This is a genomic window from Sulfuricurvum sp. (assembly GCF_036279695.1).
Taxonomy (GTDB): Bacteria; Campylobacterota; Campylobacteria; order Campylobacterales; family Sulfurimonadaceae; genus Sulfuricurvum.
The window spans coordinates 1-57,671 of record NZ_DASUIQ010000085.1; the positions used below are offsets into that span (position 1 = coordinate 1).

A 57,671-nucleotide genomic window follows, 5' to 3' on the forward strand; every position below is an offset into this window, starting at 1 on the left:
GTTACTTTAGAACGGCTCTGATAGGTCAGCATGATTTTGACTGCACCTTCTAGGGTTTTAACGCTACCGTTATGAAAATAGGGAGCAGTTCGAACAACATTACGTAAAAGCGGTGCTCTAAAATAACGCCCCGGTTTATCTTTTCCTAAAAACCCACCGGTATTTTTAAAGGCAAACGCTTTTTCTTTCAATATTTGTTTATCTACACTCATCCCTTCTCCTGTATGACAGGTATAACACCCTTTTGCCGTCATGATTCGATAGCTTTCTTGTCTTGTATAGCTCTGAAAATAACCTTCACTGAGCAGTTTTACCTCTTTCTCACCCAAAGTTTTGATGAGATACGAGTAGCGATCTACATCATCTTGGAACTTTTTTGGTCGGGTATCATCGGTTAATAAATCTAAATATGCCGTTCGAATACGCTTGATAGTATTGTGATCAACCATACTCCAGATAGGATGATGAAGCAATGGGAACTTACGCATCTCCTGACCACCTAAACCGACACCGTTATGACAACCGATGCATCCTTTGTCGATAAACAGATTTAATCCCTCTTTTTCATCGCTATTGAGCGAATTCAAATCACCTTCTAAAAAACGGTCATATCTACCTGTGGTGATAAGCGTATTCTCATACGCGCTGATTGCTTCAGCCGTTCGATCAAACGAGATATTGCTATCTCCGAATGCTTTTGTAAACAAGGCTTTATAGTGCTGATCGTTCTTGAGTCTTTGTTCAATCAATTTTGGGGTAGATGCCATTTCAAACGGTGCTTGAAGAGGTCCTTTAGCCTGATCTTGCAACGATTTGCTCCGCCCATCCCAAAAGAAATGTTTAGAAAAAGCGGTATTGAGGACTGTCGGTGTATTGAGATGACTCGGATTTTTTTGTCCTCGATCACCCACAGCCGTAGATCGGCCATCTGCTCCACCCTTGTTTACCGCATGACAACTCGCACAGCTTATATCCCGGTTTAGAGATAGCTTTTTCTCAAAAAACAGCTTCTCCCCTAGTTGAATCATCTCCTTTTTGTACTTTTGGCTCACTATGATAGACGTCATAGGTATAAGCCCGTGTTTTAGTGCCTTTGATCGTAATGTTTCATTTCCATACAAAGATGAGATGAGTACCAATGTACTAAAGATGACGATAGCCCTCATAGTTCACCTCGTGAGCATGGAGCACATACGTTATTTTTAACGAGGGTGTTACAGATAAGTGCACCTGATGCTATAAACACAAGATTTTTGATGATGTATTGACCAACAATCGTCAATCCTAGCGGTACAACTGTAAAGCAAAGTTCGGGAAATAAGAACAGAGGTGAAAACGTCAAAACCATATGGAGCATAAAAATGCGCACAAAGAATTTGGGGTACATTCCTATAATAAATCCTGTACCAATCAAAACCTCCCATATCGCCAACAACTTTATCGATATGTGAGGAGCTATAAGCCCAAACGTTAACTTTTCAATCGTCATGATTGCCAGCGATTCAGCCGGGCTCATCCCGGGAAACATTTTAAGCATTCCAAACCAAAGGAAATTTATCCCTATTGCGATCTGAATGATTCGCACCATTTTTTCTACTTTCATACTATCGCCTCCTTTTTAGAGACAATTGTAAAAAAAATGACTATGACACGTATGTGACTTTGATCACATAAAAAAGTTTCTACTCTATTTTTATTTCAATGTCGGGAAAATGCCCGACCATTTCACCATAATTTTTATAGGTTTTAAGTGCTACAACGACAACTTGCAAAGGCTCGGCATACAAATCGGGTAAGTCATATCCATTCTCCCCTAATTCAAATGCCAGTTTTTCATGTGGCGGGTTAAACTGTGCATCTATCCCCTCTTTGTTCCCGCGTGCATCGACTCGATACCAGCCGAACTCTTTGAGATACACAGCGTTCAATCCGTGTAGGCAATAAATGCCATCGACGTATTCCGAACAGCTCAACCGTTGATAGCATAATGCCGTTGGGATACCGTTGGCGCGAAGGAGTGCTGCGAGCAGATGACTTTTGGCATAGCACCACCCTTGGGCTTGTTCAAGTACTTCACTGGCGCGCAGTGTCGTGATCCCCTTTCCCGCATCACCCGTATGGCGTATTTCATCACGGACAAATTCAAAACAGTGTTTGGCTATCTCTGTATCGCTACTGCACCCCTGTGAGAGTTCACGCGCTTTTGCCGCAACGGATGGATGGGTATAATCGATGATGTCGGTAGATTCTAAATACTCATCCATTTCACAAAACCTTCTTTAACTTCCGCCCGCCGCTTATCTCAAACCCCTCACGTTCGTAAAACGATAAAGTCGCATCAAACTGAGGTAATGGAGGAGTTGTCACTTCGAGCCGTTTCCAGCCTCTCTGATCACCGAATTCTTTTAGTGCTTGAATCAACATTTTTCCGATACCTTGAGAACGGTAGGATGGTTTGACATACAACTCTGCCATCGTTCCAAATGCCCCCTCAGCATACAATGCATACCCTTCATAGCTACTCACAAAACCTATAATCTGATTCGATACTCCATCTATCGCGATAAAAACAAAATTCTTTTCAGATTCTATAAAATCTGCCAGTCGTTCTTGGGTCTCTTCCAGATCAAAATGAAATATGTTGATACCGATACGGTCCATAATTTCCTGAAGTAAATCACCAACTAAAATGGCAATCTCATCTGTTTGATCATGCTTTGCTCGCTCTATTGTGATCGTATTCATAAACCATTCCCTGCCTCAATTAAACCCATCTCTAAAACACGTTCACGATTTTTAAAAATCGCCATTGCTGTCGTCATCTTGTCAAATCCAAGTTTCGAGTAAAACGGTTCTTTCCCCATACTCGCAAAAAGAAGTATCTTATTATAACCCGTTGAAAACTCCAATAATTTACGGACAATTTGCTTACCGATTCCGCATCGTTGATACTCAGGATGAACAGCGACATCGCACAGATACGATACATCTACCCCATCGGCGATAGCACGTCCAACACCGATAAGTATGGTTCCATCATACACGAAACATTTATACATACTGTTGCTAAAAGCAATTTTCAAATCATCAGGATTTTTATTCCCCAATGGAGCGATTTTATAAAGGTTTGCAAGCTCTTCCCAGTTTATTTCATCGTCCGTAAAGATCCAAACAAATTCGCTCATACTTTTTTTACTCCTATACTTATATGTCAAAGACGTTTTCACACCAGTCAAAGTCCAGTTGTTTTGCCGTTGCTTCAGCCAGTTCTCGACCGTATAACCGTTCCAACAGATGCAAACTCATATCTATACCTGCAGAGATACCCGCTGAAGTGATATTTTTACCTTCATCTACCCATCGTACATCATGCACCACTTCAAGATTTATAAACATTGTTCGAAGATCTTCTATATCTTCCCAATGTGTCGTAACACGGCTCGTTTTCAGAACATCGGCTTTTGCTAGCAAAAATGCACCAGTACAAATCGAAGCCGTAATTTCGGTAGCTATATCCACCTTGTTTATCCATTCCAAAAGATACTCGTTTCTAAGCTCAGTATCTACTACCCCTCCTGGGACGATCAACACATCGATCGCAGGATGTTCATCAAAAGAAAAATCAGGTAATACCCGAAGACCGGCTCTCGCTTGTATCAGCTCTTTTGTCATCCCTACGGTAAAAACGTTAAAAGAAATATCGACCCCTCTTTTAACAGCGACTCGTGATCCTGTTGTAAAGACTTCATACGGTCCTGCAAAATCGAGAACTTCTACGTTTGGATAGATCAAAATAGCGATGTTCTTCATACAATCGGCCTTTATATAATCATTGAAATACTATTCAATTTTTACAAAAACATATGTGACTTTTTTCACATATCCAAATGCTAACTATATTCTCATTGGGATTAATGTTTTATGCTTTGCATAAGTGATAGCGTTTCATGGTCGACAGATGTATTACGCTCTTCTATGTGCTTTATAAGTGTATCGTACCGCTCTTTCGGTAAATTTTGCCCTGCTTTGACTTTGAGGCTCATCACATTCGGTACGATTTTATAGACCCCTGTTAACTCCATCATCTTGGTATAAATCGGGTTTGCCGCATCTATAGGATCGTATTTCCCCTCTGGCTGCATTTTCTCCATCAGAGCAGTCAATCCGAACGCTTTTTCCCGCTCATCTCTTACCCGTATCGCTTCACCGCTGATATGCACCGAGGTAAAAAACTGTGTCGCGGGATATGCCGCACTGGTATCGCTAAAATACGAGGGGATATAGGCATAAGGTTTTACAACCAAAAACGCTACCTTCGCGCGATCCCCTATCGCTTCGACCTTTCGCCCCTCAATGCTACCGTGAAAGTACACCGCCCCCTCACGATACGCGAAATTAACCGCTACGCCGTAGGGTTCACCACGACTCATAAGCGACAATACCCCATACTCGCATTCGCTTAATACAGATTCGATGGCTTGCGGGTCGGTGACTTCAAATTCTGCACGTCTCATATCGCTTTCCTCAAAAATTTTATGATACTATATCGCCAATCTGCACTCTAAACAAGTGACAAAATGTTTAATAACTATGAGGTCAGTTTTATGTATCTCCTCGACGCAACTTGCGAAATACCTCTCCATATCCAGCTTTACGAAGCACTCAAACACGACATCACAACTACTCTTGCTATCGGGAGCAAACTCCCCTCGATTCGCAAAATCTCCCAAGAGTACCGCATCAGTAAAAACACCGTCGAATCTGCCTATAGCCAGCTCTATGCCGAAGGCTACATCGAGAGCCGTCCCAAAAGCGGTTATTACGTCGCGGATGCCGATTTTAATCCGCTCGGAAAACCTGCGACGCCAGAAGCTACCGACACACCAGCCCTCACCTACCGCTACAACTTTTACCCCGTCCGCCTCTCCAAAGAGGTCTTCCCCCTCAAACTCTGGAAACGGCTCTATAATCGAGCCATAGACAACACCCTCGATTTCGGTGCCTACTCCGATCCGCAGGGGGAGTTTGGATTGAGAGCTGAAATAGCACGGTATTTGACCGAACTTCGTGGCGTGCGGTGTGACGCTTCGCACATTATCGTGACGGGGGCATTTATCGACGCGATGAGTATGATCGCCGATATTCTCCGTCCGACCCACCCCCATTTTGCTATCGAGCATCCCGGCTACCATATCGCCCGCAAGGTTTTCGCCCACCGTCTCTACGATATTACCCCCATAGGAGTCGATGAGAACGGACTCCTCATCGATGAGCTATCCGCGTCCGATGCACGCATAGTCTACATCACCCCCTCGCACCAGTACCCCACGGGCGTGGCAATGCCCATCACCAACCGTCTAAAACTCCTCGCCTGGGCAAAAGAGAACGACGGCTACATCATCGAAGACGACTACGACAGCGAACTCACCTACCGCTCCCGCCCTATCCCCTCACTCCAAGGACTCGACAGTAGTGAGCGGGTCATCTACATCGGCACATTTGCAAAAGCCCTCTCTCCCGCTTTGCGTGTCGGATATATCGTACTGCCTACTCATCTGATGGATCGATACCGCTCCTTTCACGGTACGTTTTCCCGTGTCAGCCTCATGACACAAAAGACGTTGGAGCTATTCATGCGTGAGGGGCATTGGGAACGTCATCTGCGACGGGTACGAAACCTGAACCGCAAAAAGCACGATATGATGAAACAAGCCCTCATCAAATATTTGGGTGATTCGATACTCATCCTCAGCGAAGGGGGAGGTCTCTCGATCAATATCCGCCCTACTTCCGACATCGATTACGATCTCTTGCGAAAATATGCCGAAGAAGCGGGGATCAAGCTCTATTTTGCAAAGGAGTATTGCGGTGGAGAATGGGACGCGATACGGATGGGATTCGGCGGTTTTGAGATGGAGGAGATTGAGCCTGCGGTTAGAGCATTTGCGGAGGTGTGGGGAAAAGCTATAAAATAGTATTTGAAATCAATATATTTTCATGCAACAATATTGATACCACTTGTTGATCCTTGTAAGCGTTTCAACGCATCAAATGCTTTTGTATCGTATACCATTCCTGATGTATTACCGATAGATTGATTAAACGAAATTGACTGTTTTAGCATATCGAATACATTTATAATTTCATTTGAGCTATTTGGAGCAAAATCTCCATTGACACTTATCTTTGGTCCCATTAGCGGTACTAAAGAACTCGACTCATCTAAATCCATCTCTCCATTTTTAATAAGATTATTTACAGTCTGTAGTAAATCTCCTCTTGAAATTTGTGTAAAATCAAAGTTTTTTATTCCGCTCGATTCATCTGTTAGACTTGGGTTTTGAATATTATCTTTTTTATATGTACTTTGAACACCTGTATAAGATGCCAATGTTGTTAAATTATTCACATACATCAACCTATCTCCTACTATAATATTAAAGTCTAACAAGCAAACAATATTCCATAATATAGTAAAATGTTATGCGTCAATATAATGCGCCGCCGCTTTCATCACTTTCCCACTCTCATCGAAAAAGAAAACCTCTACCGCCTTTTTATCCAACACCGACGTATACGTGAGGGCGATAGAATCCGCTCCGACAAATACACTATCCAGTACGAAATGCAGATCGCTGAATTTCTCCAATGCCGTCGCCCAATACTGAGCGACCGCCTCTTTACCTCTCAACGTCCCGCCCGATTCTGGACTGAACGTGATAATAAATGGCGAACTCATCTCGAAATCATCACTGTAATGAAATAAAATTGCATCCAAATCGTGGCTATTCCACGCCTCAACCCACTCATGTGCGAAACATTCGGCAAATTCTGTATCAATCATTTATTTTCCCCTCACCGCTCTAACTCTCAAACGGATATAATCTTACTATCTTCTTTAAACATAATCAATTTAACGCATCTTAACTACGTTTCATCATCCCCTCATAAATCCCAAGCACCTCGTCGCTGCTAATTTCACCGCCTCGTTTTTGCGAAATCCGTTTTACCTCATCTGCAAGCTTCGTCTGCATATCATTAGGAACTTCGATACCGTAGATCTCTTTTAACACATACGCCACTCCCCCTTTTCCCGATTGGGAGTTGATACGGATAGAGTCTTTATACTCTCTGCCGATGTCGCGCGGATCGATCGCCAAATACGGCACTTCCCATTTGGGGTTGTTGTGCTCTCTGTGGTGTTCCATCCCTTTTTTGATCGCGTCTTGGTGGGTACCTGAAAACGCCGTGTAGATCATCGATCCTACATACGGATGACGTTCGGCGACACTCATACCCGTGATGCTCGTGATATGACTTAATATCTCATCCACTTTATCTACTCTCAAACACGGATTGATTCCTTGCGAAAAATAGTTGAACGCCAACGTGATCAAATCGACATTCCCTGCCCTCTCGCCGTTGCCGAGGATCGTCCCCTCCACTCTCTGAGCACCTGCCAATATCGCCAACTCTGCACTCGCAACCGCACATCCACGATCATTGTGGGGATGGACGCTGATGATGACGCTCTCACGGTTTTGGATGTGTTTAGACATCCACTCGATACGGTCTGCATAGACATTGGGCGAACATGCTTCCAACGTATTGGGTAAGTTCAAGATCATCGGATGTTCCGATGTCGGTTCCCACGCGCTAATCACCGCATTGGAAATATCACGGGCGAAATCCAATTCGGTCTGCGAAAAGCTCTCCGGTGAATACTCAAACACCACCTCTCCGCCAAAGTTCTGTGCTTGGCGTTTGATACACTCTACTCCCTGCAATGCCAACTCAATGATCTGCTCACGACTGCGACGAAAGACGACACTGCGCTGATTGGCGGCGGTCGGATTGTACAAATGGATATTGATCCGCTTCGCTCCGCGTAATGCCTCAAAACTACGAACAATATGTCGCTCTATCGAGGGGACAAGCACTCCGATAGTAACATCTTTAGGAATCAACCCCTCTTCGATCAAACGGCGGCAAAAATCAAACTCTGTCTGCGATGCGCTGGGATAGGCGACCTCGATCTCTTTGAATCCGAATTCAATCAATGCTTTAAAATAGGCAACCTTTTGCTCTATTCCCATCGGGTTGGCTAACGCTTGATTCCCGTCGCGTAAATCAGTACTGACCCATCGCGGGGCAACTGTGGCAGATTTATCCGCCCACTCTCTTTTATCCAATTTTACCGTTGGATACGGTGTATATTTTGTATGCGTATGCATAGAGATATCCTCATATAGTTAACAATGAAAAAATGCTGACATACGGACGCACTGCGCCCGATATAGCAAAACTAAAAAATAAAAAAAGAAATTGAAAAAGTGGAAATTACAGCAGGTTCAGCAGGAGGAGAGAGAAGCTCGCGATACGGCTAGGCGTAATGGGTTGTGAAATAGGCATAGTATGACTTTTCATGGTCTCTCCTTTGTGTGTATTGTTGAAATTGTAACGGATAAAATGATTTTAAGCAACATGACTTATCCGAATCTAGTATAAAATTGATGTTATCAAGTGTGACAGAGGTGTGACAAGATTTACAGTTTTTATGTAAATGAGAGAGTTTTAAGCGTGAAGAAACTCCCTGTTTTGTGTATTATTAGAAAATTAGAGCATATACGGTATTTTCATAGAAAACGCGTATTTGCATTAGTAAACCTTATTCGAAGTTATTTAAATATAGGTATTTTACAGAAATTATTTCATCGCCATCATCAAAAATCCCGTAAACCCTGCATTATCAGCACCGATCAAAGGAGAGACGTGTGATTTCATCTCTTGTAGTATCTGAGTATAGCGTGCATAAAATTCATACGTCGGTTTAGGCTTATATTCTAAACCGTTTATCTCGAAGAACTTGATAATATCTTTGGTAGTGGTCGGTTTGATAAAAAACTCTTTATCCCGTGCGTAATAATAGGGGATGAGCGTTACAATAGACCACTTTGCGAGCTTGTAGATACTGAGTACATCGACGAGAATTCTAAACCCTTTCTCATGATCTGCGTGCAAAAGTTCATACAGCCCAATGGCAAACATATCCTGTTGTTCCATACTCATCTGTTTTATCATATCACGGACTTTTGGTTTTTCAAAAAGCGATATAAGAGAGGATTTGGAGACGATTTTAGCAAAGCTCTCACCTATCTCTTCGGTACGTGAAAATTTCTCAGGAGCGTAGAGTTCTCGTACGCTTTTACCAATGCCTTCGGTATTGTGCCGTTTGATAATCGGTAGCAGTGCTTCGTCTTCGAATCCTTTGGGGTAAAAGGTGAAAAAACTTGCCTCGGCTTCTGCCAGTTTTTTTAGATTCATTGATGCTCTCCGCTTTAATTTTTGAGATACTCAAGTGCAATTTTCTTCGCCTCGGCACCGTTGGCTCCATTGCCTCTGATCTGAAATGCAAAAACTTGCGTATCATCATAGCGTTCGATAAATCCGACAAACCAGCCGATTCCACCACAGCTTCCAGTTTTACCTGATAACGTAACTCCATCGCGTTTATCGAGTCTTATGATCTCTTTTGCAACACTCTGCGAACGTAGTGAAAAAGGGAGCTGATTATGTACCAGTTTGGCGAGGAAACCCGTTTGCTCAATAGGGGATATTTTTAGACTGCCGCCACCGAGCCAAAAGTCGGTTAATGATTTAGAGGTATCCATATTCCCATACTCAGCTGCGCGTACAATCTCACCCATCTTCTTCTCACCGATACGGCGCGCCAACTCCTGATAAAACCAAACTGTCGAAACTCCGATAGCCGAACGCATCGAGTGATTACGATTCCAAAATGGATACTCCCGCACCACTCCATCCCAAGAGATCGTTTCATTCTCATCCCGCACCGCACCGCATTCTAGTGCGATCATGGAGTTAAGAATTTTAAATGTCGAGCATGGGTTGACACGTTCATCGGCGTGTTTTCCATAAATCGTTTTTGTCGAAGTATTCAGATCGACGATGACAGCCGTACCGTCAAATTTTCCGAAATCAGGTTCTGACGCGAAAGCTGAGATCGAAATCCATAAAATAAAAAATGTCCGTATTACTCTGCGCATAACACTACCATCTTAGCATCTGTAATTTTTGCCAGATCATTCGGCGAGAGTTCTATCTCCAGCCCTCTTCGCCCTGCACTCACAAAGATTGTCTGGAAATTTTCCGCTGAAGAATCGATAAACGTCCTGAGTCTCTTTTTTTGCCCCAACGGACTCACTCCACCGAGGATATAACCGCTGGAGCGTTCCACATCCATACCCTTTGCCATTTCCGCTTTTTTACCCCCTGATGCTTTGGCGATATGTTTCATGGAGAGCATAGAGGAGACGGGGATGACCGCGACAACGAGTTCACGTGAATCGATCTGTGCGATCAGTGTTTTAAACACCCTATCGGCTGTAATCCCTAATTTTTCGGATGCTTCCTCTCCATAGGAGGCGGATGCAGGATCATGCGTATAGGAATGAAGTGTGTAAGGTATGTTTGCTTTTTTAGCGATATTAACGGCGGGGGTCATACTCCAAACAACTCCAACCCAAAATACTCTTTTAACGCATTCTCATAATCGACTTTTAACAACTCCAGTTTTCCCTCTTCGATGAGTTTGAGTTCATTATCCACGAGAATCTTACGCCCCTTAGGTGTTTGCATGATTGCGAGTTTCTTTTGCGTAAAAATCGTGTCGGGGTGGGTAGCGTTAAAATAGTTCGCCAGACTAAACTCGATCCACTCCTGCGGTTGTAGGGCAAAGCCGTATTGTCGTTGCCACTCACCCTGCACGAGAGAACTCACAACGTATTCACCATCGATCAGTTCCATACGGAAACGATCTCCGTCTTGAACCGTCTCACCCTCCTCTATCATCATCGGAGCGCGCAGTGCATAACCGCCAAATCCCGTATCACATAGATAACTGCTCCCCTCGACATGAACGATCACCACCATGTGGGTTTTAGGTCGGCGCATAGGATAAAACATCGGTCGTGCACCTGCAAAATACCACTCAAATCCAATAGCAGTGAGTGCCATCGCAAACACGCCGTTGATCTCGTAGCAGTATCCGCCGCGTCCACGCAACAACACTTTGTTCACAATATCTTCGGGAACCAACGAGGGGATTCGTCCTGCCTGCACCTCAGTATTTTCAAACGGGATACTTCGTAGTTGCTTTTGTACTAATTGGGTCAATGTCGCAACATCGGGATGCACTTCCCCATCGAAGCCGATACGGGAGAGATAGTCGGTGAGATTAAAATTTTCGGCTGTCATTTTCATCTTTTTGGGGAGTTCCTATGTCTAATGATTGGGTAATTTTGCTCTTATTTCGCTTTGTCTGCCGTTAAAGCGTTTGCGGAAATCATTTTAAGAAAAACGGTGTAAAATGTTCAAAAATATGTCAATATGTAAGATATTGATTGATTGATTAAAGATAATGGTATATTTTAGTATGAATAAATAGTAGGAGTGCAATATCGTGAACATTTCACCGCGTCTGCTTATCCTCGCATTTGCCTTATTAGCCTTACAAGTGTTTGCCGAGCCAGTTGGTTCGGGAGTAGGTTCTTTTGTACTCCGATTCGGTTATGACGGCGGAAAATTGGAGAAATGTCCTAGAAGTGGAGCTATACAGTGCGTGTTGGGGGCAGTGCAAAGCAAAGAGGCTTTACTCTTACTTGGATCGCAAAGTTCTGCTACATGCTTCGCAAGCACTAATCACGGCTTTGAGTTAGATTGGGGCTCTGATAGCCTTCCAGTAACCACCATTGATACAAAGGACTGCCCAGAGTTTCGCTTTGAACTTGCTGTTAAGTCAAAGGCCAAGATCCCCTATCGCTTGCTGAAACAAGAGTCATTGCAGTCGCCCCCATCTGAGATTCAGCGTGAAATTGAAAGTACAATCCGGAGTACCATACCAACGATCGAATCTAGCGGGTTTGAACATCCGCTGGGGCTAGCGCCAGTGAAACCCAAAATATTTCGTTTCCCTAGTATGGAGCGTGATAGCTACATTGCCGTGTTTGAAAATTCTGAAACCCCTGGCGATCAAGTCCATTTCCTGTATACCCACAGAACAGTAAAGCTTATTCATCCAGCGGCATCAATTTCGTCTATCTTTTCTCTTGGCAATAAATATTTCATTCATTACAAATTCACATGCAGAATTGGGTGCGGCGATGGCGGGGATTTTATCGTCCAATTTCCCCAATCCGGCTTTCTAGTAGAGATGTCTGATGCATCTATGTCTATATGACAAATCCCTCGTTCCCACTCTCCTGAGTGGGAATGCATACATGCATTAAACCAAACGCTCCAACTCAGGAGAGTAGGAGCGAGAAAAAAAATATATTACAATTCTATTTATCTTTGAAATGGCGGAAACAAATTGAAAATTACTCTTAGAATCGCATACGAATCAGAATTTGAAACGTTTAAGAGTGATTTGCAAAATGCCTTTAAAGTAGCAGTAGAAGAGGAATGCGGGCATAAACTAGATGAGCCTATTCCTTCTGATGAAGATATTGAACACTCCATTCTTGCTCACGGTGCCATAGTCTATTGGATATTGGCAAACACAGAAACTATTGGGGGTGCGATTGTCATGATCGATGAAGCCACGCAACACAATTCCCTCTCTTTTTTCTTCATTTCAACAAGTCAACAGAGTCGTGGCATTGGATTGCTTGCATGGAAAGCTATTGAAGAGTTGCATCCAAAGACAAAGGTTTGGGAAACAGCTACGCCATACTTCGAGAAAAGGAACATACACTTTTACGTCAATAGATGCGGCTTCAAGATCGTTGAGTTCTACAATAAGTTCAATCCTGATCCACACCACCAGCACTCTACTATTTTTCCAGATGGTGAGGGTAACGGCGAGATGTTTAGATTTGAGAAAATTATGAAATAGAGGGAAAATATTAGGGGTGTTTTCGTATTCGAACTTTAAACTCCACGTTCATTTTGTCGTTTTGGAAGGGTGATGGCAAAGCATGCCCCTTCTTTGGTATTAGTGACGCTTAATACCCCACCGATATGTTTTTCGATGATCATTTTTGCCATATAAAGCCCTATTCCGGTTCCATTTTTCGATTTGGTACTGAAATACGGGTCAAAAACATGATCTATTATGCTATTGGCTATTCCACCGCCATTGTCTTCGACACTGATTGTTACATGCTCACTATTGTGCATAATATTTATCCATATATGCCGATCGATTTGATTTCGCTCAACTAAAATATCAATCGCATTATTGACGATATTGATGAGCACCTGAACGACCTCGTTTGCATAGGTCTCGATAAAGACATTCTCCCCTATTTCACAATGCATCTGAACTTTTTCGTATTGTATGCGTGTTTGAATAATCTGCTCCATCCGTTCGATAAGGAGTGCAGTCGAAATATTTTCAGTTGATTTATCCGGCTTGAAATAGGTTTGAAAATCATTGATCAGATTGGATAGATAGATGATAATATCTGAAATTTTATCGAGTATTTTGTCGGTCTCATCCGATTCTTTACTGGATACCAAGGATTTGATTTTTTCATCGGCGATCATCAGGGTTATCGTTGCTAGAGGTTGACGCCACTGATGGGCAACCATACTCATCATCTCACCCATAGCCGCCAAACGTGACTGAGAGATCATCAGTTTTTCTTGTTCGGTAATTTGAGCTACTTTTTGTGCGACTCTTTGTTCCAAAGAGGCATTGAGTTCTTGGAGTTCTAGGGTTTTGTTTTCCAAGTTTGTATTGAGTACATATAACTCTTTGTACGAGGCATCAAGCTGTTTTGCCATTTCTACAAAAGAGGTAGCCAATAGACCGATTTCATCGTTAGATTTGATAGCCGATAATTTTTCGCTGACATCTAGGTTGCCGCTAGCAATCTCTTTGGCAGTATCGGTCAGCACTAGAATAGGCGATATGAGTTTTCGTGCAAAGAAGTAGCTAAAAATCAGTAAAATGGAGGCTAACACTACGGAAGTGAAAATAGCTTTTCTGACACTCGATTGTATTTTGAGTTTTTTATTCTCCTCCGCTTTTTTAACCTCTTCTTTTAGCTGCTTTAGGGAATAAACGATATGCATTTCTCCCCATTTATCGTTCAAAACGATGGGGAGAGAGATGATGAAATTATTTTTATTGTTGATTTCTCGGATCGTTAAACTATCAATCTTATTCTTGGGAAAGAAATTTTTGAAATAGGGTTGTCCGGCAAACAGTTCTTTGGTCTTATCGATATTAAAGAGGACAATGGCATCGATCTCATCTTTCGTAACCAAGTTTTTAAAATCTGCATCGATATGAGAGAAATTGAAGGTGGCAATATCATTTTCCACCTCATATTTTAAAGAGATGGCATTGTTTTTGGCATTGGATTCCAAATTACTTCGAATCAACGACACTCTCTGATTTAACTCATTGTTTAAAATCTCTTTTTGCTCGTTGATCTGGAGGTACGTAAAAGCTGACACGACCAGTGACGTTATCAAAACAATAGCGATGATAAACTTATGGGTTAGATTCATTCCACAATATCTGTTGCCGTTGATGCTATATCCGGAGTGAACTCAACTCCAATCTTATTCGCCACATTTTTATTGAAGATAATTTTAGTTCCCGCAGGATACTGGATCTTTTCTATCGTATCATCACTAGAGTGACGCTCCATCATAGATGCTATTTGTCGTCCGATGGTAGGATTATCGACGGATAGGATCAAGGTAGCACCGTATTGTACAAAGAGCTCATGATAAGCGATAACCGGCTTTTTGTACAATTCTGATTTATGAAATACCTCTTCCACTGTTTTCTCATTATTTAAAAAGAGCGGATCGGATATAACCATCATCGCATCACACGATTTAATCACAGGGTCAAATTCCCCTTTCTTCAGTGACTCTTCACCAATTTTCTCTGAGTGTATTGTGATACCGAGTGCTCCAGCTTCACGAGTCAGGTCATCTATTATGTTTTGCGTGTATTTGCTGTGGATGATCCCTATTGATTTGATATTATTAAATATAGATTTAATCAGAATCAATTGCATCCCGCTGTGCAACTCATTGGACACACCGTAACGATTAGCGTTGAGAGGGAGTTTTTTCCAATCAACGATCGAGCTAAAATAGATCTCTTTTTCCGGTATATATTCATTGGCATATTGGTAGGCTTTGGCACCGACGGTATAAACAACATCAGGATACTCATCATAAAGATATTTTTTGATTTCAGGAGTGGTTTTGTTCGAAATATCCAGTGTTTTAAATGGGTATTTAACACTTTTACCAAACTCTTCTACCGCTTCGTTGTATTTTTTGACATCAGAGTTCGAGTTAATGACTAAAATGGTTTGTGCGTGCAGATACAGTGAAAGCACAGAGATTAATAATAGTGATCTCATTTTAAATCTCCTGTATTTTCTACATTGAAAACAACCAATTTATCGATACCGATCGAATTCAAAATACTTTTTCCGCTGTCGGAAAGTTCCATATTTTTGAAAACGGATATGAGTTTGCTATCTTCTTTATCGATTTCATTGCAGACTAGAAGCATTCGATACTCCGGTTCGGACTCATAGTAAATTTTTAAATCTTTGGCTAAAACAGGATTGATCGTTTGCAAAAGAGAAAAACTGTCTTTGGAGACCAGTGCGAATTTACTCATACCGAAGCCGACGCTCATCAAAGCATCGATCTCTTTGGGAACTTTGAGTACCGACAACTCTTTGGAGTTGTTTTTGGTAATAGTGCTTAATAGTTCTCCGGTGTATTCTTTATCATAGGCGGATGTGACGATCCCTTTCAGTACACTGTTTTTTTGACCGACCAGTATTTTACGATCGGTGATACTCCCTCTTTTTTTCGCTACCAACATCGCTTCTAAATTGTATTTTTTTGCGATTTCATGATAGTGCCAACTTGAGAGAATGGCGATGGAGTTTCTCTTTTTTAAATATTTTTCAAACGTCTCTTTATCGCTAAAGGGTTGAAGTTCATAATTTCCATATATGCTTAAATAGGAGTCAAAATTCATCTTGAGAGATTTGAAATTATTGACATTAATCTCCGGCGTGTAGAGGTATACTTTGACGTTATCCGCACAAAGTGTCATGACAACCAAAAAGATTAAGGAAAAAAACCTCATTTGCACTCTATCCAAGGTTGCGTATATGTAGACGGTCCACCTAGCATCTGATTGATTTGACACCAGTTTGCTATTAGATTACGGCACTCTTTTACATGTTTAGGCGCGTCAATCCCGATGACATGAAGTTTAATCACCTTTTTCATAGGACAATTATAGAGTGCATTTAGCCCTGTAACGTCTAATATCTTTAGAGTAGAATCTTCCATTCCAATCACTTCAGGTAGATAAGATATAGAATCAGGTCCCATAATATAGGGTTTTTCTACCCCATTTTTATCCACGATATTCGCAAAAATATTTTCATTTTCAGTTGCTACTTTTAGTGTTTTACCCTCAAAAGTATTAACCCCTTTTATGATTAGTGTACCGACATCGGTACCGTTGACAACAGTACTCTCTATACTCTCTAATGTGCCGTAAAAAATCTCTTTGGTCAATCTTTTTTCTTTACTCTCATGGTTCATATAGGATATGATTTTTTCAGCTCTACTTGAAGCTGAATTTTCTTGGTTGATAATTTTGCCTATATTCAAAGCATCGAGCATAGTATTTTGTACCGTGAATTTAGGTTTAAACTCTTTTTTGCTCATAGGATAAAGAGAAAACCCTCCGCTGTTTTTAAACGCACTTGAAGTAAACATTTGAGCAAAGCACTCTTGTACATGATCTAAACTCTCAAGTTTATAAGAAGAAAAAAGAGGATTAACGCTTCCGCTGGCAATAAAGTTGGGATAAAACGGACATTCGTATCCAGCTAATAGTGTCAGCGGTAAGGTAGGAGTAGCTCTGCCTGATGGATCGGCATTAACAACTTTGAAATCTATTCCTTTCTCCTTGGCTAATTTAGCGGCGATAATGGGTAAAACGGAATTCACGGTTCCGACTTCCATAGGAAAGATATACTTAAAAGTCGTAAAGTCTTTTTTATTTTTTTGACACCACTTCTGCATGATTTCGATGACGTTAAGCAGTGATCTGTTAAGCTCTGAAGCATTGAAAGATGCACTCGGCAGTCCCATACCCGAAGAGGGAACGATCCACTCACACTCATGAATATCATCGAAATCAACAACCTCAACGGTGTCTCCCTCTTTAAAGTCAGCATCAATACAACTTTGCCCTAAATCAAGCGGTCCACCACCGCCTGAAGCCAAAAAACATGCTCCGTAGAGTATTTGTTCCAGTTCTGCTTTACCGATTATCATCTATTAGCTCCTCTTTAAAATTTATAGGACAACTCAGCCATATACGATCTTCCCTCTCGGGGATAGTCATACGGGCTGTTTGAATCATAACTTTTTTCGTCGAATATATTATAGAGCGAAAATTTCATTTGCACATCTTTGAGAAATAAATCCTTTGCCAACACTGTTGCGTTACTCGTGATACTGCGCTCTACCGGAGTTCTGGTATCGGCAGCGCTTCTCGTTTGTTTTCCCATATATTTGGCATCGGTATAAAGGTTGAACGTACTGTTGATACGGTAGTTAAGTGCTGCGTAGGCTTCATGTTTCGATATGTTTTCAATATCTTGTGAGGTCTCTTCATTTTTTGGATTTTGGTAGGTATAGTTAGCCGTTAGGTATGATCCTCTGCTCAGGCTGTATTTGAGCTCGGCTTCTATCCCTTGTGTCGTCGTTTTGCCTCGATTGACGTAGGTGCTGCTGGCAGTAGTGATAATGTCGTTGATAGTGCTTTGAAAAAGCGTTAATGAGGTCTCCAGATTGTCCATAGAGGTATTTTGTACGTTTAGCTCAACCGTTTTGACTTTTTCAGGTTTTAGGTTTGGATTGCCGACCAATGCAGGATTATTTTTGTTGTAGAGTTCCGCAAAGGTCGGTGCTCTAAACGCTTCGCCGTACATCAGTTTGAGCGTATTATGATCGTTCACTTCCCATGCCGCACCGAGTCTTGGGTTGATAACCCCTCCGAAGTCACTATAGTAGTCGTATCGCACACCTGCGGTGAGCCTTAGATCTTTTCTAATGTCATAAAGAAGTTCACTGTATACAGCTTCAAATTTTCTCTTTGCTTCCGATACGAAATTTGTGTTGGGCGCTGATAAGTCTTGGAGACTTCCCAACGGCAGTCCCGTCGCGGAGCTATAATTTGCCATATACTTAGGATTTTTAAGTTCTTGAACTTCATAGGAGAGACCGGATACGACGGTATAGTTTTCTTTTTGAAGGGTTAAGAGTGTCTCAATACCAGATTTCAGATTTGTGTAGCCTGTAATAGCTAACATACCATCGGTAAAAGCTGGTGACGGATAACCTGAGGGAAATAATTTCCAACGATTGTCGGCTACAAAACTATCACGATAGATCCTTGAATCCAACGTGTAGTTATCATTGATTTTATATTTATCGCCCAACTCTACAAAGTAGGCTTCTCTTTTGGACTGATCTTCATTGTTGAGCGCATGTGCTCCACCGTATCGGGGACCGTCTTCTGTGTTGTTGTAGTTTGCTTTTAGATACAAGCCGTTTTTATGCTTTAGGGATAGATTGGTATTGATTCTCTCGGATGTTGGATTGCTATTTCCGCTATTGCCTACTGTATCACTCGCGATATAGGCACTGTACCCATCCGTATTTCGGTAGTTGATATTTGCCGTAATATCAAAGTTTTCATAGGATTTTCCCACAAGAAGATTGGCAGTTGATGTGTTGTAACTCCCTGCTTTAGCACTAACTTGAACCCCGTTAATATCCTGAGCTTCTTTGGTAATGATGTTGATAAGGGCAGTAAAGGCATTTTCACCATAGAGCGCGGATGCAGGCCCTCGGATAATCTCTACCCGTTTGATCTGTTCTACCGGAAAGTTTGCAAACGTTCCGGTTGCTCCGCCATTAAGTAAATCGGAGTTTAACGAATGTCCGTCGAGAAGGATTAAAACTTTTTCGGAAAACCACGTTTCAATACCGCGTACGGCTATTTTGTCTACATAAATATTGCTCTGTGAGACCCCAAGCCCCGGAACCACTCTGAGTACGTCCAAGAGAGTGTTGGCTCCCATTTTATTGATGGTATCTTCATCAATGATGGTAACCGATGCGGAGGTTTTTTTGACGTTTTCTTTGACACGTGAAGCGGATATGACAAACGTCTCTTCTTTGAGCCAAGATGCTTCGTCCTCTAGCGTCGCATTAAAGGGATTTGCAAAGATAATAGCCGGAATAGACAAACAAACTATTTTAGTGAACACGATAATCCTTTTTTCATATTAACACGGACTAAAAACGACGCGGTTGCGTCCGGAAGTTTTAGCTTCATAGAGGGCGCTGTCGGAGCGTTTTATCATAGAAACATCGGTATCATTGGAGCAGAAACAGCTTATTCCTATACTAATCGTTTGGGGTTGATCTGTGCTAAACGTTTGATGCTCTATAGCACTTCGGAGCCGCTCTGCGAGTAGCACGGCTTGGTTTTGATCGGTCTCACGGCAAATAATGAGGAACTCTTCCCCTCCCCATCGACCGATGATGTCAGTTTCTCGTAGCGTTGAATTCAGTATGGATGCGATCTCAACGAGTATCTTGTCGCCGATTAAATGCCCAAAAGTATCGTTAACATTTTTAAAGAGATCGACATCGCATAATAGGATCGAAAATGGAGCGTTATAGCGTCTCGCGGCTTGTATCTGATCGTTGAAGACCTCTTCTAATTTGACACGGTTATAGAGCTGAGTCAATTTATCCGTAATGGAGAGTTTTTCTAGCTCGATATTTTTTTCTTCCAGTTCCAGTGTGCGTGTTTGTACCATCTGTTCTAATTGTGTATTATAAAGTGCGAGCCTATTGTAGGAATTTTGCAAGTTTTCACTCATCTTGTCAAAGGTTCTCTCCAGTATCCCTAGCTCGTCTTTTCTATTCTCGATCTCAACCGATTTCGGCATAAAATTGCCGTTTGACAGCTCTTCCGCCCGTTTCGTTAAATCGATAATCGGGTTACTGATATGTATGGCCATACTGTATGCGATGGGGAGAAACAAGACCAAAAAGATTACCATAGAGATGAGAGATTGATACAACGACTGATGAACGTTGTCTTCCATTTGGCGAGAATAATTTAAGACTTTTTTCTCTAGCTCCGTTTGTGAGAAATAGAGGGTTAACACGCCCCACGGTTCGCTTCCCATATAAAGAGATTTTTTGATAACGAGAACGGGGTGATTTTTGTATAGTTGTTCACTGGCAATAATATCGCTGCTATTGAGATCATTGAGGGAGAAATCACTCTTCGGCAAAGTAGACTTTTGTGACTGGATTATGATATTACCGGTTCGGTCAACAACTCCTATGTAGATAATCGCTTCACTCTTGCCGGCATCGTTAATCACCAATTCGGAGAATTTAGAAAAGTTATAGGCGGCTAATTCGTTTTCAAGTTGTATAGCAAGCGATTCGGTATGATTTTTGGCACGAAGAATCATATTGTCTTTTAATAAAGACTTTTGTTCATCAAACGTTTCTTGGAGGATGTTTTTATATGAAATAATGTGCTGTCCGGTAAGGATAAAAGAAATACCTAACAGTAAAAGAGAAAAAAGCAAAAGGAGCTTCCATCGGATTTGCTCTTTAAATCGTTTCATTATCTATACCCGTTAGAAACATTTTTTTAAACCTTTTTTCATGTAGCTAATTATTATAGCTCGTTTTGCAATAATTTAGGGTAATTATTTCGCCACTTCGACCATAAGCGGCGGATGAGCCTCTGTTTTGAGAAAAATAAGCCGATGCGAAGGAGAATCGTAGATACGGAAAATTTCGCAATGTTGGGCTATAGGGTCGCTGTGGGTTGCATAAAGTGCTTTGGGATTGATCGGAACGCTGATGGGTGCGGTAGATTCCATCCGCACCAGAGTATTATCCGCTTTGAGTATGACCCACGTAACAAACGGTGCATCACTGCCATACAATGAACGGTTGGAACCTATAATGGATGCCGTGTCGAAATTGTTATTGCTACTTGATGAAACGGCAACGGATTGTGCGCGATCAAAATCGCTTTGCATTAGGGAAACTATTTTATTTTTTTGTTCAATAATTCCCTCTTTGGTTTTAAAAAAGGTTTGTTGATTACGAATCTGATCGATCGCTCCGAATAAAAAGATACTAATCAGACCGAAGAGGAGAATCGAAATCAATACCTCAACAAGAGTGAATGCTTTTCGGTTCATGGGCGCTCCGAGGTTAAGCGGTAAAACGATTTTTTCTCATGGGGATTTTGGAGAATGACTTTTTGCATTGCAAAAGAGTTTAAGGGATTTTGCGAGCCAGTGACATTGACGGTTGAACTGATGAGCGGATGTATCGCCTCTTTCGGGAGCAATCGGATTTCATAGGAGGCAGATTGAAGCGTTTCTCGTATCACGGGATGATCGATATTGTAGCGCTCGGAGAGTATCTCATAAACACTCATGGTTCTTCCGTTTAGCGATTCCGTAACACTGCCGATCGCCAGAGACGTTGTGAGGGATGAATCGAAGTGTTTTATCGCATGTGCGGAGGTTGAGGACGCATACGAGATAACACGCATCAGTGCCATGGTAGCGACAGTCGCAATGGTAATGGCGACCAACGTTTCGATCAGCGAAAATCCTTTAGTAAGTGCCATAGGTATCATCTCCTTTGAGAGGATAACGCCCCTCATCAAACAAAAAAGCGCGCAATTGCTCTTCATTTTCGCTAACGAAGGGTTTATCCTCACCCAGCGGTGTGTAGACGTAAAATCGCTCATTGTTTTTGAGAATCAAAGGGGTAACGGTTCGGTCAGGATTGAGGATAAATTCAAAAGAACTTTGTACGGATTTTCCCCCATTTTGAACGATAACGTTTCCCAATGGGTGAAGTTCACCGAAACGGTCATAGCCGTAGCGTTGTATGGTTCCATTGGATTGTAAATGGGCGGATTTGATCATTTTGCCGTCGTTTGAAAATATTCGGCACTCTTGCGCTGGGGCATCACAAATGAGACGGAGCCTACCTGATGTATTCAGGGCTAAAAGGGTTGTCTTCAAGGTCGAAAGGTTCAAGACCTGTGCGGTTGTTTTTTCTGTTTTCAGGGTAAATACACCAATGGAATAGACTACCCCGATAATCGTCATGACGATTAGCAGTTCAAATAGGCTCATTCCTTTGCGTGTGTTTTTCATTTAGCGGCACTCGGAAAGCTTTTGATCCCGCTCTTCATTTTTACCGCCCTCTTTTGCATCGCTTCCCAGTGAAACGAGTTCTACTTCTCCCTCATTATTGAGGTAAATATAGGGTTTGTTCCACGGGTCATTCGGCAGATTTTTTCCCTCTACATAACCGTTTGGAGAATAAGAACTATAGACTTCAGGATTTGGGTTGCTCAGAAGCGCTTTAAGCCCCTCTTCCGAGGTCGGATAGGATCCGTTATCCACTTTAAACATTTTTAGGCTCTCATTTAAGCTTTTCATTTGGATACAAACCAGTTTTTGTTTGGCTTCTCCGCTTTTACCTGTGATATTAGGGATTACAAATGCCGCCAGCAGACCTAAAATGATGATAACGACCATAATTTCTATGAGGGTAAACCCTTTTTTTAACTGATTTGATGACATATTATTGCTCCTGATATTGGCTCTAAGTTTAGGATTGTATTTGAAATATAAGAAAATGTGACTTAAGTTTCTAAAAATTTGTCTATTTTTTTAATTCATTAAAAATTCATCTAATAGCGCTATACTCAAGCAGAAAAATGATGATAAACGAGTATACGAAATGAAAAGAGACGGTATGGTTTTGATGATGACCCTGCTTCTGATAGCAGTACTAATGGGGCTGAGCGCTTTAGTACTGACACAGAGCGAAAAGTTATCACGTTTGGGGAATGATACCTTTTCTAAAAGTTCATCAATGAAGATTGTGAATGATCTCCAAAAGCAACTCCCCTCGCTCCTCTATGGGATTAATACCGCGGAAGAACTCGATTTAACGATGCGGTTACCGCTGCAATTAGAGAGCAAAAATAGAGATTTTATTATGAAAATGCAGTTTTCATCTCCATACGGACGTTTAAATATCAACACGCTTGTAGATTCGGATGGAAAAATAAATGAGTCAAAGACGGCTTTATTTAACCGAATATTTTCAATATATTCAGTTACTGATAGTGATATTTTGATTAAGCTTGTTTCTGATACAATCGATACTGATACGAGTGAACGAGGGGAAGGTACCGAGATTAGTATTAGTAACCCTGATGTTAACAATGGAAAAATCGCAAATTTTGAGCAGTTTAACCATATTTTGGAGCGTTATGTTGAGCTGACGCGAGACACAAGTGTTTTGTCGATTCCATGGGATCGTTATATCGGATTTGAAGGGGATAAAATGGATTTTAATGCACTTAACCCCGAAACACTCACTTTGATACTCCCTACGGTGTCTGCCGAAAAGATCCGTTCTTTAACCCTTTTTCGCACCAAAGCGTACGTAAGCAAAGAAGAAGCGATCGCCGCTGAACCTGCACTAGCCAGCGTATTTGATAACCATTTTTTTATTTACACATCGGGGATAGCATATAATCTTTTATGCGATCTTCATGTCACGGAAAATGCCCATGAAGAACATATACGATTTCAGTATAACCTTCTTGAAAAGAAAGTGAAACATGTTGAGTTTCTTTAAGGAGAAGATCATTCGCTCCCTTTGTGAACGATACCCTCGTGTGCGCCCTTTTATTTGCCCTGTTAAACCGTTGGTTTACAGTGATACACTTGAGGATGTGAGTATTGCTAATGAGACTGTTTTAGTCCTATCGCCGAATGAGTATTGGGTACTGCAAGCAGAGCTGAATGTGAAAAGTGAAAAAGAGGCCGCAAGATACGGTGGGGCTTTGTTTGATCTAAATGACGAATATCGATACGTAGCTCAGAAATCCGAAGATAATAGATATGTGGTGATCGCCTATAATCCGACGGAACTATCACAGCGTCTAATCGCCGCTTCTGCAACATCGATAAAAAAAATGGCGTTTGCGCAATGGGTATTTGACGATATTACCCGCCCCGTGAAACTTCCAAGCGGAAAGTATCTGACCCTAATAGATGGAATCGTGATGGAGATCGATTCGACCTACATCGATACAAACGGATCGATAAAACTCTCAGATGCTCTTTCGACTCCGAGACTCTTTTTAAAAACGGTCGGGATTGAGGGGATGGTTCCCTCTGAAGTTACCACAAAGACACTCAGAAATACATTGATTGTTTTATTGATTTTCTTAGGTAATCTCTTGGCAATTGGCATAGTTGGGTATCAAGAAAACCGTATACTCGAAGAAAAGACTTCAATGATACTCTCCTCATCGAAACTTCCCGAAACGTCGTTTGAACGGGAAGCCCTCATCGATTCTTTAAAAAAGAAAGAGAAAAAACAGCTTCATATTCGGGAAGTATCCAAAGAGATAAGCCTTCTCGCGATAGAGGGGAAAATCATCACCCCTCCTCCGCCTGCATTGCCGAGTTTGCCTCCCGTTATCCCCCCATCGGCGGATGGTGTTGTTTTGATCCCCGGTTCGAAACCGGGTGAAGCAAACCGTCTTATCGTCGATAATACCCCATCTATACCGTCTATAGAGCTTCACGGCGAAGGGATTCGAGAGTTGAGCTATGATGGCAATGGTATCTATATGGTCATTGATGCAGATGATGCTAATGCTAGAAACTCCCTGAAAAATACGATTATGAATCGCTTTAAACATGCACAAATCAACGAGCATAACACCCAAATAGAGGTTCGGTTAAAATGAAGCCAAAAGGACTAATGCTCGCGGTAATGATCACTCTAGCTCTTGTCATCATGAGCGCTATCGTGGCGATTTGGGAAAATATTGCAGTATCAGAATTGAGAAATGAGTATGTTTTGCTCACTCAGCAATCCGAAGAGATCAAGCTTTTAAAATCACGTTGGTCGGTAGAGGAGTCCAAAACCGATTTTGAGTATCTAAAAAACCACCCTCTTTTGAGCAAACAAGAAAGACGAGGGACAAATATCTATTTGGAATACGATAATCTCTCCTCACGTGAGTTTGATTCGCTAAGCAACAAGCTGTTGAACTCCATGTTGAATATTAAAAAAATATCCCTCAAGCGTAATGGAGTCTCCAAAGGAACTATTAGTGTGGAGATTGAACTATGAAGCGCCTACTCTATCTGTTTTATATCTTTTTGGTTCTCGTGGTCCTCTTTCCCAAGGAAAAATTCTATTTTACCTTTGAATCTCTCCTGCGTGAATACCACCTCACCATCAATAATGAAGTGATGAATGACCGATTTGTCTATTTTGATGCGGACAACGGAGAGGTTTTGTTGGATAATCAAACCGTCGCTTCTGTCGAAAAAATCCGAATCTCTCCGTGGATATTCTATAATCGTTTGAGTCTTTCAAACTTATCGGTTTCTCCCCTTTTTCGACAGTTTTTTCCGGGAAAGATCGATACCGTAACCGTGACTTACACGCTATTGAACCCATTGGAAATATCGATACAAGGAGAGGGAGATTTCGGTCATTTCAAAGGGGGCTATGATCTGCTGAATAAAAATATGAGAATTGTTTTTGAAGCTACAAGCCAACTGCGGGGTTACGGTCTTTTGGTGAGCCGATTACATCAGGATAAGGAGGGATTGGTGTATGAGAGCAATTTTTAACGAATCCACCTTGCGTCGTTTTAATCTACTGGCGTTTCCTCTGGCGTTGTGTTGGAGTTTATCCACAATCGGAGGGGCTTTTTTATCAAGCACCACACAAGAAAGTTTTTCAAATCCGTTCGAACCGTTTTTTGAGGTATTTCACTTCGGACAAAAATTCGCCCTCTCAGAGGGTGCCAATGCCTCCATGCACTCTAAAGTGGTTACCACAACAACACTTGTCCCTGATCCGCATCGTATCAAAGCGATCTATCGATCTTCGTCGGCTTCATTGGTGAGTATCAGCGACGCAACGAAAACCACTATTGTCCCTCTAGGCGGAGTCTATAAAAACGTATTTCATCTCATCTCCCTCACCGATACGACCGCGACGTTTCGAGGATACGGCAAAACGTGCCGTCTACGTTTGGGGCATGATGATCCGCTCGTGCGTCAAGAGACGCTTGTCTCTAACGTCTCTGACCCGTCGCAACTCGAGGATGGAGAATCTCATACCATCACCGCGCAAACACTGAGAGAACAGATAGCGGAATTGCCGAATATCGAAAAAAATGTTGATGCTTCAGCGGTAGTCGTTGGCGGAAAAACACTCGGATTTAGAATAAACGCCCTCCCTCCACAGTCCGTATACGCACAGCTGGGAATTCAAAACGGGGATGTCATACATTCCGTCAATAACAAAAAGCTTGAATCGTACGCCGCCGTCTTGAGCCTCTACAGTCAAATTCAAAATATGAGACATATCCGTATCACGCTTGAGCGAAATAACCTCCCAAAGGAAATCGTCTATGAAATCACCCGCTAAATTTTTACTAATTACTATCCTCATGTCCGCGCTCTTAGCCGCATCTCCGCAGAGAGATGAAAAGATCTCCCTCTCGATTGACGGGATGGCGATTAGTGATTTGATCAAGCTAGTAGCCGCTACAACCCATAAAAACATTTTTATCGGCGAAGAGGTTTCCGGCACGATCAGTTATGCCGGTAATAAAGCGATCAATAAAAAAGATTTGTACAGAATCTTACAAACCTCATTGGAATCTCGAGGATATACATTGGTGGATTCGGGCGGCGGTTATTTGAGTGTTGTTAAAACGGTGGATGCGACACAAATGAATCTTCCGCTTATGGAAAAAAGCGACATCCCTCAAATGCAGACGAATATCTTTATGGTTCATTTCAGTACGGCAGAAACGTTTAGTCTAAAAATCAAACATTTCACCAGTAAGAATGCAAAAATCACCGCGTCCAAGGAATCGAATTCGGTGATCGTGACCGATTTTCCCGAAAATATAGCTACTATCCAAAAAGCGATGGCGGTATTGGATGTCAAAGATGAGACAACCGCGAACACCACCCATGTGATACCGCTCAAAAATGCCGATGCAAAATCCTTGGTCGCTACCTTGAACACCGTTATCGGACGGATGACTCTGATTGCGGGACAGCAGCCTCCGAGTATCACCAGTGATGATGCCACCAACTCTTTGATTGTTATTACCAGCGATGAACTCTATAAAAGCCTTGAAGCTACGGTGCATGAACTCGATCACAACCGTCAGCAAGTCTACGTTCGAGCGAAAATAATCGAAATCAGCAATAACAAATCTCAAGAAGTCGGTATTAAATACGGGCTGTCTGGGGGAAGTATGGGATCTAACGGTCTTTTTACGTTCAATTCGCTTTTGGGGGATGGAAAAACGTCTGCTATTTCTCTCGATCCGACGTTACTGGCGGGGATAACATTACCGAATCTAACCAACGGAATCGCGTTGGGTGCAAATATCGCGTTGTTAAATACAAACGGTGCGGCTAATATCCTCTCTGAACCCTCAATTTTATGTATCGATAACCAAGAATCCTCTATTTATGTCGGTAAAACCCAATCGATCAGTGCCGGAACGACCCTCACCGGTACCGGAATCTCCCAAGAAAATTTTACCCGTCAAGACATCGGTCTTACCCTCAAAATCAAACCGCGTCTCTCCAACGATCATAAAGTGCTTTTAGGGGTGAGTGCGAAACTCGAAGATATTGAACCCAATTCGATTGCCGATCGTCCCAGCACAACCAAACGTGAAGTCCTCACCTCCGCCATCGTCAACAACGGTGAAAGTGTTATTATCGGCGGTTTGATTCGAGAAAAAATGGATGAAACCAATACGAAAGTTCCTTTCTTCAGTGATATTCCGCTCCTTGGGAATTTGTTTAAAAATAAAGCGGAGACTCGTGACAAAATCAATCTCGTCATTATGCTCACCCCTTACATTATCGAGAAAAGTGACGATTTGAGCAAACTGCGAGAACAGTTGAAAGAGCTGGACGAGATTCAAGAACGCTATATCAAAAATATCACCCAAAATATTGAAGCCAAAAAAGATGATGCACCATGATCAAATTTCCGTTTTTAGAGGATGAACGTGTCGAAATTGCCCATCCGGAAAATATAGAAATAGCACTTTGTATCCGACACTCTTTGCTCTTTTGTTCCAATGAGAATACTCTCTATGCTATTGTCCCTCAGAATGACTATCTCGGTGCATTGCAGCTTTACAATAAACTTGCACTGACCTATCCCATAGCCCATCTTTCACCCGCGGGATACGAAAATCTCTATTTGAAATCGTTGGAGTTAAAAACCGATCTCGCCATTTCAAAAACACTTCCGAGCAGTGCTGAATACATTGACGAAGAGCTGTCCTTGGTCGATTTTATCAAAAATTCGGCGGATTTGTTGACCAGCGAAGAATCAGCCCCTATCATCAAATTCGTCAACACGATTTTTTATCAGGCGATCAAACGCAAAGCGAGCGATATTCATATCGAAACGCATGAAAAAAAAGGGGAAGTACGGTTTCGGATTGACGGGGCATTGGTCAAACATATCGATCTGGATAAAAACATCATCGATCTTATTATCAGCCGTATAAAAGTTATATCGGCATTGGATATTTCCGAAAAACGGCTCCCCCAAGACGGTCGGACTCAGGTCAAAGTAGCGGGGAAAAATCTCGATGTGAGGGTTTCAGTTCTGCCTACCTATCACGGTGAGAGGGTTGTTTTGAGGATATTGATGCAGGCATCTTCGATTCCGGCGTTGAGAGAGTTGGGTTTTGATGAGAAAACCACCTCCGAGTTTGAAGAACTTCTCAAATATTCGCATGGGATTATCTTGGTCACCGGACCGACGGGGAGCGGTAAATCAACCACCCTGCACTCTTTTTTACAGCAGCTCGCAAGTCCTGAAAAAAATATCATATCGATCGAAGATCCGGTAGAGTATGATGCCCCTCATGTGAGCCAGATTGCGGTAAATACCAAGGCGGGACTCACCTTTGCCTCCGGTTTGCGCTCAATCTTGCGACAAGATCCCGATATTATCATGATCGGGGAAATACGCGATAGTGAAACGGCTCATATCGCTATCCAAGCGGCTATGACAGGGCATCTGGTTCTCTCAACGCTTCACACCAACAATGCCACTGCCGCTTTGACGCGTTTAGCCGATATGGGGATCGACAAATTTTTGATCACTTCCACGTTGCTAGGCGTTTTGGCGCAGCGCCTTGTACGTAAACTATGTCCTGAATGCAAAGAGAGTATCCCCCTATCGGATGCGGATGCGGATACGTTCGGTTTGGCTCACGGTCTAAGTGTTTCTAAACCCAAAGGGTGCGTGCACTGCCACTACAGCGGCTATTACGGACGCGTTGCCGTAGGAGAATTTTTTATGGTGGATGACCCGCTGCGTCCCCTGCTCAAAACAAGTGATAACGATTTTGAAATCCGAGAAATAATGCGGCGACGAGGGATGCGTTTCCTCTCGGATCAGCTTATCGCACTGCTGCTCGATCAGACGACCGGCATTGATGAAATAATCCGTGTGGGAGTGAAAGAAGCGTAATGGAATTTCATTACAAAGGGCTTGAGCGTACGGGCAAAGCGATCAAATCAACGATTGAAGCCTCAAATATCGATGAAGCAAAGATGAAACTAAAAGCGCAAGGGATTTTGTACTCCGCTATTTCGACCAAAGAACAATCGTTTTTCGGCGTTCTGGCTTTGTTTAAACAAAAGAAATTTCCCTCAACGCACCTCGCAACGCTGAGTCGTGATTTGGGCGTGTATCTGAATGCCGGAATCCCGTTGACCCGTGCGCTAGTCCTCTTAAAACATCAAAGTCATCATAACATTCGATTGGGGCATTTTTTCGACACGTTGATCGCTATGATCAATGAAGGAAAAAGCTTTGCTCAAGCTCTTGAATCTCAAGACCATTATACCCTCCCCGTTTTCTACACCGGAACCCTCAAAATTTCGGAAGATAGGGGGATTTTAGCCGAAGTTTTACACGAGTTATCGCTCTATTTGACGCTTCAGGAAAAAATCAAAAAACAGTTGGCTCAGGCGTTGGTATACCCCTCTTTTATTGTGATCGTCTCCATTTTGGTTATCTCTTTTATGTTGAGTGTCGTGGTACCGAAAATCACCGCGATTTTTGAATCCACAGGTCAAGCACTCCCCCTTTTGACGCAGATCATTATCACATTGTCACACTTCTTTGCGAGCTATTGGTTTGCGATTGCCGCAGCAGTATTGGGGGTTATTGGGATGTTTACCTATAAAATGGCAACCGATTACACCTTCAAAAAAGCTATTCACGGCTTTATCCTCACTCTCCCTATTGTCGGAAAGATGGTTGAAACGGCAGATTTGGCACGCTTTTGTACGATTTCGTCACTCCTCATGCGTTCAGGTGTTCCGGTGGTCAATACTATCAAGCTCTCCTGCATTACCCTCTCATCCGAAGTGATAAAAGAGGTATTTGAAGAGGCTTCGGTAAAAGTAATCGAAGGTTCACCCCTGTCAAAAGGGCTAAGACGAGACTCCGGATACAAAATAGATGATTCGTTTATCGAAGCGGTTGCTATCGGTGAAGAGACCAGCGAACTCTCATCGATGTTTGATCATCTCTCCGCGTTTTACATCGATACGAACAAAGACAAAATCGCCCTATTCCTATCGGTTTTGGAACCCTCTTTAATGCTTCTGATCGGTGGGATTATCGGGGTTATGGTCACGGCTATGCTTCTGCCGATCTTCTCGCTAAACCTAGGATGATGTTTTGAGTGCGATGATGAGACGGCGGAGCCATTTATCTTTGTAAGCTGGGGTTTTGGAGTGGTAGTTTCCTATAGCTTGAAGGTTGAAACCGCGTTCTTTGATGTGTTCGGAGAGGAGATAGCTTCCGGCAAAAATGTTGACTTGAGGATTTAGAATGTTTTTCTCGTTGATCCCCCATGCCGATAGACGGTGAAGATGGATCGAATTGATCTGCATCAATCCGTAGTCTTTGGTGCCGTTGTTGTTAATCCGAATGGCGTTCGGGTTGCCGGAACTTTCGATTGTTGCAATGTTTTTGAGAAGTAGCGGCGGGATATTATAATAGTTTCCGGCTCTTTGAAAATAAGGCTCATAGGTGGATACATTGGCATATAATGCGTATGATAAAAAAAGCAAAATAATTGTTTTTTTCATGCTGTTGTATCCTTTTTTCTTATCAAATTGTAGCACATATTAAAGAACTTTATTCAAAAAGACTATAATAGGTGCTCCGATAAAATCTATACTTTTGGACTAAAATAAATATGAAATTTCGATGGAACTCTTTACCGATTGTTTACAAGCTTTTTATTGCCCTTTTTGGCGTTATTGCATTGATTATTTTCGTTTTATTGTCCTATTTGTGGGGACATGAATCAAATCTATTGCTCAAAAAAGAACAAGAGAACATCCACAACAATGCTATTTCCGTTGCCAAAGATTTAGACTTTCATCTTAGCAATTTGCGCAAAGAGATCGTCTTTCTCTCTCGGCTTGAGGTGATGAACGACATGGTAACACGCGATATGGATAAACGTATCGCGAGCATCTTGGACGAAAAGGCGAGTGATTTCGGCAACTCAATGTCGTTATTTACGATCGCACCGGATTTGAGTATTCCTGCAGCATCCGAAGATGCGAATTATTCTATCATTCAAAAGGATGCTACGGCCATTGTCGATGGATATAAACGAGGAAAATCCTATATTTTTCTCGGTAAAAATCTCTATTTTTTCGCACCGATACGCGGGACATTTTACCCTGAAGATATTTTGGGCTATTTGGTATTATCCTTTCCACTGGAAAATTTTGTCCATCAGCTCGAAACCGATAAAAAGTTGTTTCGCTGGCTGACTCCGCCAAGCGAAAAATCGATTATCTACTCACGAAATAATCCCGTATTCGATGCCGATGCCTATCTCCATCATAGTATTGCACTTAAGGGGGTACTCAAGGGGTGGGTTTTGCATTATGCATTGCCGAAAAGTGAAGCGCTCGCCCTTTTGTACCATTTTCAAACCCTCTTTTTGATCGGATTCGGTGTCGGTATCATTCTGATCGCATTATTGCTTTGGGTTTTGCTTCTCCGGATTATCAAGCCGCTCCATTCGCTCTCCGATACCGCTATGCAGATCGCCACAACTGGAGACTATACCCAAACGGTTGCCGAAACGGGAACGGATGAAGTGGGGATGATGGCCCATTCGTTTAATGCCTTGATGTTCAGGACTCAAGTAATGATGGAGCGTTTGAGAGTTGAGAGGGAAAAACATTGGGAGAAACTGGTCAGTCTGATCGTCTTTTTTAATGCGGTTAGCCGTGCCGATACCAAAGAATCGACAATCGAGATCGCAATCCATGAAATTCGCCGTTTCAGCAATGCCAAAGCGGTATATTATTCGTGCGACGGATGTAATGATAGTAGTATCACGATTGCTCTGAATGCAGTTGGAAATGATACGTCAGGTTTTATTTGCATCGAAGAAGCGGGACTCAGCAAAGAGACCAATGAACGTTTTTATGAAGCCTTAGAGAGGATGCTTTCCTTGCAAATGGAGCGGATAGAGTTGCTGGAAAAAACGCAAGCCGCACTCATGGCAAAATCATCGTTTTTATCCGCAATGTCGCATGAACTGCGTACTCCGTTGGGATCGATTTTGAGTTTGACACAGTATATGATGACACACTCAAAAACCCCTGAACCGCAATTTGAAACACTGGGTAAAATTGAAAACTCTGCACACCATCTGTTGGATGTGATCAATACGATATTGGATTTGGCCAAAGCTGAGTCGGGCAAATTGGAACCCCATACGAGCCGATGTGATTTGGTGCAACTGATCGAAAGCGCTTTGGAGTTGGTGGTTCCGCTCGCAGAAGAGAAAGGCTTGAGAATTATCACTGCACTTGAACCGGTGGAGAGAGAATTTAACACGGATGAGCGATTATTCGGTCAAGTCGTCATCAATCTCCTCTCAAATGCGATCAAATTCACCGAAAACGGTATTATAGAGGTGCAACTCAATTTTTACCACGGGCTCTATGTATTACAGGTAAAAGACAGCGGATGCGGTATAGCCAAAGGAGCAATCGAAAACTTATTCGATGAATTTTATCAAGTTCGCCGTAATAATGAAAACTCAACCAATGGCAGCGGATTAGGACTTGCCATCAGTAAAAGAATCGCATTGGTTCTCAACGGGGATTTGGTTATCAGCAGTGAGGGAGAAGGGAAAGGGACAACTGCCAGCTTTAATTTTAGATCGTTCTAACGTTATCTGGCAATCATGTAGCCGACTCCCCGTACGGTTTGTATCAAATCATCGGCATCGAGCTTTTTTCTGAGGTTTTTAATATGGGCATCGACAATATTGCTGGCGGCGATATGCTCAAAATCTCGGCTTAAATGTTCGGATATTTGGTAACGGGTTAAAACCGTATTGGCATTGAGAATCAGCAGTTCCAACAGTTCAAACTCTTTTGCGGAAAGTTTGGCGGGATTGTTGTTTACCGACACACTGCGAGATGAAAAATCGATCATGATATTGCCGACTTCTAAATGGGTTTGTTTTTGAGCACTCTCACGACGAAGCAGCGCTCGTATTCGCGCTAAAAGTTCTATATTCGAAAACGGTTTTTCCAAATAATCATCAGCGCCCATGTCGAGAGCTTCGACCTTCTCTTCGACCTCATTTTTAGAGGAGAAAAACAACACGGGAGTTTGTAGTTTTTCTCGGCGTATCTCGCTTAAAAGATCAATGCCGTTGCCATCGGGAAGCATCCAGTCCAACAAAATCAAATCATATTTTTTTTCACTGATACATTTTTTACCCGAGAGTAGTGTCGCTGCGACATCGATATGATAATTGGCATCTCGCAGTACTTTTTGCAGTACATAAAGTAGCTCTTCATTGTCATCAATAATTAAAAGATGCATGATATACCCTCGTTCATCTGATTTTCACAATCGTAGTTTACCATAACGGAGAAATATCAAGAAAAGGAGTCAATATGCGTCAAGCAATTGGACTGGTTTCATCAGTAGTAACTGCGGCATTCATCCTCACGGGATGCGGTGGCGGCGGTGGCGGCAGCGGTAGTGCGGCAGCGGGTGTTTCTACCGCTACCTTTATCGATGCCGCCGTATCGGGGTTGGAATTTGAAAGTGCCACTCAAAACGGTATAACCGATGCAAACGGTAACTTTACCTATAAAGAGGGAGAGTCGGTTACCTTTCATGTCGGTAATGTGTATATCGGTACAGCGGCACCTAAAAATGGAAAAGTGACTCCATTGGATATAGTCAATACGACGGATACGGGGGATGCAAAAGTCGTTCGTATCCTTCAGACACTTCAAACATTGGACAGTGACGGTGATGCCAACAACGGGATTACAATCGATTCAGCCGTAAGAGAGACGCTGAAAACACAAACGCGTGTAGATCTTGACAAAGTTTCAACCACGGATGATGACGTATTAGGCGCTATCGGTAAAACGGCGTATAGTGTTGATAAGCTATCTGCACGTTCTCATTTTGAGCAACATAAAGACGATGACTCGAACAAAGACAAAGGGTATACGCCTCCATCTACCGGAACAGGAACGGGTACAGGCAGTGGAACCGCTAGCGGGAATTACACCCTTGTGGCATGGAATGATTTGGGTATGCACTGCGTAGACGGCAAAGACTATTCGGTCTTTAGTATCCTCCCTCCCTACAATAACCTACACGCCCATCTAATCAACAAAACAGCTACGAGCGGTAAAAATATTACGAGCGGTGTAACCATAACCTATGAAGCGGTTGCCGATACCACCGGATCGATCAATACGACGAGTAAAACAAAAACCAATTTTTGGACATGGGTTTTATCATTGTTCGGTGCTTCTCCTGCAGCGGATAAAGGGCTTAATATGTCCGGCGGAACCTCTAACCCGACACCGAATTTGACACCTGCAGGGATGACCTACAACAGTGCCAACGGATGGTGGGAAGCCGAAGGTATTCCGGTCACTCCGTATGATGACAAAGGGGTTAAAAACTACTATCCGATGGTCAAAGTGGTTGCAAAAAATGCCGCAGGTACGATATTGGCAACGACCAAAGTGGTATTACCGGTTTCGGATGAGATGAGTTGTACAACGTGTCATGCTTCTAACAGTGTTGCGGCGGCAAAACCCTCAGCAGGATGGGTCAACAATGCTACGTTGGAAAAAGATTGGAAGCAAAATATCCTGAAACTTCATGATGAGAAACATCCGAATGCGATTGCCGATGGCGGTATGGCAGGGACGTATAAAAATGGGTCAACGTTATTAGCCAATGCGGATGCGGGACAGCCGATATTGTGTGCATCATGTCATAAATCCAATGCACTAGGTACCGGATTGAAAGCAGGCATCAAACCTCTGACCGAAGCACTGCACAGCAAACATGCGAATGTAACTGATCCGACAACCGGTATGTCGATGAACAACAGTACAAATCGAGACTCGTGTTACAAATGCCATCCGGGCTCAGTGACCAAATGTCTGCGAGGTACTATGGGTAACGCCAAAAAAGCAAACGGTTCAAATGCAATCGATTGTCAAAGTTGTCACGGCAGTATGAGTACCGTCGGTGCAACAGGGCGTGAGGGATGGTTGGATCAACCTAATTGTCAACAATGTCATGACCGTAACGGATCATCTACGGCTAACTTCACACGATTTACGTCGGTTTTTTCTAGCGGAAGTACATTACGTACGGTTGTAGATCAGCGTTTTGCGACCAACGCCAATTCCCCGATGAGCGGGAAATCGCTCTATCGATTCAGCAAAGGACATGGAAATCTACAGTGTGAAGCGTGCCACGGTTCAACTCACGCTGAATACCCGAGTTCTCATGCGAACGACAATGTTCAAAGTATAGCGCTTCAAGGTCACACCGGAACGATTGCAGAGTGTTCTACTTGTCATACTACGGCTCCTACCAATTTCTCCGGTGGACCACACGGTATGCATGCGGTCGGACAGACGGCAGTAAGTGCGCATAAAAAAGTAGCTGAAAGTAACAAAGCAAGCTGTACCGCATGTCACGGATCGGATTACAGAGGGAGTGTTCTCTCTAAAACATGGGCGGCTCGTACGCTGAGTGTCGATGGAAAAACAAAAACCTATGCAGCAGGACAAAAAGTCACCTGTTATGATTGCCATAACGGACCTAACGGTGATTAACTCTTAGCTTCTCCTATATCATCACGGTAGATTGCCGTGATGATCCTCTACCCCAACTCTTCAGTCTCATACATTTAAAGTTTAAAGCAAAAATCAAGTACAATAAAATAAAAAAAGAGGCATTATGAACTCTGAAAAAGTTATCTCCGGTTTTTTTATTATCCTTGCACTTACCCTGAATTTCGGTTTTGTATACGGTGATTTTGATGTCATCGCGTATCACAGTGTCTATGAGTTGGTTGCCGCTATTACCGTCAACATTATCGCTACGATTATGAAATTGGGAGATAAAACCCAAACAGGTTCCGTTCTTCTTGCTACCAGCTTTGTGGCGGATCTTCAACTCATTGCGGCCGCATCGTTTTGGGGAATCGTCAATATGACCGGAGTTATGAATGTAGAACTTTTTACCATCGTAGTCTCTTTAGCCGCCGGTGCTCTGGTCGCCAACATCATTTCCGTCACCCTCTTTGTCGGTGAAACCCTTTTACTTAAACGCTGACATCCTGATCGATGAGTAACGAATCGACCATTTGGCTTTTTTTACGAAAAATGAGGACCCCCCTCATTATTCTCAATCTAGCGCATGCTTTCCCGGTAATTCTTCTCACTCTCGTTCCGGGAACCGGAGATAACGGTCAGCCTCATTATCTCAGCTTTTTTGATGCGATGTATATTGTCGGATATACCGCTACAACGATCGGATTCGGAGAAATTCCTTACGCATTTAGCTATCCGCAACGTATTGTCGTACTGCTTACCATTTATGCTACCGTACCGGCTTGGATCTATGCATTGGGTTCGATCATCGCATTGTTGCAGGAAAAAACCTTTACCACGGCGATTAAAATGAATAACTTTCGGAGGAGAGTTCATCATTTAGGGCAAGATTTCATCATTATCTGCGGCTACACCGATGCGGGGAAACTACTGATCGATAAGCTCAACAAAGATAACCTTTATCGGATCATCGTCATCGATAAAAGCATCGAAAAAATCGAAGCGTTACAAAGTGAAATGTACCTCCCCTCTATTCCGGCTATCGTCGCGGATGCTTCCATGACCGAAGTCCTTAAATCATCAGGGATTGAATCCCCTCACTGCAAATTCCTCGTTACCCTTTTCGATGATGATCAACTCAACTTGAAAATCTCCGTTCGAGCACGTATTCTGAACCAAAACCTTCGTATTATTGCCCGTTCCGGCATAAAGCATGGGGGAGAAAATCTGGCGAATATAGGTGTCAACCATGTCATTGATGCTTTTTCTATCATTGCCAAGCGGATCGATTTCGCACTCCGTTCTCCGTATCTCTTTAATCTTCTTAGCTGGGTTCAGGGGGGAAATCTCCATGTCAGCAAAAGCGATATTCTCCCTGAGGGGAAATACATCGTATGTGCAAAAGGTCGTTTCGGTAAAACACTTCAAAATACCCTCGATAACAACCAGATTGAATACACCTATTTGGATATTAACAAAGATACCCATGAAAAAGTTTCTTCGGATCAAGATTTCTTTATTCAAGCGGGGATAATGGATGCGGCCTGTATTATCGCGGGAACCAATGACGATGCGATCAATCTTTCGATCATCGCTACGGCGCGCACTCTTAATCCCGATATTTTTGCTATTGTACGGGAAAATGAGCTCGAAGAGAGAAGTCTTTTTAGTAATCTCAGAGTTGACAAGATCTTCGTTCTCGATCAAATCGCCGCTCTGGATGGCTACAACTACATCGATAGACCGATGACATTCAAATTTATCGATGAGATTTCTATACAAAGCCATGAGATGTTTGTCGATACGTTGTTGATGATTACAAATAAGGTCAATAAACGCCCTGCTCTGATTGAGATGCGTATAGACGAGCACCACATGTATGCACTTAGCCGATATTTGTCTGAAGGATCGGTAAGTATCGCACAGTTGCTTCGTAATCCCTACCGTAACGGCGTCGATCTGGCAATCGTTATTTTAGGGTTGGAACGCTCCAACGGCGAGTTTATTTTGCTTCCTGATGAAACTACACTGTTTCAGCCGAATGATCATATATTATTTGCTACGACCCGTCCGAGTTTGGATCAATTCCAAACGATTGTAAATCACTATTACGAACTCTATTACGTTGTTCACGGTGTTGAAGCGCGTCGATCTAAGTTTCTCCATTTTTCATAAATGCTATTTTTTATGAAGCATTAAAATCAATGATTGGACGATGCTCATGTCCAAATGCTCACTCATCGACTCTTTCATCAGTTTGATCGCCTCGAATGAACTCATCGGATTTTTATAGGATCGTTTGGTCGTTAATGCATCAAACACGTCACATACGGCAATAATGCGTGCAAATTGCGATATTCCCATCCTGTTGATCCGATCGGGATACCCTCTTCCGTTGAGTTTTTCGTGGTGGTGACGAATACCGGATAATATTCTTTTATCCTTGATCCCTAATTTGAGGGCAATTTCATGACCTATGTGTGGATGCGCTTTCATCGTCTCAAATTCTTCTTCGGTGAGTTTCCCGTTTTTGTTGATAATATCGTAATCGATTTTACTCTTTCCGATGTCATGGAGCATTGCCGCCATTCCCAAAACCTCTAGATCTTTCTCTGCAATCCCCATTTGATTTCCGAGACTGAGGGCATAAATACTGACATTGAGTGAATGGGTATGGGTGTAGTAGTCGTGGGCTGTGATTTTCATGAGGGATTCGATCGCACTGCTGTCACGCAAGATCACTTCTACCATCGTATTTACCAGCGGCTGGGTGTTTTGAACGATCTCCAACGATTCCGGATTATGAAACATATCGTTGATAACGGAAGTCGCCCGCTCATAAATGATGAGCGCTTTGCTCTCGATCGGAATATCTTCGGCACGTGCAATGGATTGGATATGCTTTTGGACGTATGCTTCATAGCGGAGGCTGTCTTCGTCATTGATATAGAGACGTTCTACTTCACGTAAGCGGATTTTACTATTACCATCGACAACACTGTCGCTTTGTAGTAAAAGGGTCATGGATGTTTTGGTTTCATCCGGAAGATAGATGGTGAAGTCGATCTTTTCACCCTCAGTGATAACCCGTTTATCAATTGATTTATAACGTATTACTTTAGTCATAAAAAATTGTACATTTTTATGTTCTAATAATTAAATGTTATATTCTAACAATTAAATTAAATACTTACCCGATCTTCCATAGCTTTGGTTAGAGAGAGAATATCGACGTTCTCCAAACTTACTCCTGTCGGAACTCCCTGCGCGATGCGGCTGAATCTGACATCGCAATCGATCAGCTTATCTTCGATATAAAGCATCACCCCTTGGTTGGCGATAGAGGGGGTGAGGGCAAAAATCACCTCTTTTATACCGCTTTGAATGACCCCGCGAAGATGGGAAATATCGAGTTCTTCGATCGACTCTAGGACGAAATAGCGACCGTCAAAAAGAGCGTTCTCTTCGAACGTCAAAATATCTTTGGCGTTCTCGACGATACAGAGGATCTCGTGGTTTCGTCTCTCATCACTGCAAATCGAACAGAGTTCATCTTCGCTCAGTCCGCCGCAGGATCGGCATTTTTTCAAGGAGGTGATCGCATTTTCGATAGCATGGGCGAGTTTGAGTGCGCCGAAACTATCATGCATCACCATGTGGTAGGCTAAACGGGTCGCGGACTTTTGTCCTATAGCGGGGAGCTGCTGCAGAGCATCGACTAGGCGGTTAAATTTTTCAAGTGATCGTTTCATAATCGATATTGTAGCAAAGGTCGTACCACAAATAGTTTAGTCTTAACGGCTCAATTAAGCTAACACTCTTTTTGACATGGTATAATTGCAAAAAAATATGTTTTTGGAGTTACTGCGTGGAAAATTTGAGTTATTATGAGATTTTAGAGGTCAGTAAAAGTGCCAGCGGGGACGAGATCAAAAAAGCCTACCGCAAAATGGCGAAACTCTATCATCCAGATCGTAATCCGAATGATGAAAGTGCAGAACATAAGTTCAAACTCTGCAACGAAGCCTATCAGGTTCTCAGCGACGATCAGCAACGCTCAATCTATGATCGTTACGGCAAAGAGGGACTGCAAGGGGGCGGCGGACGACGCTCAAGCGGCGGTTTTGATGATTTAGGCTCTATTTTCGAAGAGATGTTTAACGGTTTCGCGGGGGGCGGACGCCGTCAATCGCGCGCGTCAGCGGACAAATTCCCGCTCGATATGGGTGTGGAGATGCGTGTCAGCTTCAAAGAAGCGGTTTTCGGATGCGAAAAAGAGGTCACGTTTACGACGAAAAACTCATGCAAAAGCTGTAAAGGAACCGGAGCCAAAGACGGCAAAGTAACCAGTTGTAGCCAATGCGGCGGCAAAGGACAAGTGTATGTTCGTCAAGGGTTTATGACATTTTCTCAAACCTGCCCTGCATGTCACGGCGAGGGGACAATGGCGAGCGAGAAATGCGGTGATTGTAAAGGAAAAAGCTTCACAGAGACCAAAGAGAGCGTCACGATCAAAATACCTGCCGGAATCGATACGGGGAACCGCTTGCGTGTTTCAGGACGCGGTAACACCGGTAAAAGCGGCGTGAGAGGCGATATGTATGTGACGTTTGAAGTGGAAGAGGACAGCCACTTTATCCGTAACGGAAATGACATCTACCTCGAAGTTCCGGTTTTCTTTACTCAAGCGGTACTCGGAGAAAACATCACTATCCCTTCATTGAACGGTGAATTGACGTTAGAACTCGAAACGGGAACCAAAGACGGCCAGCAGTATCGTTTTAGAAATGAGGGGGTCGCTGATGTTCACGGACGTGGCAAAGGGGATTTGATCGCTCAAATCCACCTCACCTACCCTCACCGTCTCAACTCAACGCAAGAGGAGTTGCTCCAAAAGCTCCAAGAGAGTTTCGGTATCGAATCCAAGCCGCATGAGTCGATGTTTGAATCGACATTTGAAAAAGTAAAGGGATGGTTTAAATAAATTCGTCATTCCGTACGTGATACGGAATCTAAGATGAATGGATCCCGAATCTAGTTCGGGATGAGAAGAAATTCTACTTCGTACTTCTTTTCGGATACGCCATCGCAATAATGATTGCGATTACGGCATACGTCCACGGTACGAAATCAGGTACCGGAATCGGATCCCCTTTTGCATACGAGTGCATACCGCCTAGATAATAGTTTACCCCGAAATAGGTCATCAATACTGACGTAAATGCGAGGAGCGATACAACGCTGAAGATATAATCGCTGTATGCTCCTTTGATCATGCGCAAGTGGATAACCACCGCATAGACCAAAATGGTAACGAGTGCCCACGTCTCTTTCGGGTCCCATCCCCAGTAGCGTCCCCAACTCTCATTTGCCCATACTCCACCGAGGAAGTTTCCGACTGTGAGAAGAACCAAACCGATCAAAAGACTCATCTCGTTGATCGCATTCATCTCTTTGATCGCCAGATTGAGGCGTGTTTCATTTGAAGGCTTTTTGAGGATAAAGAGGATGAGGGTAATCATCCCAAGCAATGCTCCCAGTCCAATGAACCCGTAACTTGCCGTAATCATCGCAACGTGGATTGCCAACCAATACGATTGGAGAACCGGAACAAGGTTCGTCACCTGCGGGTCCATCCAGTTGAGATGGGCAACAAAGAGGATAAGTCCCGTCATAATCGCCGTTGCCGCCATCGTCATGACCGAGCGGCGTGAGAAGATAAATCCTGCCAAGACGCTCGCCCAACCGATATAAATCATCGATTCATAGCCGTTTGACCACGGTGCGTGCCCAGAGATGTACCAGCGCATGATAAGCCCTGCCGTGTGTGCGGCAAAGAAAAGAACCAGAAGGCCGAATGAGACTTTGCTCAACCACTCCTCACGGAAGGTCGGTTTGATGATTTTGATAAACGATAAAATAAGTAGTGTGAATCCCACCACGAAGTAAAGTGGCCAGAGCTGCTCGAAAATATTCGATTTGTTGTAGAAAATTTCGACTTTGCTTTTCATCTCATTCGGATAAACACTCGCACCTACAAAACGTTGGTATTTATCGATTCGCGCCAACGCTTCATCGGCTTTGGACCAATCACCGCTTTTCATCGCTTCATCGACTGACCCGAAATAGCTCACGGCGAGAAGGCGGACTATTTCACCCTCTTTTGGGTCCAATGTCTGCAACGCTTCGATGGTTGCATCCCATTTGTGGTTTTTATCGTTAGGCTTCGGCCACATGCGTACTAATGAACCGGTATAGACCATATAGGCGACATTAACCCGTTCATCTACCTGCAAGAGCGCTTTATCGAATTTACCGCGTTTCCCAGGAGCTTTTCGATTCGCTTCATCAATCAGTTTTTCTAGTTTGTAACCGCTGATCTCATCCGGTGCTTGAAAAAATTGTGAAAATGCAGCTGTTTTTGCATCTTCCGGTAGACCGATCAATTTATTAATCTCTTTGTCACCGGTACGAATAATAGCAATTTCACGCCACGCATCGGGACGGAGCATCATCCCTAAAATTACTTGATTCGAATTTAGCCCTAAAAAATGGTCATTGCGGTTGAGCTTCGCCAAGATCTCATGGCTGAGCGTATCGAGCGGTTTCATACGACCGCTTGCATCTTGGACGATGAGATGACCGAATTTATCGGCATGGGCTTTATCGAAAGCTTTTGCCGTTTGAATAACAGGGTTAGCTTCATCCGAAGCGATAGCGTTGGTTGAATTGAACATTGCTAAGAAAACGACAGCTAGAGCCGCAACGGTACTTTTGGCTTTAATCGATTTGAGTTTATCACCCAAAGCGGCAAAACGGCCGTTTTTCACGATCAACACTCCAAACATCCCGATAGCGAGCAGTAGGTATCCGATATAAGTAATCAATGTTCCCGGATCATGGTTGACGGAGAGAATCGTACCGAGCTCATCTTGGTCAAACGATGATTGGAAAAATCGGTACCCTTCATAATCTAAAATATGGTTCATGTAGATCCTAAAATCAAATTTTTCTTGATTGGCAGGATCGAGGACGGTCACTTCACTCGCATACGATGCCGGTGACATAGAACCAGGATAGCGCTCTAGTTCAAAATCGCGCAGAGCGATGGCAAAAGGGAGTTTGCGCTCGATTGAGCCATACGAAGCCTCGATAACGGTATTACCCAAGGTTACTTTTTTCGCTTCACCGACACTGCCTCCTGAACCCAAGACGACTTCAGTCGCTTTGTTATCACCGCTGAGGAAACTAAGTGTTAGGGCATCTTGTGCATTTTGCTGCATCATAGGCCCTTTTTTCTCTTTGGTCGAAGCAGAGACCAGTTTCATTGAAGCTTTTGGGAAAAATTCTCGTAATACGAATCCGCTTTGCGGACTTTGGAACAAAGTACGTTTGGTCAGTTCGTGTTTGCCGGCATTCAAAGATGCACTCTCTTGAGTATCCATGCTGAGAGTTGCCAAAGCGGTCGGTGTAGTCATATACGCTTTATCCCCCTCAACACTCAGAGAAACAACCGGTTTATCAAACGTTTTGTTGGAATCGAAATCGATAACCAAATCATTGGCTTCAACAAACTCACCGTGTTTTAGAGCGACTTGCTGCGCTCCAGCTGCACCCGTAACCATCAGATTAAAGAGCGGATTGCCTTTTGGGTCAGCAGCTGCTTCATAGCTCGCATCCCCCATATAGCTATCGAGTTTTACTTTGATCGTCTCTCCATTAACGACCAACTCGCGTTCATAATGGTTCGATGTACGTTTGGAGAGGTACAGTACCTCTTTAAAGGGATAGCTTTTTCCGTCTTTGAGCACATTGAACGAGACATAGGGCTCGGAACTGACCAAAATATCGCTACTTTCCCCTTCGCGGATGTGCATAGTACCCTCATAACCGATATAGCGGGTAACCGCCGCACCGATGAGGATAATCAAAAAAGCGGCATGGAAGGTAAAAACAAGCCATTTACCTTTGCGAGCCATATTGAAGTTGATGATATTGAGCGTCAGATTGATCGCCAATAATGCGAGGAGGATTTCAAACCAACGTGCATTATAAATATCTGCTTTCGCAGACATCGCGCCGTAATCGTTTTCGAGAAACGTAGCATAGCCGATGGAGACGGCAAAAACGAGCATTAAAGCTGCCATGGTTTTCATGGAGCCGAGCAGTGAGAGAACTTTGTTCATGGTTAACCTATTTGAAAAATATTCGCTATTGTAGTGGGTGTTCGGTAAATGTTTGTTAATTAAAAATTAATACTCATACACCTTCAAGCAACATTGCTTCCGCTATCCGTTTAAAAGCGGCGATATTGGCACCGTCAACAAAATTTCGCTCCACACCGTACTCTTTGGCAGTCAATGCAACACGCTTATAAATTTGACGCATCAATTCATCAAGCTTGCGATCCACTTTATCAAAATCCCATTTTTCCATTGAGGCGTTTTGGCTCATCTCAAACTCACTCACCGCAACCCCTCCCGCATTGGACGCTTTCCCCGGAGAAAAGAGAACCCCTTCACGCTGTAGGAGTTCTATAGCGTCTGGGAGTGTAGGCATATTCGCCCCCTCTACGACGGCTACGCATCCGTTTTCGATTAGCTTTTGGGCATCAAGAAGAGTCAGTTCGTTTTGGGTTGCGCACGGAAACGCCGCAAAACACGGTATTTGCCATAGAGCATGAGCATTGGAGGGATAATCTGACTTTTGGGTATAGATAGCGTGTTGATGGGTATTCTTGTATTCTGAGAGAGATAGCCGTTTCCCCTTCTCTTTAAGATGACGTAAAAGTGTCAAATCGATACCGTTAGGATCAAATATCGTTCCGTCGCTGTCACTGCATGTTACGACAATCGCGCCGAGCTCTTGCAGTTTTTCGATCGTATGAATCGCAACGTTTCCCGCACCACTCACCGTGCAGATTTTCCCTTCTAATGACTCTTGGAGTTCCTCTTTTAGCATTTCTCGGGCGAAATAGACCACGCCGTACCCCGTTGCCTGAGGACGCATCAACGATCCCCCGAATGCATAAGGTTTTCCGCTGAGAACGCCGTCATATTGATGAGTAATCCGTTTGTACTCCCCGAATAGATAGCCGATCTCTCTGGAACCTACCCCGATGTCTCCTGCAGGAACATCAACGCGAGCACCGATATAAGGGTAAAGTTCACGCATAAAGGCACGGCAAAATCGCATAATCTCAAAATCGCTTTTCCCTTTGGGATCGAAATCACTTCCCCCTTTGGCTCCGCCGATAGGCAGTCCCGTCAGAGAGTTTTTAAAAATCTGCTCGAATGCCAAAAATTTGAGTACCCCCGTCGTGACGCTGGGATGAAAACGAAGCCCCCCTTTGTAGGGTCCTAGAGAGTTATTAAACTGGATACGGTAGCCGTTGTTGATATGGACGTTGTTGTTGTCATCGAGCCATTGGACTTTGAACTGGATGATCCTATCAGGAGTGATGAGACGCTCCAAAATGGCGAACTGTTCATAGCGTGAGTCGCTTTTGACGATCGGTTCGAGGGAGGTAAGGACTTCGCTTACCGCCTGTAAAAAAGTATCGTCGCTGACACAGTTGGATTTTTCGAGATTGGCTAAAATTTTTTCGACCATGATGATCTCCTAACTAAAGTATAGTTTTAATGATTGGGTCTATTTAAAAACTCAGCGATTTTATCGAAGTGGCGCTCCACCCCTTTGAACCCGTGATCACCGCCCTCTTCTATTGTCATTTGGGCTTTCGGCAATTTTGCTACCGCTTCGGCATAGTCCAGCACTTCATCTCCGGTTTGAACCATTAACAGAGCATTTTCACCTTGATATGATTCAACATCGTATTGTTTGAGCATATCCAAATGGGTGATTGTCCATTCATAGGTGCTTTGATCATAGAAATTGGGAGAAGTACCGAGCGCTCTTTGGAGCGTTTTATAGGAGTAAACGGCAGGATTGATCAAGACACACGGAATATTGTATTTGTGAGAAAGGTACATCGCGTAATATCCTCCCAACGAAGAACCGACCAAAGAGACGTTTTCAAATCGTTGAAACGCTTCAATCAGCTCTGAGACCGTTTGGATCGCCAAATCGGGGATCGTCGACAAGGATGGGGCGATGAACGGGATAGCATGTGCCTTGCAGTAGTCACGAAGTGCTATCGCTTTTGAACCGTTTCCATGACTTCCAAATCCGTGAATGTAGATAATCATTTTTACCCCTTTACTTCAACTCACCCCAGTGATTCCCTATATGCATCGAGGTTTTGAGCGGAACGCGCAAATCCAAAATACTTTCCATCACTTCGACAAAGCGTGCGGCATAAACCTCTGCGACATCCTCATCCACCTCGAAAATCAATTCATCGTGGATTTGTAATAGCATTCGGGCGCGTAACCCTTCTGTACGGATCATCGTATCGATCTTGTTCATCGAGAGTTTGATGAGATCGGAGGCGGAGCCTTGGAATACGGTGTTGACTGATTCGCGCTCGTAGGCCGCTTTGAGCATCGGGGTGGCGCTCGCAAAATCGAAATATCGTCGGCGATGTAAGAGTGTCTCGACATATCCCATCTCTTTTGCTTGCTCGACGATGCCGCTAAAATATCCCTTGACACTCGGAAAGGTCTCGAAATAACGCTCGATAATCTCTTTTGCCTCTTTCGTCGTAATCCCTAACGTATCAGAGAGCTTTTTTTGCCCCATTCCGTAGAGTAGACCGAAGTTGACCGTTTTGGCGATGTTACGCTTGCTTGCGGCTTCCGTTTCGCCGAACAACGCTATCGCCGTTTGCATGTGGATGTCGTGTCCCTCATTAAAGGCGTTGACCAATACCGTGTCTTGACTGAAATGAGCGAGAAGACGAAGTTCGATTTGCGAATAGTCGATCCCGATCAACTTTTTCCCGCGTGGTGCCACGAACGCTTCTCGGATACGCATCCCGAGCGCCGTTTTGACGGGGATATTTTGGAGATTCGGATTTTTCGAACTGAGTCGACCCGTTGCGGTTCCCGTCTGGACAAACGAGGTATAAATACGAGACTCAGGATCATTTTGCGCCAAAGCAATGAGCGGTTCGATATAGGTGGAGTAGAGCTTGTGATATTCGCGGTACTGTAATAACATCGGTATCACGGGATGCTCGTCTTTAAGAGAGTCCAACACCTGTTCGTCGGTACTGTAACCCGTTTTAGTCTTCTTGCCATGTGCCAGACCCAGTGTTTCAAACAATATTACCCCAAGCTGTTTCGGAGAATTGAGATTAAATACGGTTCCGCACGCGCTATGAATTTGTTCGGTGAGGGTTGCGATCTCGGATGAAACCTCTTTTTTAAAGGTTTCCAGCACCGCTGTATCGACGGCAATCCCCTCTTTCTCCATCCCCAATAGCGTCACAGTAAAAGGAAACTCGATGTTAAATGCCTCATCAAGAGCTTCCTGCCCACCTTTGAGAAGGAGTTGCTCACGCAGTACCTCATAGAGACGGTACGTGATATAGGCATCTTCACCCGCATATTTACACGCGTCTTCGATCGCAACCGAAGCGAAGTTTTCCCCTTTTTTGACCGTGTCTTTGAAATGGATCATCTCGTGGTTCAAAAGGCTCTGAGCTAGGTTGTCCATCGAGAGAGAGCGTGCCGAATCGGTGAGCCATGCCAGCACCATCGTATCGGCATAGATAGTGAGCCGCTCTACGCCCAAAAAGCGGGTGACGAAATGGAGGTCAAATTTGATATTATGTCCGATAACACGACGCTCAAAAATCGCTCGGATCGCTTGTGCAGCCGTTTCGAGACTTACTTGATCCCCTACTCCAAGATAGCTGTGCATCATCGGAACATAGTAGCCGCTTTTTCCATCGGTACTGAAGCTGAAACCGACGAGATGATCTTTGGTAGGGTCGAGTCCCGTCGTCTCGGTATCAAATGCGACCATCGCATCGTGTGGGATGGATTGAATGACTCTCATCAACGCTTCATCGGTATCAAGAAGTACACTGCACCCGTCGATATTTTCACATTTTGGAACGTCTATCTTTTCAACTTTTGCAGGTGCAGTAGAAGGCTGTGATTCTTCAAACAGCGCTTTGGCTTTGATGGTACGCAGTACCGCATTCATCTCATAATGAACCAGATCATCATAGATCGGCAAGAACGGATTATCGAAGTGCATCGCGAATTCGCTAAAATCGAGGCTATCAAATACGTCATCTTTGAGACGTACCAACTCACGGGAACGGAACGCGTCGTCTCGATAGGTTTCAAGCAGACCCTTGATACGAGGGGGAGTCACCTCTTCGAGTCTCTCATACATTGCATCGAGTGTGACAAATTGAGTTAGAAGCTTTTGCGCCGTTACTTTTCCGATCCCTTTGACCCCTGGGACGTTATCGGCGGTGTCGCCGATGAGGGACTGATAATCGATGAACTGTCGGGGATGAACGCCGTATTTCTCTTCGCAGTGGCGTTCGTTCATCACTTTTTTGCTGATGGCATCGACCAAAACAACCCGATCGTCATCGATGAGCTGATAGAGGTCTTTATCGTGTGACACGACGCGAACCAAGAAACCGTGCTGACGCGCTTGGCGTACCACTGAAGCGATCATATCATCCGCTTCAAAACCACTTTGAGAGAGCGATTTATACCCCATTTTATCGATCCACTCGATCGCGATGGGGAGCTGCATAATCAGTTCTTCGGGTGCGGGGGAACGGTTTGCTTTATAGTTGGGATCGATCTCGGCGCGAAAGCTAGGTCCTTTGGCATCGAGGGCAAAAATCAGATAATCACTGCTGTGATCTTTGTGCAATGAAGCGATAAAGTTGATAAATCCGGTCAACAATCCGGTGGGAAACCCTTGACGGTTTTTAAGAGGAGGAAGCGCGTAAAATGAGCGGAAAAAAAATCCGAAAGTATCGATAATGGTTACGGTAGGTTGAGCCATAAACCGCCTTTATCAGGCGTTTATTTTTTCAAGGATTGAATCAATAGCACCTTGAAGTTTTGATACGTCGTAACCGGCTTCTTCGGCTTTTTTCAAACCGAAAGAGATCCCGTGCTCACCGAACGGGTTGTTAATCGGAACGATGGTTTTGATAATATGCAGTGCTGTAGCGAACTCTTTTACCTCTTCAGGAGCACGATCGGGTGAGTCTGAGAATTGAATCATATCAACGAACTCTTTATCAAAATTCCAGTGAGTGAAGATCGCAGCGGTCACGGCGGCTGTCGTCTCATGAATGTAAGAACGCTCAACAGAAGCAATATCGATTGCAGAGGTGATGTCGGCTTTGAAATTGGTGGCTAACTCTTCTTGGATAACGTCACTGGCGATGATGATTTTTCCGGTTTCTTGTAGAAACGAAGCCAAGAAAAGTTTATCCGCTTTCGCACGATCGATTTTCATATACCACTCATGCATCAATGCGGCTTGGATGGAAGAGATCTCAGCGAAACGATCCGAACTGATTCCATAAGGCTCCATATCGACATTGAGCAGTTTGCGCACCGAGTTACCAAGACCGATGGAACGGGTCATACTCATTCCAAAGAGTGATACGGCTTGTCCAACGTTAAGAATTTCCCGACGAAAACTGTACAACGGGGAATTAGCCGCTTTCAGGAGATTGGCCACGATCATCGGGTCATGCTCAACGGTTTTAACCAAATCGGCAATTGAGGCATTTGGATCGTTGCAGACACGTTGCATATCGATGACCGTTTTTGGAAGCGGCGGCAAAGATTTAATACTATTAATAATCGAACTCTTCATTGAACCTGATCCTCTAATAAATCAATTGTAGTTATTATAGCCTATTTAATTCAAGAGACAAATATTTTCCGGTGAAACTTCCGGTTGTCTCCCAATCACGGGCTACCGTTTCGGGATCACCCTCGGCAACGAGCAATCCGCCGCCGCTTCCCCCCTCTGGTCCCATGTCGATGATGTAGTCGGCATTTTTGATCATATCGAGGTTATGTTCGATTACGAGTACCGAATTGCCCAGTTCGACGAAGTTATGGAGCACTTTTGTGAGGCGGTTAACGTCATCGAAATGGAGCCCCGTCGTCGGTTCATCGAGGATATAGAGGGTACTGCCCGTATCGCGGCGGCTGAGTTCTTTGGCGAGTTTGATACGCTGTGCTTCACCCCCTGAGAGGGTGACCGCATTTTGCCCCAACGTGATGTAGTCCAGCCCCACATCGCTAAGAGTTTGCAAAATCGCTTTGATCTTCGGGATCGGAGCAAAAAATTCCAACGCTTCACCGACGCTCATATTCAATACATCAGAGATGGTTTTTCCTTTGTACTCTACTTGGAGAGTTTGGAGGTTATAGCGGCTCCCTTGACATGCGTCACATTTGACCATGATGTCCGGCAAGAAGTGCATCTCGATCTTGATCTCCCCTTCCCCCTGACATTTTTCGCATCGTCCGCCTTTGACGTTAAAACTAAAGCGTGAAGATGTATATCCACGGATTTGAGACTCTTTGGTTTTAGCGAAGAGATTACGGATCTCATCCATAACTCCCGTATAGGTAGCAGGGTTGGAACGCGGTGTCCGTCCGATAGGGCTTTGATCGAGATAGATGACCTTATCGAGTTTCTCTAACCCCTCTACTTCGACCCCCGCTACGCGGTTAATTTTACGGGCATGATTGAGAATTTCTCGCGTTACAGGGAGAAGTGTTTGTAAAATCAACGAGCTTTTTCCGCTTCCGCTTACCCCCGTTACACACACGAAGTTATGAAGAGGAATTTTGACACTTAAATTATTGATATTATTTAATGTGACATTATTGATAGACATCCACTCTTTTTGCTCTCTACGGTAAAAATACTCGATTTTTTTACGACCGGATAGATACTGTGCGGTCAGGGTGTCAGATTTTTTCATCTCTTCGAGGGTTCCTGCAAACACGACATTTCCACCGAATTTCCCCGCACCAGGACCGATATCGACGATGTAATCGGCATTTTCGATCGTCTCTTTGTCGTGTTCAACGACGATGACGGTATTCCCCTTTTCCTGCAGAGACCGAAGGGTACGGATCAGTTTTAAGGTATCACGCTCATGCAGTCCGATACTCGGTTCATCGAGGACATACATCACTCCCGTCAAACCGCTACCGATCTGTGATGCGATGCGGATACGCTGTGCTTCCCCTCCGCTGATAGTACGGGCATCTCGACTGAGGGAGAGGTATCCTAATCCTACATCAAAAAGGAAGAAAAGACGCTCTCGGATCTCATTGAGAATCGATGCGGCGATCATCGCACTTTGATCGCTCAAATCCACAAACGTTTGAGGGTCGGCAAACCACGCATACGAATCTTTGAGCGGCATGGAGATTACATCCCCGATCCCTTTGTCTGCGACTCGAACGGCAAGTGATTCACGTTTTAGGCGGTGGGAGTTACAGATATTACACGGCTTTTCGGACATATAGTCGGCAAGGTCTTTTTCATCTTTGAAAATATCATACGCGATACGGACGATCCCCGGCCAAACACGGCGGATCGGGTGATCTTGCCATTTGAACTCCACTTCATCGACACTGCCGTGTAGGATCGCTTTTTTCTGATACTCTTCGAGGGAATAAAACGGTACGGTGATGTTGATCCCCTCTGCGGCACAAAACGCTTTTAGGAATGTGAAATAGTACCCTTTGTTGAATCCGTAGACGATTTTAATTGCCCCCTTCTCTATCGGGAGCTCGGAATCGATGATTTTGTCGTAGTCAAGTGCATATCGTATCCCCAGACCGTCACATTCACTGCACGCCCCTTTGGGTGAGTTGAATGAAAACGATAGGGGTTCGAGCGGATCAAAACTCACTTTACAGTCAAAACAGGCGCTGTGTTCGCTGTAGTGGATCAGTTTTTCGCTCATCCCTACTTCATCATGGTTTTGGATTTCGATCTCTACTTCACCGTAGGATTCTTTGAGCGCTTTTTCGACGTCTTGCGCCACACGGTCGTGATTGTCATCTTTGATGATGAGACGGTCAATGACCACTTTGAGGGTATGTTTTTTGGTTTTGGAAAGTTCTATTTCCTCATCGAGACGTACCATCACCCCATCGACCATCGCTCTTACATACCCTTTGTGGCGGAGTGATTCGAGAATGTCGGCGAAAGAGCCTTTTTTCTCCCGCACGAGGGGTGCCAAAATAACGATCTTTGCCCCCTCTGGGAGTTTTAAAACCTGATCGATGATGTCTTGAGCCGACATTTTCGAGATTTTTTTGCCGCACAGATGACAATGCTGTACACCGATACGGGCATACAAAAGACGGAGATAGTCATAGATTTCGGTGATCGTTCCGACCGTTGAGCGGGGATTTTTGGAGGTGGTTTTTTGATCGATCGCGATGGCAGGGGTAAGCCCTTCGATCTTATCGACATCGGGCTTTCCGACACGATCCAAGAACTGACGCGCGTAGCTGGAGAGCGATTCGATATAACGTCTCTGTCCCTCGGCATAGAGGGTATCAAACGCCAGAGTCGATTTTCCGCTTCCGCTGATTCCCGTGCAGACGACGAGTTTGTTTTTCGGTATTTCGAGCGAAATATTTTTGAGATTGTGCTCACGCGCCCCGATAATTTTAATTTTGTCCATGTGTTACCCCGCGATAAGTTTGTATGCCGTAATAGCAAAAATAATGATATAAAAAGCAACCAGTACCTGTTTGTAACGGGTCACTTTGACCCGATGCAATAGCCAAATGCCCCCAATGGTTCCGAACAGTGACGCAAATGCCATAGTCATCCCCGCTTCAATGTTGATCAACCCGAGCCATAAAAGGGTGATAAATGCTGAAATCGAAGAGAAAATGACGAAAAAATGCCCTACCGCTGAGGCTTTTTTCAGCGGAAACCCCATAAAACTGACCAGAATCGGGGTCATCAAAATCGATCCGCCCACTCCCAGCATTCCTGAAAATATCCCGACACCGCTCCCTACGAGGGTATAGAGAGGTCGATGCACCACCTCAGAACGGGTCGGTACAGGGTTAGAGAGGGCTAACCTTGCCAGTGTGAACGCAACTAATGATAAAAAAAGCCATTCTAAAATAGACGAATGGAGTATTTTCACCAATAATCCGCCGACAACTGCCCCGATAATCCCGCCATAACCGAAATATTTGATGTCGCTGATGGCATACATACGGTTTTTATGATGAATCCATGCCGCCATTAACGATCCGGCGACCATTTGCGTTACCGAAATACCGATTGCCTCTTTGATCCCAAACCCCATATACAGCAGTATCGGAACACTCACCGTACCTCCACCGATTCCGAAAAAACCGGAGAGTATACCGACACCGATCCCTAAAATGGCTAATTCTAATGTCATGTGTTTTCTTTAAATTCTTTTTCAATCGCGCGATTATACTCCCTTAGTGCTTCAACGAATACCCTTTAAGTTCAATTGATTTTACGCTATAATCAATTATCATACTAAAAAATAGTGAGGATGTGATGCTACCAATCATTATAGAAGCCGCAATTAACTTTTGCCTTCATCAAATACGCCTCCCCTACGATCTTCTATCAGCATCAGCCAAAAAGAGAACACTTCTTGCTTATATTGATTTTGAAACCAAAGACGGTGAGATGCATCGAGCGTATATCGGATGCGATGAGATGTTGATTCAGTCCATAGCGGAAATATTTTTGGGTGAAGAGGACAGCGATGAAGAGACACTCAGTGATATGCTTTTGGAAACAACGAATATGATCGTCGGAAACGCCAAAGTTCTCGCCGGAGAATTATACGAAACAGCTATGACGATCTCGACACCGTTTATTCTTTCAGATGAAGAGTGTGCAACGCTTCAATTGGATGAATTACAATGTATCGGTATCAACGGCGGTGAAATGACCATAGGATTACAAAGGCTCTAAGCGATGGATGAAATTGTAGTACCACAACCAATACCGGGACAGTCTCTTCATAAAGATCATACCTTTGATCCCGAACGAGAACTATCGTGGATGGATTATGACGGACTGCTCGATATGGAAGTTGAATTTGTGGCCGATTTGGGACAAACGACCCTTTCTTTAGAGGAGATTCTCAGGCTCGAAAAAGGTTCGGTCATCGATCTAGGGAAACCCGCCGGTGAGAGTGTTGAATCGTATGTCAATAATCGCATCATCGGAAAAGGAGAAGTTATGGTTTATGAAAAAAACTTGGCTATCCGTATCAATGAGGTACTCGATTCGAGTGCCGTACTTTATTACCTTTCAAAAGAGAGACTATGAGATACTTACTCCCCTTGCTATTACTCCCCGCATTTTTATGGGGCGCAAAAATTTTAAGCTACAATATTTATGATCGCAATGACCGTGTCGATGTCATGTTGACGTTTGATACCCCTTATGAGGGTGTGTTACGACAAAACCGTGTAGGGAATACCTTTACCGTTAAACTCGAAGAGGCATTTATCGATGATCCGAAAGTAAAAAATGTCAATTCAAAATTTTTAAACAAATTTACCCTTTCCCCTCAAGAAGATCATATTGAAATTATTGCTGAAGTAGCGAATGATGTGGTAATGCAAGCTTCTAAAACATCCGATTCGTATGGGTTGCGTCTTCGCTTTATGAACCCATCCGCACCGTCTAATAACGTAGTCTCTGCGAGCAATGAAACGGTTGAAGCATTGCCGACTAAAAAAGGGAACGAATTTGAGCAAAGCTATTATATTGTCATTGCCATTTTAGTGATTGGGATCGGTATATTGTTCTGGTTAAAACAAAACATTGCCAAACGGACTATGGCTATGAAAAACGAACCTAAAACACCGTGGCTGTTTGATAAAACAACCGCTTCGGAAACCAAAACGACTATCTCGACACCGCTTCCTATCTCAACTGAGGGTGGCGGGATACATATTCGGTTTCAAAAATCGCTTGACAACTCCCACTCGGTTGCAATGCTCGACTACGGTACTATGAGCTATCTTGTCCTTTTGGGTAACAATACGATTTTATTGGATAAATTCCAAGACAATATACCGATCACTCAAAACGATTTTGAAACGCTTTTGCAGTCTAAACACCGTGAGCTTGACGGCTATTTTCAGCTAGCTCCCGCTCAGGATGAAGTGTTCGATTCCTACAAAGAAAAAGCCTCCGGAGTGTATTAATCAATGAATCTAAAACAGCAGCTTATTGAATTCGGATGCGGTATGGAATTTGTCGAGATCGCGTTAGGGTATGCAGATGCGTACAATCCTCAAGAAGATATTGAGATTTTTATTGAACACGTAGAAGTCGAACATGCCAAAGTCGAAGAGGCTGAAGCACTCAAAGCGATGGACAAAGAGATTGTCGATGCGTCGGGGATACTTCAAGAATTCGAAGACGACTTGGAGGGTTAAACCACCTCGCGTCTCTTTTTAAAACGGACACTTTCATCCAACTTTGTTGCACACTCTATCTGGTAATTTACCATGGCGGTAAACGGGTTTAAAAACCCCTCAAGTGCCCCCTCTTCTATCGTTTCAACCCCCTGATTATTCAGCAGCTCTAAAATAGTCAATGTTGATTCAATCGTGGAGAGGCAAAACTCTTTGGGTTGTTCTTTGATCCTAAATTGTGAACTTTTGGAGTGGGTAAAACTGATCTTAGGCAACGTTTGGAGATTTTGACTCAAACGGAGCATTTTGACCGAGCACGGCCATGTTGAATCGATAATAAAAATTACCACCGTTTTGCCGTCGTGTTCTATTTTTTCCGTATTAATATTCAGTGCGTTTTTTCCGGGGTAAAGGACGTAGCAGAGATTTTGAGGATTGTCGATCAGAGCATTGATAGCGTCATGTTCGCTAAAATCAACATCGATATAAAGCTCAGAATTGGGAAGAGAGAGGTGGGTCAACCTTCCGGTTCCGTTTTTAGTCTTTTTAAACTCTTTTGGATGCATCAAAATAACAAATTTGGTCTTTGTGTCTATCGCTTTAACGTATGGGCACATACATGAGCTGAGGGGACGGTAGCATCGGTAGCATTTTTCTCTATTTTCGATAACATTATTCATCATTGCCATTATAACCGAAATCATTGCAGCATCGTATCTCTCATTTAAGTCTTCACTATGTCTTCAATGTTATACTTACAAAGATTTTTTGATCTAAAGGATCAGTTATACATACGCGAGAGATTAAACTCATTCTTTTCAGCTTTATTGCCGTGATATTAGTCGGTGCTTTACTACTATCTATGCCGTTTGCCCACAATGGCGATCTACGTTTCATAGATGCTGTTTTTACCGCTACCTCGGCTGTCTGTGTGACAGGATTGATCGTCAAAGATACTCCGGTCGATTTCACCGCATTCGGGCAAGTTATTATCCTTCTGCTTATCCAATTAGGGGGGCTTGGATACATGACGGCGGTAACGTTTTTAGCGGTTATGCGGAAACAAAAAATCGGTCATCGTGATCGTCTTATCCTCCAAGAGTCGCTCAATTACCCCGGAATGGACGGATTGGTTCGGTTTTTAAAAATCGTGTTCTCAACCATTTTTACGATTGAACTGGTCGGTATCGTTGTTTTAACACTCCGTTTTTGGGCCGATATGCCCATAGCTCAAGCGGCGTGGTTCGGTATATTTCATGCTATTTCCGCGTTTAACAATGCCGGATTTTCACTCTTTAGTGACAATATGATGGGGTATCGCGGTGATTTGGTTATCAATCTGACTATTCCGTTCTTGATTATTCTCGGTGGACTTGGGTATCTTGTCCTCTTGGAACTCTATCACTTTCATCGCAGACGGGTATTGCGGCTTTCGACTCATACCAAACTCGTTTTGATAATGTCGAGTGTTTTAATCATTCTAGGGATGGTATTGCTCCTCTCTATGGAGTGGAATAATCCTAAATCGTTCGGATCGATGAGTGTATATGACAAGATCCTTGCCGCATGGTTTGCATCGGTGAACTACCGAACCGCAGGATTTAATAGTATCGATTTTTCCACTTTGACCGATTCGAATCTTTTTTTCTCTACCTTTTTTATGATGACGGGAGGTAGTCCGGGAGGTACGGCGGGCGGTATTAAAACCACTGCCGTCGCGTTGGCGCTGATCGGTGTGTGGTACACTCTTCGGGGCGATACGAACGCGCATATTTTCCGTCGTTCAATCTCACCATACCAGATCAATAAAGCGTATGCGGTTATTTTTGTTGCATCGATCTATGTGGTACTC

The 57,671-nt window shown here is 43.5% G+C and carries 57 protein-coding genes (1 of these 57 running past the window's edge); 21 read left to right on the forward strand and 36 right to left on the reverse strand.

The genetic code is table 11. From position 1 onward, the window contains the following. The 7 genes from VFW36_RS08340 to VFW36_RS08370 form a co-directional block, all read right to left on the reverse strand. A partial coding sequence (locus VFW36_RS08340) for a cytochrome-c peroxidase (RefSeq protein WP_329658348.1) occupies positions 1 to 1,166 on the reverse strand: 1,166 nt, incomplete at its 3' end. Continuing rightward, positions 1,163 to 1,603 carry a doxx family protein gene (locus VFW36_RS08345; RefSeq protein ID WP_329658349.1) on the reverse strand — a complete coding sequence of 147 codons (441 nt, stop codon included), beginning with the start codon at positions 1,601 to 1,603 and terminating at the stop codon, positions 1,163 to 1,165. The genes VFW36_RS08340 and VFW36_RS08345, both read right to left, overlap by 4 nt. Positions 1,604 to 1,682: 79 nt before the next feature. Beyond that, positions 1,683 to 2,264, reverse strand: coding sequence for a transglutaminase family protein (locus VFW36_RS08350; RefSeq protein ID WP_329658350.1), 582 nt, complete (start codon positions 2,262 to 2,264; stop codon positions 1,683 to 1,685). Between the two features lies 1 nt (position 2,265). Continuing rightward, positions 2,266 to 2,745 (reverse strand): GNAT family N-acetyltransferase, encoded by a 480-nt coding sequence (locus VFW36_RS08355; protein ID WP_329658351.1) that lies wholly within the window; start codon positions 2,743 to 2,745, stop codon positions 2,266 to 2,268. After that, the gene (locus VFW36_RS08360; protein ID WP_329658352.1) at positions 2,742 to 3,185 is read right to left on the reverse strand and encodes a GNAT family N-acetyltransferase; all 444 of its coding nucleotides are present in this window, start codon (positions 3,183 to 3,185) and stop codon (positions 2,742 to 2,744) included. Before VFW36_RS08360 ends, VFW36_RS08355 begins: the two co-directional genes overlap by 4 nt. A gap of 19 nt (positions 3,186 to 3,204) precedes the next feature. Next, positions 3,205 to 3,810, reverse strand: a complete 606-nt coding sequence (locus tag VFW36_RS08365) for a DJ-1/PfpI family protein (protein ID WP_329658353.1) — start codon at positions 3,808 to 3,810, stop codon at positions 3,205 to 3,207. Positions 3,811 to 3,911: 101 nt separating this feature from the next. Beyond that, complete coding sequence (locus VFW36_RS08370) at positions 3,912 to 4,514, reverse strand: pyridoxamine 5'-phosphate oxidase family protein (protein WP_329658354.1); 603 nt, start codon at positions 4,512 to 4,514, stop codon at positions 3,912 to 3,914. Between the two features lie 90 nt (positions 4,515 to 4,604). On the opposite strand from VFW36_RS08370, the gene VFW36_RS08375 reads away from it, so the two are divergent. Then, on the forward strand, positions 4,605 to 5,975 hold the full coding sequence (locus tag VFW36_RS08375; protein ID WP_329658355.1) for a PLP-dependent aminotransferase family protein: 1,371 nt from the start codon (positions 4,605 to 4,607) through the stop codon (positions 5,973 to 5,975). Positions 5,976 to 5,995: 20 nt separating this feature from the next. On the opposite strand, the gene VFW36_RS08380 is transcribed toward VFW36_RS08375, so the two are convergent. From VFW36_RS08380 to VFW36_RS08410, 7 genes are all read right to left on the reverse strand, one after another. Beyond that, complete coding sequence (locus VFW36_RS08380; RefSeq protein WP_329658356.1) at positions 5,996 to 6,409, reverse strand: hypothetical protein; 414 nt, start codon at positions 6,407 to 6,409, stop codon at positions 5,996 to 5,998. Between the two features lie 72 nt (positions 6,410 to 6,481). Continuing rightward, entirely contained in the window at positions 6,482 to 6,844 is a 363-nt protein-coding gene (locus tag VFW36_RS08385; protein WP_329658357.1) for a nuclear transport factor 2 family protein, read from the reverse strand. Positions 6,845 to 6,923: 79 nt separating this feature from the next. Beyond that, positions 6,924 to 8,234 (reverse strand): 2-isopropylmalate synthase, encoded by a 1,311-nt coding sequence (locus VFW36_RS08390; protein ID WP_329658358.1) that lies wholly within the window; start codon positions 8,232 to 8,234, stop codon positions 6,924 to 6,926. A 472-nt stretch (positions 8,235 to 8,706) separates the two neighbouring features. After that, on the reverse strand, positions 8,707 to 9,324 hold the full coding sequence (locus VFW36_RS08395) for a hypothetical protein (RefSeq protein ID WP_329658359.1): 618 nt from the start codon (positions 9,322 to 9,324) through the stop codon (positions 8,707 to 8,709). Positions 9,325 to 9,338: 14 nt separating this feature from the next. After that, positions 9,339 to 10,067 carry a penicillin-binding transpeptidase domain-containing protein gene (locus tag VFW36_RS08400; protein WP_329658360.1) on the reverse strand — a complete coding sequence of 243 codons (729 nt, stop codon included), beginning with the start codon at positions 10,065 to 10,067 and terminating at the stop codon, positions 9,339 to 9,341. Further along, positions 10,055 to 10,525 (reverse strand): Cys-tRNA(Pro) deacylase, encoded by a 471-nt coding sequence (gene ybaK / locus VFW36_RS08405; RefSeq protein WP_329658361.1) that lies wholly within the window; start codon positions 10,523 to 10,525, stop codon positions 10,055 to 10,057. The genes VFW36_RS08400 and ybaK overlap by 13 nt, the downstream gene beginning before the upstream one ends. Next, positions 10,522 to 11,277: an arylamine N-acetyltransferase family protein gene (locus VFW36_RS08410; RefSeq protein ID WP_329658362.1), complete on the reverse strand. Its 756-nt coding sequence runs from the start codon at positions 11,275 to 11,277 to the stop codon at positions 10,522 to 10,524. Before VFW36_RS08410 ends, ybaK begins: the two co-directional genes overlap by 4 nt. A 205-nt stretch (positions 11,278 to 11,482) precedes the next feature. Here VFW36_RS08410 and VFW36_RS08415 point away from each other — a divergent pair, with 205 nt between their 5' ends. Both VFW36_RS08415 and VFW36_RS08420 read left to right on the forward strand, forming a co-directional pair. Next, positions 11,483 to 12,259, forward strand: a complete 777-nt coding sequence (locus tag VFW36_RS08415) for a hypothetical protein (protein WP_329658363.1) — start codon at positions 11,483 to 11,485, stop codon at positions 12,257 to 12,259. 132 nt (positions 12,260 to 12,391) lie between these two features. Beyond that, on the forward strand, positions 12,392 to 12,916 hold the full coding sequence (locus tag VFW36_RS08420; RefSeq protein WP_329658364.1) for a GNAT family N-acetyltransferase: 525 nt from the start codon (positions 12,392 to 12,394) through the stop codon (positions 12,914 to 12,916). 35 nt (positions 12,917 to 12,951) lie between these two features. On the opposite strand, the gene VFW36_RS08425 is transcribed toward VFW36_RS08420, so the two are convergent. From VFW36_RS08425 to gspG, 10 genes are all read right to left on the reverse strand, one after another. Next, entirely contained in the window at positions 12,952 to 14,541 is a 1,590-nt protein-coding gene (locus tag VFW36_RS08425) for an ATP-binding protein (protein WP_329658365.1), read from the reverse strand. Then, positions 14,538 to 15,416, reverse strand: a complete 879-nt coding sequence (locus VFW36_RS08430) for an ABC transporter substrate-binding protein (protein WP_329658366.1) — start codon at positions 15,414 to 15,416, stop codon at positions 14,538 to 14,540. Before VFW36_RS08430 ends, VFW36_RS08425 begins: the two co-directional genes overlap by 4 nt. Further along, positions 15,413 to 16,162 (reverse strand): hypothetical protein, encoded by a 750-nt coding sequence (locus tag VFW36_RS08435; protein ID WP_329658367.1) that lies wholly within the window; start codon positions 16,160 to 16,162, stop codon positions 15,413 to 15,415. The genes VFW36_RS08430 and VFW36_RS08435 overlap by 4 nt, the downstream gene beginning before the upstream one ends. Further along, positions 16,159 to 17,370 (reverse strand): DUF917 family protein, encoded by a 1,212-nt coding sequence (locus tag VFW36_RS08440; protein ID WP_329658368.1) that lies wholly within the window; start codon positions 17,368 to 17,370, stop codon positions 16,159 to 16,161. Before VFW36_RS08440 ends, VFW36_RS08435 begins: the two co-directional genes overlap by 4 nt. A gap of 14 nt (positions 17,371 to 17,384) precedes the next feature. After that, positions 17,385 to 19,373 carry a TonB-dependent receptor gene (locus tag VFW36_RS08445; protein WP_329658369.1) on the reverse strand — a complete coding sequence of 663 codons (1,989 nt, stop codon included), beginning with the start codon at positions 19,371 to 19,373 and terminating at the stop codon, positions 17,385 to 17,387. 18 nt (positions 19,374 to 19,391) lie between these two features. Next, entirely contained in the window at positions 19,392 to 20,759 is a 1,368-nt protein-coding gene (locus VFW36_RS08450; RefSeq protein ID WP_329658370.1) for a diguanylate cyclase, read from the reverse strand. Positions 20,760 to 20,843: 84 nt separating this feature from the next. Continuing rightward, positions 20,844 to 21,347 (reverse strand): PulJ/GspJ family protein, encoded by a 504-nt coding sequence (locus VFW36_RS08455; RefSeq protein ID WP_329658371.1) that lies wholly within the window; start codon positions 21,345 to 21,347, stop codon positions 20,844 to 20,846. Continuing rightward, entirely contained in the window at positions 21,344 to 21,784 is a 441-nt protein-coding gene (locus VFW36_RS08460; RefSeq protein ID WP_329658372.1) for a prepilin-type N-terminal cleavage/methylation domain-containing protein, read from the reverse strand. The genes VFW36_RS08455 and VFW36_RS08460 overlap by 4 nt, the downstream gene beginning before the upstream one ends. After that, entirely contained in the window at positions 21,771 to 22,322 is a 552-nt protein-coding gene (locus VFW36_RS08465; protein WP_329658373.1) for a type II secretion system protein, read from the reverse strand. The genes VFW36_RS08460 and VFW36_RS08465 overlap by 14 nt, the downstream gene beginning before the upstream one ends. Continuing rightward, positions 22,323 to 22,754 carry a type II secretion system major pseudopilin GspG gene (gene gspG, locus VFW36_RS08470; RefSeq protein ID WP_329658374.1) on the reverse strand — a complete coding sequence of 144 codons (432 nt, stop codon included), beginning with the start codon at positions 22,752 to 22,754 and terminating at the stop codon, positions 22,323 to 22,325. Positions 22,755 to 22,914: 160 nt separating this feature from the next. Here gspG and VFW36_RS08475 point away from each other — a divergent pair, with 160 nt between their 5' ends. The 8 genes from VFW36_RS08475 to VFW36_RS08510 all read left to right on the forward strand — a co-directional run bounded on the left by VFW36_RS08475 (position 22,915) and on the right by VFW36_RS08510 (position 30,965). Further along, positions 22,915 to 23,823, forward strand: coding sequence for a hypothetical protein (locus VFW36_RS08475; protein WP_329658375.1), 909 nt, complete (start codon positions 22,915 to 22,917; stop codon positions 23,821 to 23,823). Between the two features lie 97 nt (positions 23,824 to 23,920). Then, complete coding sequence (locus VFW36_RS08480) at positions 23,921 to 24,946, forward strand: hypothetical protein (protein WP_329658376.1); 1,026 nt, start codon at positions 23,921 to 23,923, stop codon at positions 24,944 to 24,946. Next, a complete protein-coding gene (locus VFW36_RS08485; protein ID WP_329658377.1) occupies positions 24,943 to 25,335 on the forward strand; it encodes a hypothetical protein in 393 nt (130 codons plus the stop codon). Before VFW36_RS08480 ends, VFW36_RS08485 begins: the two co-directional genes overlap by 4 nt. Beyond that, positions 25,332 to 25,844: a hypothetical protein gene (locus VFW36_RS08490; RefSeq protein WP_329658378.1), complete on the forward strand. Its 513-nt coding sequence runs from the start codon at positions 25,332 to 25,334 to the stop codon at positions 25,842 to 25,844. The genes VFW36_RS08485 and VFW36_RS08490 overlap by 4 nt, the downstream gene beginning before the upstream one ends. After that, positions 25,828 to 26,649 carry a hypothetical protein gene (locus tag VFW36_RS08495; RefSeq protein WP_329658379.1) on the forward strand — a complete coding sequence of 274 codons (822 nt, stop codon included), beginning with the start codon at positions 25,828 to 25,830 and terminating at the stop codon, positions 26,647 to 26,649. The genes VFW36_RS08490 and VFW36_RS08495 overlap by 17 nt, the downstream gene beginning before the upstream one ends. Then, positions 26,633 to 28,237: a secretin N-terminal domain-containing protein gene (locus tag VFW36_RS08500; RefSeq protein ID WP_329658380.1), complete on the forward strand. Its 1,605-nt coding sequence runs from the start codon at positions 26,633 to 26,635 to the stop codon at positions 28,235 to 28,237. The genes VFW36_RS08495 and VFW36_RS08500 overlap by 17 nt, the downstream gene beginning before the upstream one ends. After that, positions 28,234 to 29,748 carry a GspE/PulE family protein gene (locus tag VFW36_RS08505; protein ID WP_329658381.1) on the forward strand — a complete coding sequence of 505 codons (1,515 nt, stop codon included), beginning with the start codon at positions 28,234 to 28,236 and terminating at the stop codon, positions 29,746 to 29,748. The genes VFW36_RS08500 and VFW36_RS08505 overlap by 4 nt, the downstream gene beginning before the upstream one ends. Continuing rightward, complete coding sequence (locus tag VFW36_RS08510) at positions 29,748 to 30,965, forward strand: type II secretion system F family protein (protein ID WP_329658382.1); 1,218 nt, start codon at positions 29,748 to 29,750, stop codon at positions 30,963 to 30,965. Before VFW36_RS08505 ends, VFW36_RS08510 begins: the two co-directional genes overlap by 1 nt. Here VFW36_RS08510 and VFW36_RS08515 read toward each other — a convergent pair. Beyond that, positions 30,957 to 31,382, reverse strand: coding sequence for a lytic transglycosylase domain-containing protein (locus tag VFW36_RS08515; RefSeq protein ID WP_329658383.1), 426 nt, complete (start codon positions 31,380 to 31,382; stop codon positions 30,957 to 30,959). The two genes, VFW36_RS08510 and VFW36_RS08515, sit on opposite strands and share 9 nt — an antisense overlap. A gap of 110 nt (positions 31,383 to 31,492) precedes the next feature. Here VFW36_RS08515 and VFW36_RS08520 point away from each other — a divergent pair, with 110 nt between their 5' ends. Next, complete coding sequence (locus VFW36_RS08520) at positions 31,493 to 33,499, forward strand: ATP-binding protein (RefSeq protein ID WP_329658384.1); 2,007 nt, start codon at positions 31,493 to 31,495, stop codon at positions 33,497 to 33,499. A 2-nt stretch (positions 33,500 to 33,501) separates the two neighbouring features. Here VFW36_RS08520 and VFW36_RS08525 read toward each other — a convergent pair whose 3' ends face one another. After that, complete coding sequence (locus tag VFW36_RS08525) at positions 33,502 to 34,164, reverse strand: response regulator transcription factor (protein ID WP_329658385.1); 663 nt, start codon at positions 34,162 to 34,164, stop codon at positions 33,502 to 33,504. Positions 34,165 to 34,238: 74 nt separating this feature from the next. Here VFW36_RS08525 and VFW36_RS08530 point away from each other — a divergent pair, with 74 nt between their 5' ends. The 3 genes from VFW36_RS08530 to VFW36_RS08540 all read left to right on the forward strand — a co-directional run bounded on the left by VFW36_RS08530 (position 34,239) and on the right by VFW36_RS08540 (position 38,621). After that, positions 34,239 to 36,446 (forward strand): multiheme c-type cytochrome, encoded by a 2,208-nt coding sequence (locus VFW36_RS08530; protein WP_329658386.1) that lies wholly within the window; start codon positions 34,239 to 34,241, stop codon positions 36,444 to 36,446. A 124-nt stretch (positions 36,447 to 36,570) separates the two neighbouring features. Continuing rightward, on the forward strand, positions 36,571 to 36,948 hold the full coding sequence (locus tag VFW36_RS08535; protein ID WP_329658387.1) for a DUF6394 family protein: 378 nt from the start codon (positions 36,571 to 36,573) through the stop codon (positions 36,946 to 36,948). Between the two features lie 11 nt (positions 36,949 to 36,959). Next, positions 36,960 to 38,621 (forward strand): potassium channel family protein, encoded by a 1,662-nt coding sequence (locus VFW36_RS08540; RefSeq protein ID WP_329658388.1) that lies wholly within the window; start codon positions 36,960 to 36,962, stop codon positions 38,619 to 38,621. Between the two features lie 3 nt (positions 38,622 to 38,624). Here the strand turns inward: VFW36_RS08540 and VFW36_RS08545 are convergent, their stop codons facing one another. After that, entirely contained in the window at positions 38,625 to 39,572 is a 948-nt protein-coding gene (locus tag VFW36_RS08545; protein WP_329658389.1) for an HD-GYP domain-containing protein, read from the reverse strand. A gap of 56 nt (positions 39,573 to 39,628) precedes the next feature. After that, on the reverse strand, positions 39,629 to 40,198 hold the full coding sequence (recR, locus tag VFW36_RS08550) for a recombination mediator RecR (RefSeq protein ID WP_329658390.1): 570 nt from the start codon (positions 40,196 to 40,198) through the stop codon (positions 39,629 to 39,631). Positions 40,199 to 40,314: 116 nt separating this feature from the next. On the opposite strand from recR, the gene dnaJ reads away from it, so the two are divergent. Next, entirely contained in the window at positions 40,315 to 41,430 is a 1,116-nt protein-coding gene (gene dnaJ / locus VFW36_RS08555) for a molecular chaperone DnaJ (protein WP_329658391.1), read from the forward strand. 73 nt (positions 41,431 to 41,503) lie between these two features. Here the strand turns inward: dnaJ and ccsA are convergent, their stop codons facing one another. The 7 genes from ccsA to VFW36_RS08590 form a co-directional block, all read right to left on the reverse strand. Further along, the gene (gene ccsA / locus VFW36_RS08560; protein ID WP_329658392.1) at positions 41,504 to 44,632 is read right to left on the reverse strand and encodes a cytochrome c biogenesis protein; all 3,129 of its coding nucleotides are present in this window, start codon (positions 44,630 to 44,632) and stop codon (positions 41,504 to 41,506) included. Positions 44,633 to 44,705: 73 nt separating this feature from the next. After that, positions 44,706 to 46,058 (reverse strand): NADP-specific glutamate dehydrogenase, encoded by a 1,353-nt coding sequence (gene gdhA, locus VFW36_RS08565; RefSeq protein WP_329658393.1) that lies wholly within the window; start codon positions 46,056 to 46,058, stop codon positions 44,706 to 44,708. A 26-nt stretch (positions 46,059 to 46,084) separates the two neighbouring features. Then, complete coding sequence (locus VFW36_RS08570; RefSeq protein WP_329658394.1) at positions 46,085 to 46,654, reverse strand: YqiA/YcfP family alpha/beta fold hydrolase; 570 nt, start codon at positions 46,652 to 46,654, stop codon at positions 46,085 to 46,087. 10 nt (positions 46,655 to 46,664) lie between these two features. Then, on the reverse strand, positions 46,665 to 49,388 hold the full coding sequence (polA, locus tag VFW36_RS08575; RefSeq protein ID WP_329658395.1) for a DNA polymerase I: 2,724 nt from the start codon (positions 49,386 to 49,388) through the stop codon (positions 46,665 to 46,667). A gap of 12 nt (positions 49,389 to 49,400) precedes the next feature. Continuing rightward, positions 49,401 to 50,216 carry an HDOD domain-containing protein gene (locus VFW36_RS08580; protein ID WP_329658396.1) on the reverse strand — a complete coding sequence of 272 codons (816 nt, stop codon included), beginning with the start codon at positions 50,214 to 50,216 and terminating at the stop codon, positions 49,401 to 49,403. A 34-nt stretch (positions 50,217 to 50,250) separates the two neighbouring features. Next, entirely contained in the window at positions 50,251 to 53,067 is a 2,817-nt protein-coding gene (gene uvrA, locus VFW36_RS08585; protein ID WP_329658397.1) for an excinuclease ABC subunit UvrA, read from the reverse strand. A 3-nt stretch (positions 53,068 to 53,070) separates the two neighbouring features. After that, positions 53,071 to 53,808 carry a sulfite exporter TauE/SafE family protein gene (locus VFW36_RS08590; RefSeq protein WP_329658398.1) on the reverse strand — a complete coding sequence of 246 codons (738 nt, stop codon included), beginning with the start codon at positions 53,806 to 53,808 and terminating at the stop codon, positions 53,071 to 53,073. 125 nt (positions 53,809 to 53,933) lie between these two features. Between VFW36_RS08590 and VFW36_RS08595 the strand changes: the two genes are divergently transcribed. Genes VFW36_RS08595 through VFW36_RS08610 form a run of 4 tightly spaced genes read left to right on the forward strand, consistent with a single transcriptional unit; the run spans position 53,934 to position 55,840 of the window. Next, positions 53,934 to 54,359, forward strand: a complete 426-nt coding sequence (locus VFW36_RS08595) for a chemotaxis protein CheX (RefSeq protein ID WP_329658399.1) — start codon at positions 53,934 to 53,936, stop codon at positions 54,357 to 54,359. Between the two features lie 3 nt (positions 54,360 to 54,362). Then, the gene (gene fliN, locus VFW36_RS08600; protein WP_329658400.1) at positions 54,363 to 54,719 is read left to right on the forward strand and encodes a flagellar motor switch protein FliN; all 357 of its coding nucleotides are present in this window, start codon (positions 54,363 to 54,365) and stop codon (positions 54,717 to 54,719) included. Next, positions 54,716 to 55,606 (forward strand): hypothetical protein, encoded by an 891-nt coding sequence (locus VFW36_RS08605; protein ID WP_329658401.1) that lies wholly within the window; start codon positions 54,716 to 54,718, stop codon positions 55,604 to 55,606. The genes fliN and VFW36_RS08605 overlap by 4 nt, the downstream gene beginning before the upstream one ends. A 3-nt stretch (positions 55,607 to 55,609) precedes the next feature. Further along, entirely contained in the window at positions 55,610 to 55,840 is a 231-nt protein-coding gene (locus VFW36_RS08610) for a hypothetical protein (protein ID WP_329658402.1), read from the forward strand. Here the strand turns inward: VFW36_RS08610 and VFW36_RS08615 are convergent. Next, positions 55,837 to 56,523, reverse strand: a complete 687-nt coding sequence (locus VFW36_RS08615) for a tRNA-uridine aminocarboxypropyltransferase (protein WP_329658403.1) — start codon at positions 56,521 to 56,523, stop codon at positions 55,837 to 55,839. The genes VFW36_RS08610 and VFW36_RS08615 overlap by 4 nt on opposite strands. Before the next feature lie 128 nt (positions 56,524 to 56,651). Here VFW36_RS08615 and VFW36_RS08620 point away from each other — a divergent pair, with 128 nt between their 5' ends. Further along, positions 56,652 to 57,671, forward strand: partial view of a TrkH family potassium uptake protein gene (locus tag VFW36_RS08620; protein WP_329658404.1) — the 5' portion only. Its footprint extends 264 nt past the window's final position; 1,020 of the gene's 1,284 nt are visible here — the first part of the coding sequence; it begins with the start codon at positions 56,652 to 56,654; its stop codon lies off the right edge, out of view.

Coding starts and splice junctions, on each gene's coding strand:
- VFW36_RS08345 (WP_329658349.1), bottom strand. CDS start 1,603: ATGAAAGTAGAAAAAATGGTGCGAATCATTCAGATCGCAATAGGGATA.
- VFW36_RS08350 (WP_329658350.1), bottom strand. CDS start 2,264: ATGGATGAGTATTTAGAATCTACCGACATCATCGATTATACCCATCCA.
- VFW36_RS08355 (WP_329658351.1), bottom strand. CDS start 2,745: ATGAATACGATCACAATAGAGCGAGCAAAGCATGATCAAACAGATGAG.
- VFW36_RS08360 (WP_329658352.1), bottom strand. CDS start 3,185: ATGAGCGAATTTGTTTGGATCTTTACGGACGATGAAATAAACTGGGAA.
- VFW36_RS08365 (WP_329658353.1), bottom strand. CDS start 3,810: ATGAAGAACATCGCTATTTTGATCTATCCAAACGTAGAAGTTCTCGAT.
- VFW36_RS08370 (WP_329658354.1), bottom strand. CDS start 4,514: ATGAGACGTGCAGAATTTGAAGTCACCGACCCGCAAGCCATCGAATCT.
- VFW36_RS08375 (WP_329658355.1), top strand. CDS start 4,605: ATGTATCTCCTCGACGCAACTTGCGAAATACCTCTCCATATCCAGCTT.
- VFW36_RS08385 (WP_329658357.1), bottom strand. CDS start 6,844: ATGATTGATACAGAATTTGCCGAATGTTTCGCACATGAGTGGGTTGAG.
- VFW36_RS08390 (WP_329658358.1), bottom strand. CDS start 8,234: ATGCATACGCATACAAAATATACACCGTATCCAACGGTAAAATTGGAT.
- VFW36_RS08395 (WP_329658359.1), bottom strand. CDS start 9,324: ATGAATCTAAAAAAACTGGCAGAAGCCGAGGCAAGTTTTTTCACCTTT.
- VFW36_RS08400 (WP_329658360.1), bottom strand. CDS start 10,067: ATGCGCAGAGTAATACGGACATTTTTTATTTTATGGATTTCGATCTCA.
- ybaK (WP_329658361.1), bottom strand. CDS start 10,525: ATGACCCCCGCCGTTAATATCGCTAAAAAAGCAAACATACCTTACACA.
- VFW36_RS08410 (WP_329658362.1), bottom strand. CDS start 11,277: ATGACAGCCGAAAATTTTAATCTCACCGACTATCTCTCCCGTATCGGC.
- VFW36_RS08425 (WP_329658365.1), bottom strand. CDS start 14,541: ATGAATCTAACCCATAAGTTTATCATCGCTATTGTTTTGATAACGTCA.
- VFW36_RS08430 (WP_329658366.1), bottom strand. CDS start 15,416: ATGAGATCACTATTATTAATCTCTGTGCTTTCACTGTATCTGCACGCA.
- VFW36_RS08435 (WP_329658367.1), bottom strand. CDS start 16,162: ATGAGGTTTTTTTCCTTAATCTTTTTGGTTGTCATGACACTTTGTGCG.
- VFW36_RS08440 (WP_329658368.1), bottom strand. CDS start 17,370: ATGATAATCGGTAAAGCAGAACTGGAACAAATACTCTACGGAGCATGT.
- VFW36_RS08450 (WP_329658370.1), bottom strand. CDS start 20,759: ATGAAACGATTTAAAGAGCAAATCCGATGGAAGCTCCTTTTGCTTTTT.
- VFW36_RS08455 (WP_329658371.1), bottom strand. CDS start 21,347: ATGAACCGAAAAGCATTCACTCTTGTTGAGGTATTGATTTCGATTCTC.
- VFW36_RS08460 (WP_329658372.1), bottom strand. CDS start 21,784: ATGGCACTTACTAAAGGATTTTCGCTGATCGAAACGTTGGTCGCCATT.
- VFW36_RS08465 (WP_329658373.1), bottom strand. CDS start 22,322: ATGAAAAACACACGCAAAGGAATGAGCCTATTTGAACTGCTAATCGTC.
- gspG (WP_329658374.1), bottom strand. CDS start 22,754: ATGTCATCAAATCAGTTAAAAAAAGGGTTTACCCTCATAGAAATTATG.
- VFW36_RS08475 (WP_329658375.1), top strand. CDS start 22,915: ATGAAAAGAGACGGTATGGTTTTGATGATGACCCTGCTTCTGATAGCA.
- VFW36_RS08485 (WP_329658377.1), top strand. CDS start 24,943: ATGAAGCCAAAAGGACTAATGCTCGCGGTAATGATCACTCTAGCTCTT.
- VFW36_RS08490 (WP_329658378.1), top strand. CDS start 25,332: ATGAAGCGCCTACTCTATCTGTTTTATATCTTTTTGGTTCTCGTGGTC.
- VFW36_RS08495 (WP_329658379.1), top strand. CDS start 25,828: ATGAGAGCAATTTTTAACGAATCCACCTTGCGTCGTTTTAATCTACTG.
- VFW36_RS08500 (WP_329658380.1), top strand. CDS start 26,633: ATGAAATCACCCGCTAAATTTTTACTAATTACTATCCTCATGTCCGCG.
- VFW36_RS08505 (WP_329658381.1), top strand. CDS start 28,234: ATGATCAAATTTCCGTTTTTAGAGGATGAACGTGTCGAAATTGCCCAT.
- VFW36_RS08510 (WP_329658382.1), top strand. CDS start 29,748: ATGGAATTTCATTACAAAGGGCTTGAGCGTACGGGCAAAGCGATCAAA.
- VFW36_RS08515 (WP_329658383.1), bottom strand. CDS start 31,382: ATGAAAAAAACAATTATTTTGCTTTTTTTATCATACGCATTATATGCC.
- VFW36_RS08520 (WP_329658384.1), top strand. CDS start 31,493: ATGAAATTTCGATGGAACTCTTTACCGATTGTTTACAAGCTTTTTATT.
- VFW36_RS08525 (WP_329658385.1), bottom strand. CDS start 34,164: ATGCATCTTTTAATTATTGATGACAATGAAGAGCTACTTTATGTACTG.
- VFW36_RS08530 (WP_329658386.1), top strand. CDS start 34,239: ATGCGTCAAGCAATTGGACTGGTTTCATCAGTAGTAACTGCGGCATTC.
- VFW36_RS08535 (WP_329658387.1), top strand. CDS start 36,571: ATGAACTCTGAAAAAGTTATCTCCGGTTTTTTTATTATCCTTGCACTT.
- VFW36_RS08540 (WP_329658388.1), top strand. CDS start 36,960: ATGAGTAACGAATCGACCATTTGGCTTTTTTTACGAAAAATGAGGACC.
- VFW36_RS08545 (WP_329658389.1), bottom strand. CDS start 39,572: ATGACTAAAGTAATACGTTATAAATCAATTGATAAACGGGTTATCACT.
- recR (WP_329658390.1), bottom strand. CDS start 40,198: ATGAAACGATCACTTGAAAAATTTAACCGCCTAGTCGATGCTCTGCAG.
- ccsA (WP_329658392.1), bottom strand. CDS start 44,632: ATGAACAAAGTTCTCTCACTGCTCGGCTCCATGAAAACCATGGCAGCT.
- gdhA (WP_329658393.1), bottom strand. CDS start 46,058: ATGGTCGAAAAAATTTTAGCCAATCTCGAAAAATCCAACTGTGTCAGC.
- VFW36_RS08570 (WP_329658394.1), bottom strand. CDS start 46,654: ATGATTATCTACATTCACGGATTTGGAAGTCATGGAAACGGTTCAAAA.
- polA (WP_329658395.1), bottom strand. CDS start 49,388: ATGGCTCAACCTACCGTAACCATTATCGATACTTTCGGATTTTTTTTC.
- VFW36_RS08580 (WP_329658396.1), bottom strand. CDS start 50,216: ATGAAGAGTTCGATTATTAATAGTATTAAATCTTTGCCGCCGCTTCCA.
- uvrA (WP_329658397.1), bottom strand. CDS start 53,067: ATGGACAAAATTAAAATTATCGGGGCGCGTGAGCACAATCTCAAAAAT.
- VFW36_RS08590 (WP_329658398.1), bottom strand. CDS start 53,808: ATGACATTAGAATTAGCCATTTTAGGGATCGGTGTCGGTATACTCTCC.
- VFW36_RS08595 (WP_329658399.1), top strand. CDS start 53,934: ATGCTACCAATCATTATAGAAGCCGCAATTAACTTTTGCCTTCATCAA.
- fliN (WP_329658400.1), top strand. CDS start 54,363: ATGGATGAAATTGTAGTACCACAACCAATACCGGGACAGTCTCTTCAT.
- VFW36_RS08605 (WP_329658401.1), top strand. CDS start 54,716: ATGAGATACTTACTCCCCTTGCTATTACTCCCCGCATTTTTATGGGGC.
- VFW36_RS08610 (WP_329658402.1), top strand. CDS start 55,610: ATGAATCTAAAACAGCAGCTTATTGAATTCGGATGCGGTATGGAATTT.
- VFW36_RS08615 (WP_329658403.1), bottom strand. CDS start 56,523: ATGATTTCGGTTATAATGGCAATGATGAATAATGTTATCGAAAATAGA.